Origin of the sequence: Streptomyces sp. NPDC051452, from assembly GCF_044454765.1 — a bacterium.
In the GTDB taxonomy this organism is placed as follows: domain Bacteria; phylum Actinomycetota; class Actinomycetes; order Streptomycetales; family Streptomycetaceae; genus Streptomyces.
The window spans coordinates 1-57,213 of the sequence record NZ_JBITEB010000013.1 but is presented as its reverse complement, the minus strand read 5'-3'; the positions used below and the strand labels follow the sequence as shown (position 1 = coordinate 57,213).

48 protein-coding genes, 1 tRNA gene and 1 rRNA gene are annotated in these 57,213 nt (G+C 71.4%); 20 read left to right on the top strand and 30 right to left on the bottom strand.

Annotation, left to right across the window (positions count from 1 at the left end; translation table 11 throughout):
- Positions 1–21: 21 nt before the first annotated feature.
- The 4 genes from ACIBA9_RS26900 to miaA form a co-directional block, all read right to left on the bottom strand.
- Positions 22–2,274, bottom strand: coding sequence for a RelA/SpoT family protein (locus ACIBA9_RS26900; RefSeq protein ID WP_399366888.1), 2,253 nt, complete (start codon positions 2,272–2,274; stop codon positions 22–24).
- Positions 2,275–2,556: 282 nt separating this feature from the next.
- Entirely contained in the window at positions 2,557–3,426 is an 870-nt protein-coding gene (dapF, locus tag ACIBA9_RS26895; RefSeq protein ID WP_399366887.1) for a diaminopimelate epimerase, read from the bottom strand.
- Positions 3,427–3,588: 162 nt separating this feature from the next.
- Complete coding sequence (locus ACIBA9_RS26890; protein ID WP_362157972.1) at positions 3,589–4,092, bottom strand: hypothetical protein; 504 nt, start codon at positions 4,090–4,092, stop codon at positions 3,589–3,591.
- 107 nt (positions 4,093–4,199) lie between these two features.
- Positions 4,200–5,138 carry a tRNA (adenosine(37)-N6)-dimethylallyltransferase MiaA gene (gene miaA / locus ACIBA9_RS26885; RefSeq protein WP_399366886.1) on the bottom strand — a complete coding sequence of 313 codons (939 nt, stop codon included), beginning with the start codon at positions 5,136–5,138 and terminating at the stop codon, positions 4,200–4,202.
- Positions 5,139–5,321: 183 nt separating this feature from the next.
- Between miaA and ACIBA9_RS26880 the strand changes: the two genes are divergently transcribed.
- Together ACIBA9_RS26880 and ACIBA9_RS26875 are read left to right on the top strand one after the other, a co-directional pair.
- Positions 5,322–5,855, top strand: a complete 534-nt coding sequence (locus ACIBA9_RS26880) for a hypothetical protein (RefSeq protein ID WP_399366884.1) — start codon at positions 5,322–5,324, stop codon at positions 5,853–5,855.
- A gap of 24 nt (positions 5,856–5,879) precedes the next feature.
- Entirely contained in the window at positions 5,880–6,179 is a 300-nt protein-coding gene (locus tag ACIBA9_RS26875) for an antitoxin (RefSeq protein ID WP_399366883.1), read from the top strand.
- 153 nt (positions 6,180–6,332) lie between these two features.
- Here the strand turns inward: ACIBA9_RS26875 and ACIBA9_RS26870 are convergent, their stop codons facing one another.
- The 4 genes from ACIBA9_RS26870 to ACIBA9_RS26855 form a co-directional block, all read right to left on the bottom strand.
- Positions 6,333–7,052 (bottom strand): class III extradiol dioxygenase subunit B-like domain-containing protein, encoded by a 720-nt coding sequence (locus ACIBA9_RS26870; RefSeq protein ID WP_399366882.1) that lies wholly within the window; start codon positions 7,050–7,052, stop codon positions 6,333–6,335.
- Positions 7,053–7,318: 266 nt separating this feature from the next.
- The gene (gene miaB, locus ACIBA9_RS26865) at positions 7,319–8,848 is read right to left on the bottom strand and encodes a tRNA (N6-isopentenyl adenosine(37)-C2)-methylthiotransferase MiaB (protein ID WP_399366881.1); all 1,530 of its coding nucleotides are present in this window, start codon (positions 8,846–8,848) and stop codon (positions 7,319–7,321) included.
- Positions 8,849–8,911: 63 nt separating this feature from the next.
- Positions 8,912–9,661 carry a PP2C family protein-serine/threonine phosphatase gene (locus ACIBA9_RS26860; RefSeq protein ID WP_399366880.1) on the bottom strand — a complete coding sequence of 250 codons (750 nt, stop codon included), beginning with the start codon at positions 9,659–9,661 and terminating at the stop codon, positions 8,912–8,914.
- Between the two features lie 320 nt (positions 9,662–9,981).
- The gene (locus tag ACIBA9_RS26855) at positions 9,982–10,389 is read right to left on the bottom strand and encodes a MazG nucleotide pyrophosphohydrolase domain-containing protein (protein WP_362157612.1); all 408 of its coding nucleotides are present in this window, start codon (positions 10,387–10,389) and stop codon (positions 9,982–9,984) included.
- 204 nt (positions 10,390–10,593) lie between these two features.
- On the opposite strand from ACIBA9_RS26855, the gene ACIBA9_RS26850 reads away from it, so the two are divergent.
- Positions 10,594–11,592 carry a TAXI family TRAP transporter solute-binding subunit gene (locus ACIBA9_RS26850; protein WP_399366879.1) on the top strand — a complete coding sequence of 333 codons (999 nt, stop codon included), beginning with the start codon at positions 10,594–10,596 and terminating at the stop codon, positions 11,590–11,592.
- A gap of 23 nt (positions 11,593–11,615) precedes the next feature.
- Here ACIBA9_RS26850 and ACIBA9_RS26845 read toward each other — a convergent pair whose 3' ends face one another.
- On the bottom strand, positions 11,616–13,025 hold the full coding sequence (locus tag ACIBA9_RS26845) for an ATP-binding protein (protein WP_399366878.1): 1,410 nt from the start codon (positions 13,023–13,025) through the stop codon (positions 11,616–11,618).
- A gap of 10 nt (positions 13,026–13,035) precedes the next feature.
- Positions 13,036–13,722: a response regulator transcription factor gene (locus tag ACIBA9_RS26840; RefSeq protein WP_362157603.1), complete on the bottom strand. Its 687-nt coding sequence runs from the start codon at positions 13,720–13,722 to the stop codon at positions 13,036–13,038.
- 310 nt (positions 13,723–14,032) lie between these two features.
- Between ACIBA9_RS26840 and ACIBA9_RS26835 the strand changes: the two genes are divergently transcribed.
- The 8 genes from ACIBA9_RS26835 to ACIBA9_RS26800 all read left to right on the top strand — a co-directional run bounded on the left by ACIBA9_RS26835 (position 14,033) and on the right by ACIBA9_RS26800 (position 20,298).
- Complete coding sequence (locus ACIBA9_RS26835; protein ID WP_362157600.1) at positions 14,033–14,809, top strand: amino acid ABC transporter ATP-binding protein; 777 nt, start codon at positions 14,033–14,035, stop codon at positions 14,807–14,809.
- 70 nt (positions 14,810–14,879) lie between these two features.
- Positions 14,880–15,707, top strand: a complete 828-nt coding sequence (locus tag ACIBA9_RS26830; RefSeq protein WP_399366877.1) for a glutamate ABC transporter substrate-binding protein — start codon at positions 14,880–14,882, stop codon at positions 15,705–15,707.
- 74 nt (positions 15,708–15,781) lie between these two features.
- Positions 15,782–16,447, top strand: coding sequence for an amino acid ABC transporter permease (locus tag ACIBA9_RS26825; protein ID WP_399366876.1), 666 nt, complete (start codon positions 15,782–15,784; stop codon positions 16,445–16,447).
- A complete protein-coding gene (locus ACIBA9_RS26820) occupies positions 16,444–17,334 on the top strand; it encodes an amino acid ABC transporter permease (protein WP_399366874.1) in 891 nt (296 codons plus the stop codon). Before ACIBA9_RS26825 ends, ACIBA9_RS26820 begins: the two co-directional genes overlap by 4 nt.
- A 177-nt stretch (positions 17,335–17,511) precedes the next feature.
- Positions 17,512–19,116: an FAD-dependent monooxygenase gene (locus ACIBA9_RS26815; RefSeq protein ID WP_399366873.1), complete on the top strand. Its 1,605-nt coding sequence runs from the start codon at positions 17,512–17,514 to the stop codon at positions 19,114–19,116.
- 116 nt (positions 19,117–19,232) lie between these two features.
- Complete coding sequence (locus ACIBA9_RS26810; protein WP_309506048.1) at positions 19,233–19,280, top strand: hypothetical protein; 48 nt, start codon at positions 19,233–19,235, stop codon at positions 19,278–19,280.
- Positions 19,281–19,345: 65 nt separating this feature from the next.
- Positions 19,346–19,885 carry a cysteine dioxygenase gene (locus tag ACIBA9_RS26805; protein ID WP_399366872.1) on the top strand — a complete coding sequence of 180 codons (540 nt, stop codon included), beginning with the start codon at positions 19,346–19,348 and terminating at the stop codon, positions 19,883–19,885.
- Entirely contained in the window at positions 19,882–20,298 is a 417-nt protein-coding gene (locus tag ACIBA9_RS26800; protein WP_399366870.1) for a rhodanese-like domain-containing protein, read from the top strand. Before ACIBA9_RS26805 ends, ACIBA9_RS26800 begins: the two co-directional genes overlap by 4 nt.
- Positions 20,299–20,347: 49 nt before the next feature.
- On the opposite strand, the gene recX is transcribed toward ACIBA9_RS26800, so the two are convergent.
- Positions 20,348–21,208: a recombination regulator RecX gene (recX, locus tag ACIBA9_RS26795; protein ID WP_399366868.1), complete on the bottom strand. Its 861-nt coding sequence runs from the start codon at positions 21,206–21,208 to the stop codon at positions 20,348–20,350.
- Positions 21,209–21,211: 3 nt separating this feature from the next.
- Entirely contained in the window at positions 21,212–22,339 is a 1,128-nt protein-coding gene (gene recA, locus ACIBA9_RS26790) for a recombinase RecA (RefSeq protein ID WP_362157577.1), read from the bottom strand.
- 411 nt (positions 22,340–22,750) lie between these two features.
- Here recA and ACIBA9_RS26785 point away from each other — a divergent pair, with 411 nt between their 5' ends.
- From ACIBA9_RS26785 to ACIBA9_RS26770, 4 genes are all read left to right on the top strand, one after another.
- Complete coding sequence (locus tag ACIBA9_RS26785; RefSeq protein WP_399366866.1) at positions 22,751–23,029, top strand: polyprenyl synthetase; 279 nt, start codon at positions 22,751–22,753, stop codon at positions 23,027–23,029.
- Complete coding sequence (locus tag ACIBA9_RS26780) at positions 23,019–24,077, top strand: polyprenyl synthetase family protein (RefSeq protein ID WP_399366864.1); 1,059 nt, start codon at positions 23,019–23,021, stop codon at positions 24,075–24,077. The genes ACIBA9_RS26785 and ACIBA9_RS26780 overlap by 11 nt, the downstream gene beginning before the upstream one ends.
- 29 nt (positions 24,078–24,106) lie before the next feature.
- Positions 24,107–25,270 carry an oxygenase MpaB family protein gene (locus ACIBA9_RS26775; RefSeq protein ID WP_399366862.1) on the top strand — a complete coding sequence of 388 codons (1,164 nt, stop codon included), beginning with the start codon at positions 24,107–24,109 and terminating at the stop codon, positions 25,268–25,270.
- A 143-nt stretch (positions 25,271–25,413) separates the two neighbouring features.
- A complete protein-coding gene (locus tag ACIBA9_RS26770; RefSeq protein ID WP_399366860.1) occupies positions 25,414–26,157 on the top strand; it encodes a hypothetical protein in 744 nt (247 codons plus the stop codon).
- Between the two features lie 100 nt (positions 26,158–26,257).
- Here the strand turns inward: ACIBA9_RS26770 and ACIBA9_RS26765 are convergent, their stop codons facing one another.
- Positions 26,258–27,508, bottom strand: coding sequence for an AI-2E family transporter (locus ACIBA9_RS26765; RefSeq protein WP_399366858.1), 1,251 nt, complete (start codon positions 27,506–27,508; stop codon positions 26,258–26,260).
- Between the two features lie 130 nt (positions 27,509–27,638).
- Entirely contained in the window at positions 27,639–27,833 is a 195-nt protein-coding gene (locus tag ACIBA9_RS26760; protein WP_399366856.1) for a DUF3046 domain-containing protein, read from the bottom strand.
- An 80-nt stretch (positions 27,834–27,913) separates the two neighbouring features.
- On the opposite strand from ACIBA9_RS26760, the gene ACIBA9_RS26755 reads away from it, so the two are divergent.
- Entirely contained in the window at positions 27,914–28,858 is a 945-nt protein-coding gene (locus ACIBA9_RS26755; RefSeq protein WP_399366854.1) for a hypothetical protein, read from the top strand.
- 31 nt (positions 28,859–28,889) lie between these two features.
- Here the strand turns inward: ACIBA9_RS26755 and ACIBA9_RS26750 are convergent, their stop codons facing one another.
- From ACIBA9_RS26750 to ACIBA9_RS26740, 3 genes are read right to left on the bottom strand one after another with little or no spacing between them, the layout of a single operon-like run.
- The gene (locus tag ACIBA9_RS26750; protein ID WP_399366852.1) at positions 28,890–29,198 is read right to left on the bottom strand and encodes an AzlD domain-containing protein; all 309 of its coding nucleotides are present in this window, start codon (positions 29,196–29,198) and stop codon (positions 28,890–28,892) included.
- Entirely contained in the window at positions 29,195–30,058 is an 864-nt protein-coding gene (locus ACIBA9_RS26745; RefSeq protein ID WP_399366850.1) for an AzlC family ABC transporter permease, read from the bottom strand. The genes ACIBA9_RS26750 and ACIBA9_RS26745 overlap by 4 nt, the downstream gene beginning before the upstream one ends.
- A gap of 50 nt (positions 30,059–30,108) precedes the next feature.
- A complete protein-coding gene (locus tag ACIBA9_RS26740; protein ID WP_399366848.1) occupies positions 30,109–31,032 on the bottom strand; it encodes an AraC family transcriptional regulator in 924 nt (307 codons plus the stop codon).
- 108 nt (positions 31,033–31,140) lie between these two features.
- Between ACIBA9_RS26740 and ACIBA9_RS26735 the strand changes: the two genes are divergently transcribed.
- From ACIBA9_RS26735 to ACIBA9_RS26725, 3 genes are all read left to right on the top strand, one after another.
- Positions 31,141–36,168, top strand: coding sequence for an ATP-dependent helicase (locus ACIBA9_RS26735; RefSeq protein WP_399366846.1), 5,028 nt, complete (start codon positions 31,141–31,143; stop codon positions 36,166–36,168).
- 90 nt (positions 36,169–36,258) lie between these two features.
- Positions 36,259–37,104, top strand: a complete 846-nt coding sequence (locus tag ACIBA9_RS26730; RefSeq protein WP_399366844.1) for an Fpg/Nei family DNA glycosylase — start codon at positions 36,259–36,261, stop codon at positions 37,102–37,104.
- Positions 37,105–37,337: 233 nt separating this feature from the next.
- Positions 37,338–38,102: an SDR family NAD(P)-dependent oxidoreductase gene (locus ACIBA9_RS26725; RefSeq protein WP_399366842.1), complete on the top strand. Its 765-nt coding sequence runs from the start codon at positions 37,338–37,340 to the stop codon at positions 38,100–38,102.
- Here the strand turns inward: ACIBA9_RS26725 and ACIBA9_RS26720 are convergent.
- The 10 genes from ACIBA9_RS26720 to ACIBA9_RS26675 form a co-directional block, all read right to left on the bottom strand.
- Positions 38,050–38,346: a hypothetical protein gene (locus ACIBA9_RS26720; protein WP_399366840.1), complete on the bottom strand. Its 297-nt coding sequence runs from the start codon at positions 38,344–38,346 to the stop codon at positions 38,050–38,052. The genes ACIBA9_RS26725 and ACIBA9_RS26720 overlap by 53 nt on opposite strands.
- A 126-nt stretch (positions 38,347–38,472) precedes the next feature.
- A complete protein-coding gene (locus ACIBA9_RS26715; protein ID WP_362157537.1) occupies positions 38,473–38,943 on the bottom strand; it encodes a DNA starvation/stationary phase protection protein in 471 nt (156 codons plus the stop codon).
- Between the two features lie 159 nt (positions 38,944–39,102).
- The gene (locus ACIBA9_RS26710; protein ID WP_362157535.1) at positions 39,103–39,477 is read right to left on the bottom strand and encodes a helix-turn-helix transcriptional regulator; all 375 of its coding nucleotides are present in this window, start codon (positions 39,475–39,477) and stop codon (positions 39,103–39,105) included.
- Positions 39,478–39,586: 109 nt separating this feature from the next.
- Positions 39,587–40,132: a CinA family protein gene (locus ACIBA9_RS26705; RefSeq protein WP_399366837.1), complete on the bottom strand. Its 546-nt coding sequence runs from the start codon at positions 40,130–40,132 to the stop codon at positions 39,587–39,589.
- The gene (gene pgsA / locus ACIBA9_RS26700) at positions 40,129–40,959 is read right to left on the bottom strand and encodes a CDP-diacylglycerol--glycerol-3-phosphate 3-phosphatidyltransferase (RefSeq protein WP_399366835.1); all 831 of its coding nucleotides are present in this window, start codon (positions 40,957–40,959) and stop codon (positions 40,129–40,131) included. Before pgsA ends, ACIBA9_RS26705 begins: the two co-directional genes overlap by 4 nt.
- The gene (gene rimO / locus ACIBA9_RS26695; RefSeq protein WP_399366833.1) at positions 40,956–42,428 is read right to left on the bottom strand and encodes a 30S ribosomal protein S12 methylthiotransferase RimO; all 1,473 of its coding nucleotides are present in this window, start codon (positions 42,426–42,428) and stop codon (positions 40,956–40,958) included. Before rimO ends, pgsA begins: the two co-directional genes overlap by 4 nt.
- A 94-nt stretch (positions 42,429–42,522) precedes the next feature.
- Complete coding sequence (locus ACIBA9_RS26690; protein ID WP_399366831.1) at positions 42,523–43,365, bottom strand: helix-turn-helix domain-containing protein; 843 nt, start codon at positions 43,363–43,365, stop codon at positions 42,523–42,525.
- A gap of 284 nt (positions 43,366–43,649) precedes the next feature.
- The gene (locus tag ACIBA9_RS26685; RefSeq protein ID WP_399366829.1) at positions 43,650–46,433 is read right to left on the bottom strand and encodes a DNA translocase FtsK; all 2,784 of its coding nucleotides are present in this window, start codon (positions 46,431–46,433) and stop codon (positions 43,650–43,652) included.
- A 124-nt stretch (positions 46,434–46,557) separates the two neighbouring features.
- Positions 46,558–47,238, bottom strand: coding sequence for a two-component system response regulator (locus tag ACIBA9_RS26680; protein ID WP_393899066.1), 681 nt, complete (start codon positions 47,236–47,238; stop codon positions 46,558–46,560).
- A 282-nt stretch (positions 47,239–47,520) separates the two neighbouring features.
- Complete coding sequence (locus ACIBA9_RS26675) at positions 47,521–52,980, bottom strand: HAMP domain-containing protein (RefSeq protein ID WP_399366827.1); 5,460 nt, start codon at positions 52,978–52,980, stop codon at positions 47,521–47,523.
- Between the two features lie 408 nt (positions 52,981–53,388).
- On the opposite strand from ACIBA9_RS26675, the gene ACIBA9_RS26670 reads away from it, so the two are divergent.
- Positions 53,389–56,148 (top strand): SpoIIE family protein phosphatase, encoded by a 2,760-nt coding sequence (locus tag ACIBA9_RS26670; RefSeq protein ID WP_399366825.1) that lies wholly within the window; start codon positions 53,389–53,391, stop codon positions 56,146–56,148.
- 40 nt (positions 56,149–56,188) lie between these two features.
- Here the strand turns inward: ACIBA9_RS26670 and ACIBA9_RS26665 are convergent.
- The 3 genes from ACIBA9_RS26665 to rrf form a co-directional block, all read right to left on the bottom strand.
- Positions 56,189–56,261 (bottom strand) — tRNA-Thr (locus ACIBA9_RS26665).
- 83 nt (positions 56,262–56,344) lie between these two features.
- Positions 56,345–57,007 (bottom strand): DegT/DnrJ/EryC1/StrS family aminotransferase, encoded by a 663-nt coding sequence (locus tag ACIBA9_RS26660; RefSeq protein WP_399367075.1) that lies wholly within the window; start codon positions 57,005–57,007, stop codon positions 56,345–56,347.
- Between the two features lie 113 nt (positions 57,008–57,120).
- Positions 57,121–57,213: ribosomal RNA gene (rrf, locus tag ACIBA9_RS26655) — 5S ribosomal RNA — on the bottom strand; the annotation flags it as partial.

The following is a 57,213-nucleotide window of genomic DNA, read 5'->3' as shown; positions in this document are numbered from 1 at the left end:
GACGCGCGGGCCCCGCGGTCCTCAGAGGGCCTGTGCCTGATGCCGGGTCCGGCTCACGTCGAACACCCCGGGCACGTCCCGCATGGCGCGCATCAGGGCGGGGAGGTGTGTGGCGTCCGGAATCCGGAGGGTGTAGGTGTGGCGCACCCGCTGCTGACTGGGCGGTTCCACGGTGGCGGAGACGATGTCGCCACCCGCCGCCGCGATCGCCTCGGTCAGGTCGGCCAGCAGATGCGGGCGGCCGAACGATTCGGCGATCAGGGTGACCCGGCACTCGGCCGTGGCTCCCCAGCGCACGTCGATCGCCGCGCGCCCCCGGCCCTTCATGTGCGCCACGGCGGCGCACTCCGCGCGGTGCACGGTCACCACTCCCCCGCGCACGGTGAAGCCGGTGATCTCGTCCGGCGGCACGGGCGTACAGCACCCGGCGAGCCGCACCCGCGCCCCGGGTCCGTCCACGAGGACGTCGGCGCTCCGCTCAGGGCCGGCCGAGGCGTCCTCGGCGCCGTTCTCCCCAGCGCGTGCGCCGCTGTCCGCGAGGCGCGCGGGGCCACCGTCCTCGACGGGTGCGGGACGCGGACCGCCGGCCCCCTCGGTCCCGGCACCGCCGGACTCCTCGCTCTCCTCGCCACGGGCCTCCTCGGTCTCGCCGCCGCCGGGATGCGTGGTGAGCCAGCGCTGGATGGCGATGCGGGCGGCCGGGGTGTGGGCGTGCTCCAGCCACTCGCGGGAGGGCTCGGAGGCGGGGTCCTGGCCCATCAGGAGCTGGACGGTGTCGCCGTCCTTGAGAACGGTGCTCAGGGTCGCGAGCCGGCCGTTGACGCGGGCGCCGATGCAGGCGTGCGCGTCCTCGCCGTACTGGGCGTAGGCGGCGTCCACGCAGGTGGCACCCTCGGGCAGGCCGAGCGCGCCGCCGTCGGGTCGGAAGACGGTGATCTCGCGGTCCTGGGCGAGGTCCTCGCGCAGCGTGGACCAGAAGGTGTCGGGGTCGGGTGCGGCCCGCTGCCAGTCGAGGAGGCGGGAGAGCCAGCCGGGGCGGGTGGGGTCGGCGCGCTCGCCGTCGGCGGGGTCGTCGGCCCCGGGTGCGTACGGGTTGCCGAGGGCGACGACGCCGGCCTCGGCGACCTTGTGCATCTGGTGGGTGCGGATGAGGACTTCGACGACCTGTCCGTCCGTACGGGCCACCGCGGTGTGCAGCGACTGATACAGGTTGAACTTCGGTACGGCGATGAAGTCCTTGAACTCCGAGACGACCGGCGTCATACAGGTGTGCAGTTCGCCGAGGACGCCGTAGCAGTCGGCGTCCTCGCCGACCAGCACCAGCAGTCGGCCGAAGTCGGCGCCGCGCAGCCGTCCGCGCTTGCGGGCGACGCGGTGGACGGAGACGAAGTGCCGGGGGCGGATGAGGACTTCGGCCTGGATGTCGGCCTCGCGCAGCACGCCGCGCACCTCGTCGGCGACCTCGGCGAGCGGGTCGCTGTCGCGGGCGGCGTTGGCGGCGATGAGTTCCCTGGTGTGGTCGTACTCCTCGGGGTGGAGGATGGCGAAGACCAGGTCCTCCAGTTCGGTCTTGAGGGCCTGGACGCCGAGGCGTTCGGCGAGCGGGATGAGAACGTCCCGGGTGACCTTGGCGATCCGCGCCTGTTTCTCGGGGCGCATCACGCCGAGGGTGCGCATGTTGTGGAGGCGGTCGGCGAGTTTGATCGACATCACACGCACATCGCTGCCGGTGGCGACGAGCATCTTGCGGAAGGTCTCGGGCTCGGCGGCGGCCCCGTAGTCGACCTTCTCCAGTTTCGTGACGCCGTCGACGAGATAACGAACCTCCTCGCCGAACTGTTCCCGCACCTGTTCCAGCGTCACATCGGTGTCCTCGACGGTGTCGTGGAGCAGCGAGGCGGTCAACGTCGTCGTCTCGGCGCCGAGTTCGGCGAGGATGAGGGTCACGGCGAGCGGGTGGGTGATGTACGGCTCACCGCTCTTGCGCATCTGTCCGCGGTGCGAGGACTCGGCCAAGACGTAGGCGCGGCGCAGGGGTTCGAGGTCCGCGTCGGGGTGGTGGGCGCGGTGGGCCTCCACGACATGGCCGATGGCGTCGGGCAGTCTGCCGCGGACGGCGGGGCCGAGCAGCGCGGCCCGGCCGAGCCGGCGCAGGTCGATCCGGGGGCGGGACTTCCGGCGGCCCGGGGCGGGCGCCACGGAGGCCGTGAGCGCCTGCGGCGCTGGGGGCGCTACCGGGCCAGGGGTCGCAGGATTCGTGGCCTCCGCACTCATGGGCACCTCCGGCTCGTATACCGGCGGACGGGGCCCCAGGGCGTACGCGGCTCAGGGATGGCGACGTTCCCCCGTCCGTGCCGGTGCTTGATGCTATCGAGCCCACCACGTGTGACTGACCGCCTCTCGCCGAGCGTGAAACGGATCACCCATTCGAGCGACGAAAAGAAGGTTTAGGGTTTGCGCCACCTGCCCTGGACTCGGCCGGGGTTTCGAACGGCCCAGCCCCCGGAGAACCGCTGTTCCAAGCGCGCCGGGCCGTCGTCGGCGGGATTCGCCAGGTCAGTGGAGCGCACTTTCCAGCCACTCCGTGTCGATCTCACCCTCGGCGACGATCACGGCGGGTCCGGTCATCTCGACCTCGCCGTCAGGTCGTTCGGTGATGACCAGGCGGCCGCCGGGCAGATCGACGGTGTACGTCTCCGGGGTTCCGGTGACGGCCGGGTCGACGCCGTCGCGCCGCGCGGCGGCCACGACGACGGCGCAGGCACCCGTGCCACAGGAGCGGGTCTCGCCGGAGCCGCGCTCGTGCACCCGCATGGCGACATGGCGGGGGCCCCGGTCGACGACGAACTCGACGTTGACGCCGTCGGGGTAGGCGTCCGCCGGGCCGACCGGCGGCGGGTCGAGCAGCGGGCCCGCCTGCTGGAGGTCGGCCACGAAGGCGACCGCGTGCGGGTTGCCCATGTTGACGTTACGCGCGGGCCAGCTGTGCTCGCCGACGCTCACCGTGACATCCCCCTCGGGGAGGCGGGCGCGGCCCATACCGACGGTGACGTCGCCGTCCTTGGCGATGTGGACGGACTTCAGGCCCGCGCGTGTGGCGATCGTGAGGTCCCCTTCCGACACCTGCCCGGCCTGCCGCAGGTAGCGCGCGAACACACGGACGCCGTTGCCGCACATCTCGGCGATGGAGCCGTCGCCGTTGCGGTAGTCCATGAACCACTCCGCCTCGGCGGCCATGTCGGCGGCCTCCGGGTGCGCGGCGGACCGGACGACGTGCAGCACGCCGTCGCCCCCGATGCCGGCCCGGCGGTCGCACAGGGCGGCGACGGCGGCCGGCGTCAGGTCGAGGGTGTTGTCGGGGTCCGGGAGGATCACGAAGTCGTTCTCGGTGCCGTGACCCTTGAGGAAGGCGATCCGCGTGCTCATTCCTCGATCGTACGGCGTGGGTACGACATCCCGGGCGGCGAGCCCGCGCACACGGGCGGTGAGGTACGGCCAGGGCCTCGGATCAGGCCGGCCGGGATCGGGGGCACCGCACGGCCTTCCCGTGCCGGACCCCGCGACCCCGGCAAGATCCGAAAGGAGGCCCTAGCGGAGTCTGGCCACGCGCCATACGGCGAGGACGACCGCCACGGCGACCAGCAGCACGTAGGCGAACACGACCCGCCAGTCGGGGCGGCGGCCGGAGCCCCGCGCGGGCAGTCCCGGCCAGGTGTAGCCCACCCGGCGGGCGGCCATCATGCCCCAGCCGGCCGCACAGGAGCAGATCAGCAGACCGAGCATGGCGATGACCGCACCGCTGTCGCCGAAATCGAAGGCGAGTGGGAAGGCGAACATCAGGGAGCCGACGGCGGAGAGGCCCACGATGGGCGCGAGCTGCCAGATGCGCAGCCGGCGCTGCGGGCGCAGCTCGACCTCGACCTCCGGTCCGCCCGGGTACATCTCCTCGGGCGTGGGTCCGTCGGCCGTCACCACGCTCGGCGTCTCGTCGGGCCCGTCATCGGCCAGCCGGTCCTCCGGCTGTTCCGGTTCGTCACCGACGGTAGTGATCTGCTCGGCACCTGGTGCCGTGTCGCGAGGGCCGGCCTCCATCGCCACGCGCCCTCCCAACTAGGCTCCACTTGGTCGATCGAAGCTCGATGATGGCACGGCGCCGAAGGCCCCGATGACCCGCGGCGCATCCCGATGCCATCACGTGATCAGGCTGTGACCGGTCGTTCGATCAACGTCAGGGCCTGCTGCGGAAGTTCCCCGCGGTCCGCGGCGCCCCCACTCAGCCAGTGCACCCTGGGGTCACGCCTGAACCACGAATCCTGGCGGCGCGCGAAGCGCTTGGTGGCGCGCACGGTCTCGGCTCGCGCCTCCGCTTCGGTGCACTGCCCGGCGAGCGCCGCGAGCACCTGCTGGTAACCCAGCGCGCGCGCCGCCGTACGCCCCTCGCGAAGCCCGCGCGCCTCCAGGTCACGGACCTCGTCCAACAGGCCGGCGTCCCACATCCGGTCGACCCGGCGCGCGATGCGCTCGTCCAGTTCCGGACGAGCCACGTCGACACCGATCTGAACGGTGTCGTACACGGAGTCGTGGCCGGGCAGATTGGCGGTGAAGGGCTGGCCGGTGATCTCGATCACTTCCAGCGCCCGGACGATACGGCGGCCGTTGCCGGGCAGGATCGCGCGGGCGGCCTCCGGGTCGGTGGCGGCCAGACGCGCGTGCAGCGCGCCGGTACCGCGCAGCGCCAGCTCCTCCTCCAGGCGGGCCCGGACCAGAGGGTCGGTGCCGGGGAACTCCAGGTTGTCGACGGCTCCACGGACGTACAGACCGGAGCCGCCGACCAGGATGGGCCAGCGGCCCTCGGCGAGTAGGGCGTCGATCCGCGCGCGGGCCAGCTTCTGGTACTCGGCGACCGAGGCGGCGACCGTCACGTCCCAGATGTCCAGCAGATGGTGCGGCACGCCGCCGCGCTCCTCGGGCGTCAGCTTGGCGGTACCGATGTCCATCCCCCGGTACAGCTGCATGGAGTCGGCGTTGACGACCTCGCCGCCGAGCCGCTGCGCCAGGAAGACGCCGAGATCGGACTTTCCGGCCGCGGTGGGGCCGACTACGGCGATGACGCGGGGGGTGGGGGATGCGCTGCTCACCGCACCAGTCTCGCAAACCCCACGACCGGCTCTCGAACGAGTTACGTGACGGCGAGGGGCCCGGGTCGTTGCCCGAGGCGTGGCACCGCCCGCGGGAGCGCCGGGAGCGGTGACCCGGGCGGCGCAATCCGACGCACCGGGTGACGCGGGAATTCGCCCGCACGAGTACCGTATGGAGTGGAAATGGGCGTTTTGACACGACTCCTGGGCAGGTCGAAGACGACTCGGGAGGCGTCGGCGACTACTCGGAAGGCCTCGACGGTGGAGGTACCGGCGGGTGCGGAGCCGACGGCAACCGAGGTGACGGAGCCGGCGGCAACCGAGGCGACGGGAATCGCGAAGGCGCAGGGAGCCGGCTCGGCGGAGGCGGCGGGCTCGTCGGCCGTGGAGGGTTCCTCGGAGTCGGGGGGTTGTTCGGAGTCGGAGGGTTCTTCCGAGTCGCGGGAAGCGCGCGAGTCGTCGGAGGAAGCGCGGGCTTCGAGCGAGGTGGGACGGGGTACATGCGAAGCGACACGAGGTGCGGGCGAGGAGGCGCGAGGTACGGGCGAGGCGAGGGTTGCGGCCGGGAACGGGCGCGAGGCGGCCAGCGCCGGGACGGAGGCCGTCGGGACGGAGGCCGTGGCGGCCGAGGACGCGTCCACCGGCGCGGACATCCCGAGGCAGCAGTCCGCCGACGAGGCCGCCGACAACGAGGCAGGAGAGGGCGCCCACAGGTAGGTGTCCCGCGAGGGAAGGTGGACCATGGGTCTGTTGGACGATATGAAGAGCAAGCTCGGCCCGGCCAGGGACAAGGTGTCGGACCTGGCGCGGCAGCACGGGGACAAGGTGCAGCACGGCATCGACAAGGCCGCGAAGGCCGTCGACGAGCGGACCAAGGGCAAGTACAGCGACAAGATCCACGCGGGCACGGGCAAGGCCAAGGAGGCGGTGGACCGCCTCGCGCACAAGGACGAGCCGACCGCGGCGCCCCCCACGCCCCCGCCCACGCCGGCGGCCCCCATGCCCCCGACCCCTCCGGAGGGCCCGCCGCCGACTTCCTGAGGGTGTACCCCGGGTTCGGCGGGGTTCCCTGATTTCTCTGAACGGTAGAACGATGAACGCCGGACGGCGGACGGCCGCGGAGCGGAACGGCTCCCGGCCGTCCGTCGTTTCCACGTGCCGAACGGAGGGGCGGTGGGCGCCCCCAAGCCGTCGCTAGGACCAGGTGGCGACCACGTAGCCCACGCCATAGGGCGCGTCCTCGTACAGCAGGGCGCCGCTGAGGCCCGCGCCTTCGGCCGCGCCGGCCAGGACCTGCCATGGGGCCCGGCCGGAGACCTTCAGTTCTTGTGCCAGTCCGGCGTCCAGTGCCCGTAGCGCCGCCAGGTCCGCCGCGCCCAGTGCCCGCGCGATCTCGGCGTCGAGGGGCGCCGCCCGTTCGTCCAGGTATCCGGGTGCCTTCACCGTCCGGCACGCGCTCGCGTCACCCATCACCAGGAGCGCCACCCGCGCCGCCCGGGCAGCGATCTCCCGTCCGGCTTCGGCACACCGCTCGGGCGCGAGCGGTTCCCCGATGCCGAGTCCCTCGATCGGGGCGTCCGCCCAACCGGTCCGTCCGAGCAGCCAGGCACCCACGGCCAGCGAGGGCGGTAGTTCTCGCTCGGCGTCGGCACCGGTGTCCGCGGCCTGGCCCAGACGGACGTCCAGGTCGACCCCGAAGCCCCGGAAGTGACCGGGAGTGCCCTGCGGGAACGGTCCGCGCCCGCTCCGCTCGGCGGGACCGACGACCACCAGCAGGTCGGGCCGCGCGGCCGCGAGCACGCCGAGCGCGTCCGCGCACGCCGCGCGCGCGGCGTCCAGCTCGGGTGCCGCGCCCGCGGCGACCTCGGGCACGAGCAGCGGAGGACAGGGACAGACTGCGGCGGCGACAAGCATGATCGGCAGCGTACGCCGCATCCGCACCGGATTCAGCGGGCACGGCAGGCGCGCGGCCGGAAGGGGCTCGGCAGGCGCGCGGGGACGGCGGCAGGCGCGCAGGGGCATCGGGTGCCGGTGCGCGGCGCGGCGGCCGCACCTGCCCCGCGCACCCCGCCTCTCGGCCCTTCGGCGTCACCGCGCGGACTCTGTTCGAAGCACGGACGACGCGCCCGTACTCCGAACTCGGGTGACCGGTGACCCGTGAAAGGGGCGGCCGCGACCGGTCAGTCGCAGCCGCAGCCGCTGCCCGCGGCGACCGGCAGCGGCGCCGGTACCCCGATCTTCGGCAGGCCGAGCATGACACCCGCCGGCTTGGCGGCCTCCGCGGCGTTCCGCTTCTCCCAGGCGTCTCCCGCGCGCGTGCGGCGCACCGCGAGGACGGGGCCCTCGGCGAGGAGGTGGTGCGGGGCGGCGTAGGTCACCTCGACGGTGACCACGTCGCCGGGGCGTACCTCCTGCTCCGGCTTGGTGAAGTGGACCAGGCGGTTGTCGGGGGCGCGGCCGGAGAGGCGGTGGGTGGCGCCGTCCTTGCGCCCCTCTCCCTCGGCGACCATCAGCTCAAGGGTGCGGCCGACCTGCTTCTTGTTCTCGTCCCAGGAGATCTCCTCCTGGAGGGCGACGAGTCGCTCGTAGCGTGCCTGGACGACCTCCTTGGGGATCTGGTCGTCCATGGTCGCGGCCGGGGTGCCGGGGCGCTTGGAGTACTGGAAGGTGAAGGCCTGGGCGAACCGGGCCTCGCGCACCACGTGCAGCGTCTGCTCGAAGTCCTCCTCGGTCTCGCCGGGGAAGCCCACGATGATGTCGGTGGTGATCGCGGCGTGCGGGATGGCCGCGCGCACCTTCTCGATGATGCCGAGGTAGCGCTCCTGCCGGTAGGAGCGGCGCATCGCCTTCAGGACGGTGTCCGAGCCGGACTGCAGCGGCATGTGCAGCTGCGGCATCGCGTTCGGCGTCTCGGCCATGGCGGCGATGACGTCGTCGGTGAAGTCGCGCGGGTGCGGGGAGGTGAAGCGGACCCGCTCCAGGCCCTCGATGTTCCCGCAGGCCCGCAGCAGCTTGCTGAAGGCCTCACGGTCGCCGATGTCGGAGCCGTAGGCGTTGACGTTCTGGCCGAGCAGCGTGATCTCCGAGACGCCCTCGGCGACCAGAGCCTCCACCTCGGCGAGGATGTCGCCGGGACGGCGGTCCTTCTCCTTGCCGCGCAGGGCGGGGACGATGCAGAACGTGCAGGTGTTGTTGCAGCCGACGGAGATCGACACCCAGGCCGCGTAGGCGCTCTCCCGGCGGGTCGGCAGGGTGGACGGGAAGGCCTCCAGCGACTCGGCGATCTCGACCTGCGCCTCCTCCTGGACGCGGGCGCGCTCCAGCAGGACCGGCAGCTTGCCGATGTTGTGCGTGCCGAAGACGACGTCGACCCAGGGCGCCTTCTTGACGATGGTGTCGCGGTCCTTCTGCGCGAGGCAGCCGCCGACCGCGATCTGCATGCCGGGCCGCGAGACCTTGCGCGGCGCGAGCCGGCCGAGGTTGCCGTAGAGCCGGTTGTCGGCGTTCTCCCGGACGGCGCAGGTGTTGAAGACGACGACGTCCGCGTCCCCGTCCGACCCCTCGGGCGCCCGCACGTACCCGGCGTCCTCGAGCAGTCCGGCCAATCGCTCGGAATCGTGGACGTTCATCTGGCACCCATAGGTGCGGATCTCATAGCTCTTGGGTGCTTGAACGTCCACTGCCGGGCTCCGGTCGCTGCTGCTGGTCATGCGTTCAAGGGTAGGCGCTCCGCGAAGGGCCCCGGCCCGGCACCGGTGTTCCGGGGACGCCCCCTACCGGTCGACGACGCGTACGACCGCCAGCGTGATGTTGTCGGGGCCGCCCGCCTCGATGGCGGCCTTCCACAGTTCGAAGGCCGCTTGACCGTCGTCGTGCTCCCGGAGGACCTCGTCGAGCACGTCCGCCGGAAGTGGATCGGTCAGCCCGTCCGTGCAGATGAGGTAGCGGTCGCCGGGAGCCAGGGGCTCGGCTGTGACATGGGGGTGGATGGCCCGGTACATGCGGGTGCCGCCCAGGCACTGGGTGACCAGGGACGTGGTGCGTCGGCCGGGTGCGAGCGGAGGGCTGTCGTCGACGCTCACCTGGCGCAGGCCGTCGCCGGAGACCGCGAGGACCCGGCTGTCGCCCACGTTGAACGCCAGCACCGAGTCCGGCCGGACGACGGCGCCCGCGACCGTCGTCCCCATGGCCGCCAGTTCGCCTCCCGCGTCGCCGCCGGCGGCCTCGTAGACGGCGCGGTTGCAGGCGACCAGGGCCTCGCGGATCGCGTCCGCGCCGCCCAAGGCGGGGCCGAGCGACGCCAGGCGGCGGACGACCAGGGCGCTGGCCACCTCACCACCCGGATGCCCGCCGAGGCCGTCGGCCACGGCGACGACCAGGGGTGATCCCATCGGGAAGACCAGCGTCTGCGGGCTCTCGGTCACCGTGGCGCACAGGGTCCACGGCCCGATCACGAGACTGTCCTCGTTCATCTCGCGCACCAGCCCGGGATGGCTCAGCGCGCTCACCGTCACGTACCGCATGGGACGCCACCGCCTTCCCGTCCAGGGTAGGCGGACCCCAGGCCCGTCGACAGCGGCCGATCCCGGCCACGGCACCGAGTCCGCCGAGTGCGATGAGTCCGCCGAGTCCGCCGAGTCCGCCGAGTCCGCCGAGTCCGCCGAGTCCGCCGAGTCCGCCGAGTCCGCCGAGTGCACCGAACACGACGTGCGTATCCGGTACGCCGGTCGTCCGGCGGGTCATGGCGCTGGGCGCCCGTCATCACGAGTGGATCCGGCGGGCGGCTCCTCGCGGTCGTGGCCGGCGTTCCCAGACGTCGTCCGCGCCGGCGCCGGTCCGCCTGTCAGGCCGCGCCCCGGGGTGTCCATCCCTGGCGGCGCAGTACGGCCGACACGTCCGGCGCCTGGTAGTTGTCCCCCTTGAGAACCTTGCCGTCCGCCCGGCGGTCGACCTGCCCTTCCGGGCCGATCTTGCTCATGTTGGCGCGGTGGATCTCGGCGATCACCTCGTCGAGGTCGACGCCGTGGACCAGAGCGGTGCCGTACGCCACGTAGACCACGTCCGCCAGCTCGTGCGCGAGCCGGTCCAGCGGGCCCTCGACCGCGACCTCGGCGACCTCCGCGGCTTCCTCGGCGAGCAGTTCCCCCCGGTGGGCGGCCAGTTCGGGCGACACCTCTCTCGGCGTGCTGCGGGCGTCCAGACCGAAGGCGAGGTGGAATTCACGGACCAGGTCGGCGGGCGAAGTGCTCATGTCGGCGACTTTAACGGCCCCCACCGACAGCCCCCGTCCCTCGCCGCCGATACTCCGCTCGCCCTCTCCCGCACCTCCCCGCCGACACCCCTAGCCCCCGCCAACACTCCGCTCGCCCCCGTCTGCGCGGACCGGTGCGCTTTCCTCGGCCCGGGATGACCTCCGCACTGTTCAGCGGAGCACGTCGGCTGGCAGGATCGCCGCATGTCCAAGGTGTTCCCCCGAATCAGCAGGCGCCGGGCGCTGCAGAGCGCGACCGTGAGTGTCGTGGCCTTCGGGCTGCTGCTGTGGTGGCTGTTGCCCCTGGGCGAGACACCGCCGAGCGGGACGATCGTCTTCAGCACCGGTACACCGCGGGGCGTCTACCAGGAGTACGGCGAGCGGTTGCGCAACGAGATGGCCGACGACATGCCCGGCCTCGAGGTGAAGCTGCTCAACAGCGCCGGTTCGCAGGAGAACGTGCAGCGGGTGGCCACCGGGCGGGCCGACTTCACCATCGCGGCGGCCGACGCCGTGGAGACGTACAAGCTGCGGCACGGCGCCGGCGCCGACCGACTGCGCGGGGTGGCGCGGCTGTACGACGACTACGTGCATCTCATCGTGCGCCGCGGCTCGGACATCAAGAGCGTCACGGACCTGCGGCACAAGCGGGTGGCGACCGGGCTGCCCGACTCCGGTGTACGACTGATAGCCGACCGGGTGCTGCGGGCGGCCGGCATCGACCCGCACACGGACATCACCCCCGCCGCGGACGGCATCGACACCGGGCCCGGCCGGCTGCAACAGGGGAAGATCGACGCCTTCTTCTGGTCGGGGGGCCTGCCCACGAAGGGGCTGGTCGCGCTGGCGAAGAAGGCCGCCTTCACCTTCGTGCCGATCACCGGTGCCCTCATCACGAAGCTGCACGGCGAGGGGCAGGGGGCGCGCTACTACCGGGCCACCAACATCCCCGAGTCCGCCTATCCGGCCGTGCAACAGGGCACGCAGGTGCCGACGATCGCCGTGTCCAACGTACTGATCACCCGCGCGGACATGGACCCCCGGCTGACCGAGTGGGTGACGCGTACGGTGATCAAGAGCCGCGACGGCATCGGCGCACATGTCCACTCCGCGCAACTGGTCGATCTGCGCACCGCCATCTACACCGACCCACTGCCCCTGCAGACGGGCGCACGGCGTTACTACCGCTCGATGAAGCCGTAGCGCGGAGCCGGTTGCTCGAAGCCTTAGCGGCCGCTCTCCGCGTACCGCGGCATCGAGACCGTCACCCGCAGCCCACCCGGTTCATGGTGGGCGTAGTCGATCGAGCCGCCGCCGGCCGCGAGGAGGGCGCGGCTGATGGACAGGCCCAGACCCGAGCCCTTGACGTTCTGGTGGCGGCCGCTGCGCCAGAACCGGTCGCCCACGCGCGCGAGTTCCTCGTCGGTGAGGCCGGGGCCGGTGTCGGTGACGACGACCGTGGAGGTGTCGCCGTCGGCGAAGACGCTCACCTCGACGGTGCCGCCCTCGGGGGTGAACTTCGCGGCGTTGTCGATCACCGCGTCCAGCGCGCTGGACAGGGCGATCGGGTCGGCCCACGCGGTGGTGGGCGGGCAGTTCCCGGTCAGCCGGACGCCCTTGGCCTCTGCGGCCGGTGACCAGGCGGCCACCCGTTCCTCGGCCAGGGCGCCGATGTCGGTCAGCATCAGGTCGGCTTCGACGTGCTCGGCCAGTGCCAGGTCGAGGAGGTCCTCCAGGACCTGGGCGAGGCGCTTGCCCTCGGTGCGCACCGAGGCGATCTCCTCGTTGCCCTTGGGGAGTTCGAGGGCGAGCAGCTCGATGCGCAGCAGCAGCGCCGAGAGCGGGTTGCGCAGCTGGTGCGAGGCGTCGGCGACGAAGGCGCGCTGCTGTTCCAGCACGTCCTCGACGTTGTCCGCCATCTCGTTGAACGACCGGGCCAGCCGTCTGAGTTCCGGTGGTCCGCCGGCGGGCGCGACCCGGGACTTCAGGCGCCCGGTGGCGATGTCGTGGGTGGTGGCGTCCAGGACCCGTACCGGTTTGAGCACCCAGCCGGTCAGGCGCAGCGCGGCGCCGACGGCCAGCAGCATCGCGGCGATCTCGCCGGCGCCGATGAACAGCCAGCCGCGCAGGATCTCCGACCGCATCTGCCCCGTGGGCGAGTCGGTGACCACGACCGCCACGACGTCCCCGTCCCGGATCACCGGCGAGGCGACGACCAGCCGGCTGCGCTGCCAGGGCCACACCTGACGCGGGTCGTGGCTGCGGCGGCTGAGCAGCGCCTCGTCGAACGCTTCCCGGACCTCCCCCGCGCGCGGTACGAACCAGTCGCCGGGCGCGTTGGCCATCGCCGAACCGTTGCGGTAGAAGACGCCCGCGCGTATGCCGTAGACGCCGTAGTAGCTCTCCAGTTCGCTGCGCAGGGTCTCCCGGCGTCCGTCGGTGGTGGTGCGGCGGGAGCCGCTGGGGCCGTCCGTGACGAACTGGGCGAGCGCGGCGAACCGCGCGGTGTCGTCGATGCGGTCCACGACCACGCCCTGCTGCCGCCCGGCGGCCACGCTCACGGCGAGCGGGACCCCCAGTGCGAGCAGGACGGCCGCCAGCAGGACGATGAGCAGCGGGAGGAGACGTGTGCGCACCCGTCCTCCGCTAGGCGGCCGGGGCGACGAGCCGGTAGCCGACGCCGCGTACGGTCTCGATCAGCGCGGGCATGCGCAGTTTGGCGCGCAGGGAGGCGACGTGCACCTCCAGGGTGCGGCCGGTGCCCTCCCAACTGGTGCGCCAGACCTCGCTGATGATCTGTTCCCGGCGGAAGACGACGCCCGGGCGCTGGGCCAGCAGCGCGAGCAGATCGAACTCCTTGCGGGTGAGTTGGACGACCGAACCGTCCACGCTGACCTGGCGGGTGGGCAATTCGATGCGTACGGCCCCGAGGTGCAGGGCGCTCTCACCGGCCGCGACCGGATCCTCATGGACGGTGCGCCTGCTGACGGCGTGGATACGGGCGAGCAGTTCACCGGTGTCGTAGGGCTTCACCACGTAGTCGTCGGCGCCCAGGTTGAGCCCGTGGATGCGGGAGCGGACGTCGGCCCGCGCGGTGACCATGATCACCGGGATGGCGGTGCGCTTGCGGATCTTGCCGCAGACCTCGTATCCGTCCTGGTCGGGCAGGCCCAGGTCGAGCAGGACGACGCCGAAGTTTGCGCCCTCGGGGACCAGTGCCTGCAGCGCTTCCTCACCGCTGCGCGCGTGGGTGACGTCGAAGCCGTGTCGCGCGAGGACGGCGGACAGGGCCGCGGCGACGTGGTTGTCGTCCTCCACGAGCAGCAGTCTCATCCCGGCCCCCTCCGGTTCAGTGGTCGTACGGTCTCGGTTCACGTGTGGCGCCCAGTCGTGTGCGCCAACGGTGGGTGCACACGCGCGTGCACCATGGCAGTGACGCCGATGGATAAGGACGGCGTCAAGAGCGTTCGGGTTGCCGGTCGCTTCCGTTACCCGGCCGATATGCGCGGCGGTGACCGGTACTACGACACGTGTCCGATTGCTATCGGATCGTGATGCTCAGATTCCCCTCAGATGTGATGACGCAGGTCACAGCCGCTCATTACTGTCCACGGAAACCCGAGGAGGACGGAGCCTGAGAGCGATGACCAATGTATCGGTGGCCAAGGAAGACGTGGCCGCGTCCGACGAACTGGTCGTCCTGAGGAGTGTCAACAAGCACTTCGGCGCGTTGCACGTGCTCCAGGACATCGACCTGACGATCGCCCGCGGCGAGGTCGTCGTGGTCATCGGGCCCTCCGGGTCCGGTAAGTCGACGCTGTGCCGCACCATCAACCGCCTGGAGCCGACCGACTCGGGCACGATCACGATCGACGGCAAGCCCCTGCCGTACGAGGGCCGGGAACTGGCGCGGCTGCGGGCGGACGTCGGGATGGTCTTCCAGTCCTTCAACCTCTTCGCGCACAAGACCGTGCTCGAGAACGTGACGCTGGGCCAGGTCAAGGTCCGCAAGGTGGAGAAGAAGAAGGCCGAGGAGAAGGCGCGGGCCCTGCTCGACCGGGTCGGTGTGGGCACCCAGGCGGACAAGTACCCCGCCCAGTTGTCCGGCGGCCAGCAGCAGCGTGTCGCGATCGCGCGGGCGTTGGCGATGGACCCGAAGGTCATGCTCTTCGACGAGCCGACCTCCGCCCTCGACCCCGAGATGATCAACGAGGTCCTCGAGGTCATGCAGCAACTCGCCCGCGAGGGCATGACGATGATCGTCGTGACCCACGAGATGGGCTTCGCGCGGTCGGCGGCGAACCGTGTGGTCTTCATGGCCGACGGCCGGATCGTCGAAGAGGCTGCGCCCGACCAGTTCTTCAGCAACCCGCGCAGCGACCGGGCCAAGGACTTCCTGTCCAAGATCCTGCACCACTGAGGGCGCCGCTCCGGTCGCGCCGTCCCCCGCACCGGGGACCTCGTTCCTCACCACTCAAAGGATGTTCCCCATGAAGCTCCGCAAGGTCACCGCCGCCTCGGCCGTCGTACTCGCCCTCACCGTGAGCGCCACCGCGTGCGGCGGCGACAAGAAGGACGACAGCTCCTCCGGCAAGAAGATCACCATCGGCATCAAGTTCGACCAGCCGGGCATCGGCCAGAAGACCCCGCAGGGCTACGCCGGTTTCGACGTCGACGTGGCGACCTACGTCGCCAAGAAGCTCGGTTACAGCGAGAAGCAGATCGAGTGGAAGGAGTCGAAGAGCGCCGACCGCGAGACCATGCTCAAGCGCGGTGACGTCGACTTCATCGCCGCCTCCTACTCGATCACCCCGGAGCGCCAGAAGCTGGTGGACTTCGCGGGCCCGTACCTGCTGGCGCACCAGGACGTGCTGGTGCGTGCGGACGACACCAGCATCAAGTCGGCGTCGGACCTCAACCACAAGAATCTCTGTTCGGTCACCGGCTCGACGTCCGCGCAGAACGTCCACGACAAGCTGGCCCCCAAGGCGCAGCTCCAGGAGTACCCGACCTACTCGGCGTGTCTGACCGGTCTGCAGAACAAGGCGATCGACGCGCTGACCACGGACGACTCGATCCTCGCCGGTTACGCCTCCCAGGCCCAGTTCAAGGGCAAGTTCAAGCTGGGCGGCCTGAAGATGACCAACGAGAACTACGGCATCGGCGTCAAGAAGGGCAGCGACCTCAAGGACAAGATCAACAAGGCGCTGGAGAGCATGGTCTCCGACGGCTCCTGGGACACGGCCGTGAAGAAGAACTTCGGCCCGGCCGGCTACAAGAACGAGCTCGCCCCGAAGATCGGCGACATCAAGAGCTGAGGCAGCGCCGGCGGTTGCGCCGTCCGTGAGGGCGGCGCACCCGGGCATCCCTACACGCGGAAGCGCGGGAGATCGTGTTCGACTTTCTTCAAGATTACGACGTACTGGGGGCGTTCTGGACGACGGTGCAGCTCGCCCTGCTGGCCGCCGTCGGCTCCCTGATCTGGGGCACCCTGTTGGCCGCTATGCGGGTGGGCCCGGTGCCGCTGATGCGCGGTTTCGGCACCGCCTACGTGAACATCGTGCGGAACATCCCGCTCACGGTGATCATCCTGTTCTCCTCGCTCGGTCTCAACCAGACGCTGCGCATCACCCTCGGTGCGGACGACTTCAAGACGATCAACTTCCGGCTGGCCGTACTGGGTCTGATCGTCTACACGTCGGCTTTCGTCTGTGAGGCGATCCGCTCCGGCATCAACACCGTGCCGGTCGGTCAGGCGGAGGCCGCGCGGGCCCTCGGTCTGAACTTCACCCAGGTGCTGTTCCTGGTCGTGCTGCCACAGGCGTTCCGCGCCACGGTCGGACCGCTGACCAACGTGCTGATCGCGTTGACGAAGAACACGACAGTGGCCGCCGCGATCGGTGTGGCGGAGGCGGCGTACGTGATGAAGGAAATGGTCGAGAAGGAGGCTCAGCTGCTGCTGATCTCCGCGGTCATCGCCTTCGGTTTCTGCTGCCTGACCCTGCCGACCGGTCTGATCCTCGGCTGGGTGGGCAAGAAGGTGGCGGTGAAGCGATGAGCTCGGTCCTCTACGACGCCCAGGGCCCGCGCGCCAGACGGCGCAACGTCCTCTACGCGGCCCTCTTCATAGTCGTGGCCGCGGCCGTCGTCTGGTGGGTGTACACCGCCCTCGACGACAAGCACCAGCTGGACTGGGTCCTGTGGAAGCCGTTCGTCGGTTCCGAGGCGTACACGACGTACATCTGGCCCGGTCTGCAGAACACCCTGAAGGCGGCGGCGCTGGCGATGGTCATCGCTCTGCCGCTGGGAGCCGTCTTCGGCATCGCCCGGCTCTCGGACCACGCCTGGGTGCGCGTTCCCGCCACGGTCGTGATCGAGTTCTTCCGCGCGATCCCGGTACTGGTCCTCATGATCTTCGGGAACGAGCTGTTCAGTCAGTACACCGACGTCAGCTCCGACGACCGCCCGCTGTACGCGGTCGTCACCGGCCTGGTGCTGTACAACGCGTCGGTGCTCGCCGAGATCGTCCGGGCGGGCATCCTCGCCCTGCCGAAGGGCCAGTCCGAGGGCGCCATGGCGATCGGCCTGCGCAAGGGGCAGGTGATGCGGCTCATCCTGCTGCCGCAGGCGGTCACCGCGATGCTCCCGGCCATCGTCAGCCAGCTGGTGGTCATCGTGAAGGACACGGCGCTCGGCGGCGCCGTCCTCACCTTCCCCGAACTGCTCGCCTCGGCGAACACGATGAGCGGCTACTACGGCGCCAACACCATCGCGTCGTTCACGGTGGTGGCCGTGATCTACGTGCTCATCAACTTCTCGCTGACCTCCTTCGCGAGCTGGCTCGAGGGCCGACTGCGGCGGCGGAAGAAGTCGACCGGCGCGGTGCTCGGGGGCCAGGACGTGGCGGACATCGCGGGCACCACCGCCACCGGCGTCGCGGCCTGACGCCCGATCAGACCCGAATGCACCACCCGGAGGCAGTGGCATGATCGCCACTGCCTCCGGTCGCTTGACGCAAACTCTGCCAATGGGTTGCATACGTTGTGTGATCGTGCACCCGGCTCCACCTTCCTGTTCACTCGTCCCCGTCAGGGCATCGTCACGGGCAGGGGGCGCCGCGTCATGGACCCGGTGATCGTGGTCGGGGCAGGGCCCGTCGGGCTCACGCTCGCCCTGCTGCTGGCCCGTCAGGAAGTGCCGTGCGTCGTTCTGGACGAGGGCCCCGGCAAGGACGAACCCCGCCCGGCGCGCACCGTCGTGCTGCGCGAGGACACGGCCGCCCTGCTGGAGCGGCTGACGGGAGTGGCGCTCGCCGAGCACGGTGTGCGCTGGGCCGGATGGCGTTCTGTGCGGCGCAAGCAGGTGATGAGCGAGATCACCTTCGAGGAGGCCGACCCCGCCGCGCCGCTGCACATCGCCCAGCACGTCCTCACCCACGCCCTGCGCTCGGCCGCCACGGCCGAACCGCTGGTGAGGCTGGCCGTGGACAGTCGGGTGGACGCCATCGAGCAGGAGCGTTCCGGCGTCAGCGCGCACACCCGCGGCCCCGGCGGCACGTGGTGGCGCGGCAGCTACCTGGTCGGGTGCGACGGAACCCGCTCGACGGTCCGCAAACTCCAGGACATCCGCTTCCCGGGCCGTACGGCCGTGGAACGCCACGCGGTCGCCGCACTGCGCGCGGAACTTCCCTGGGCGGGTCAGGCGTTGCTCCATCGGATGCCGTCGTGGCGGCAGTCCGGGCCCTCCGCCGGGGAGGTGACCGCCCGGCCCCTCCCGGACGGTGTGTGGCGCCTGGACTGGCTGCTGCCGCCGGGCAAGGACCTGGTCACGCCCGAGCTTCTGGTGGCCCGGATCCGCGAGACCCTCGCGGCCTGGACCGACGGCTCCACACCGGCGTACGAGCTGCTCGACACCGGTGTCCACACCGTGCACCACCGGGTGGCCCGCCGCTGGCGCGCGGGGCGGGTGTTCCTCGCCGGGGACGCGGCCCACCTCCTCGGCGCGCTCGGCACCCAGGGGCTCGACGAGGGCCTGCGGGATGCCGACAACCTCGCCTGGAAACTGGCCGTGTCCTGGCACCGCGGCCCGCACGAGACGCTGCTGGACAGCTACCAGGCCGAACGGCGCGCGGTGGTCGCCGCCCGGCTGCGCGCCGCCGACCAGGTGCTGCCGGTGCTGCGCGGCGGAGGCGGGCTGCGCACCATGGTCCCGGGTACGGCCCGTGGCCACGACGCGCTGCTCTCGGACGGTCACCTGGGGCGCGGGCCGCTCGGTGCGCCGGGTGCGTATGCCGACTCCCCGCTCGCGCCCCTGCTTCCAGAGGCGGAGATCCCGGTCGGCACCCCGCCCGGCGCCCAGGTCACGGACGTCCGCGTGACGGCGGAGGACGGTTCCTTCGTTCAACTGCGCGAGCGGTTCGACAGGGGGGCTCTGCTCGTCGTCCTGATCGCACCGGGCACGGGTGTGTGGGACCGCAAGCACTGGGTCTCCGCCGGCGTGATGCCCCGGCTCGCCGCCGCCGTGTCCGCGCTGCCGCACCCCGCCGAGCTGCTGGTCGCCGAGAGCTATCCGGGCGCGCCGGCGCACAGCGTGCTGCTCGTACGCCCCGACGGTCATCTGGTCACCGCGCAGAGCGGAGTCCGTCCGGCGGATCTGTACTCGGCGGCCGAGGCCGCGGTGGGCGGCGCCGTGAAGCAGGAGGCCGAGGTCGGCTCCGCCGCGCCCTGACCTCGTACTCCATCACCCTTTGTCCACATAGTGGCAGTTGGTTGACCGGAGTGCGGCAGCGTGCTGTACTCCGGATCGTGACCGACACCTATGTGCGCCTGTGGCGGAGGGTCCATATGGACCTCGTCCGCTATGCGGGCTGCGTGTGTCGTCCGTCCTGCTGAATTCGCATCCTTCTTTCTTTTCCGGGCGTCGTGGCACGCCCGTTCCGCGAATCTCCCTCAGGACGGTGCACGTGTCTGTCCCCTCTGCCTCCCTGCCCCCTGCCGTCGGCTCGGCGCCCAGCCAGGCGGACCTCCTCGACTTCGTCCGGCGTACGGCGGCCGACGCCGAGCTGATCGCCTCCCTCCCGCTCGACCCCGAAGGCCGCACCTGGGTCCGCCTGGAGGGTCCGGGCGGCAGCGAGGCCTGGCTGATCGGCTGGCCCCCCGGCACCGGCACCGGCTGGCACGACCACGCCGACTCGGCCGGTGCCTTCCTCACCGCCTCCGGCGAGCTCAAGGAGTACTCCCTCGCCGTCCGGCTGCCCACCGACGGCTGGAAGACCCTGGAACTCGCCGAGGACCTCGACCGCGAACGCCGGCTGCCCGCCGGGAAGGGGCGCTCGTTCGGCCATCACCATGTGCACGAGGTGCTCAACGAGTCCCCCGATCAGCACGCGATCTCCGTCCACGCCTACTACCCGCCGCTGCCGCGGATCCGTCGCTTCAGCCGCACCGGCCCGGTACTGCGCCTGGAGCAGGTCGAACGCCCGGAGGACTGGCAGTGAGCGGCGACCCGGGCGCGCGGCCCGTCGGCGTAGACGAACTGCTGGAGCGGGTCCGCGCGGGCTATCAGCGCGTCGAGGCGAAGGAAGCACACGAGGCGGCGCTGGCGGGAGAGGCACTCCTGGTCGACATCCGGTACGCGGCCCTGCGCGAGCGCGACGGGCTGATCCCGGGCGCCCTCGTCGTCGAGCGCAACGAACTGGAGTGGCGCCTCGATCCCCAGGGCAGCCACCGCGCGCCTGAGGCCACGGGGCACGACCTGCGCGTCGTCGTGGTCTGCAACGAGGGTTACGCCTCCAGCCTCGCCGCTGCCTCCCTGCACCAACTGGGCCTGCACCGGGCCACCGACCTGGTGGGCGGCTTCCAGGCCTGGCGCGCGGCGGGACTGCCGGTGGAGCCACCGGGCACGGCATGAGCGGTGCGGGTCGCCCGCCCCCGGCCGCCGCGGTGGTCCGGCGTGTGCTTCAGAAGTCCGCGTCTCCGAGGAACTCCGTGTCCTCCCCCTCTTCTTCGAGGGCCTGGCGGACGACGCGGAGGGCCATGCCCTCGGGGTAGCCCTTGCGGGCCAGCATGCCGGCGAGGCGGCGGAGCCGTTTGTCACGGTCGAGGCCGCGAGTGGCCCTGAGTTTGCGGTCGACCAGGTCGCGGGCGGTCGCCTCCTCCTGCTCGGAGTCGAGCCGGCCGACGGCCTCGTCGATCACCTCGGAGTCGACGCCCTTGGTGCGCAGTTCCCGGGCGAGTGCGCGCCGGGCGAGCCCGCGGCCGTGGTGCCGGGACTCCACCCAGGCGTCCGCGAAGGCGCCGTCGTTGATCAGCCCGACCTCCTCGAACCGCGACAGCACCTCTTCGGCCACCTCCTCGGGGATCTCCCGCTTGCTCAGGGCGTCCGCGAGCTGCTTTCGGGTGCGCGGGGTCCCGGTGAGCAGGCGCAGGCAGATCGCCCGCGCCCGCTCAGCCGGGTCCCCTGAAGACTCCCCCCGCTCGGCCCTCGACGAGGAAGGGGCGCCTTCGTCCTCACCGGGCGCGTCCCCGAAGCCGCCTCGCCGCCGACCGCGCCTCCGGGCACTGCGTGGTCCGGCGGTGCCTTCGGTTCCGCGCCCCGGGGAGCCGTCCCCGGTCCCGTACGGCCCGTCGTCCGCTGAGCCCGGGTGCGCGCCGCCGTCACTGTCGTACGCGCCCTGCCCCTCGTCGTGTCCGCCGTCCCGCCGTCCGCGGTGTCCGTCGTCGCCGGCCGGGGCGGGGCCCGGGTAGTCCCCGGCGCCCCTCCCGCGCGGGGCGCCGGGGGTGGCGTACTCGTACTCGGCCCAGTCGGTTCGTCGTGTCACGGGTCAGCTCTTGGCAGCGGCGGCCCTGGGCTTGGTGGCCTTGGCGGCAGCCGGAGCGGGTACCGCCTTGGCGTCGTCGGCGGCCGCGGTGGCCACCGCCGCGTCCGCTCCCGGCTCGGCGGCGGGCTCCTCCGGCCGAACCCCCACGCCCAGCTTCTCCTTGATCTTCTTCTCGATCTCGTTGGCCAGGTCGGGGTTGTCCTTCAGGAAGTTGCGCGCGTTCTCCTTGCCCTGGCCGAGCTGGTCGCCCTCGTACGTGTACCAGGCGCCGGCCTTGCGGACGAAGCCGTTCTCCACACCCATGTCGATCAGACCGCCCTCGCGGCTGATGCCCTGCCCGTAGAGGATGTCGAACTCGGCCTGCTTGAAGGGGGGCGCGACCTTGTTCTTGACGACCTTGACGCGGGTGCGGTTGCCGACCGCGTCCGTGCCGTCCTTCAGGGTCTCGATGCGACGGATGTCGAGTCGCACCGAGGCGTAGAACTTCAGCGCCCGGCCACCGGTCGTGGTCTCCGGGGAGCCGAACATCACGCCGATCTTCTCGCGCAGCTGGTTGATGAAGATCGCGGTGGTCTTGGACTGGTTGAGCGCACTGGTGATCTTGCGCAGCGCCTGGCTCATCAGCCGGGCCTGGAGACCGACGTGACTGTCGCCCATCTCGCCCTCGATCTCCGCGCGCGGGACGAGCGCGGCGACGGAGTCGATGACGATGAGGTCGAGGGCACCGGAGCGGACCAGCATGTCCACGATCTCCAGGGCCTGCTCGCCGTTGTCCGGCTGCGAGAGGATCAGGTTGTCGATGTCGACGCCGAGCTTCTTCGCGTACTCGGGGTCGAGGGCGTGCTCCGCGTCGACGAAGGCGACCTGGCCGCCGGCCTTCTGCGCGTTCGCCACGGCGTGCAGGGTCAGGGTCGTCTTGCCGGACGACTCCGGGCCGTACACCTCTACGACGCGGCCGCGCGGCAGGCCGCCCACGCCGAGGGCGACGTCAAGGGCGGTCGACCCGGTGGGGATGACCTCGATGGGCTCGTTCGGCCGCTCGCCAAGGCGCATGACGGCACCCTTGCCGAACTGCCGTTCAATCTGTGCGAGCGCGGCGTCGAGCGCCTTCTCGCGGTCGGTTCCTGCCATGGGTTCCACCCGGTTTGCTTGAGTCGATCGCTTCACGTCAAAGACGCTAACGCCTGCCACTGACAATGCGCCCCGACGCAGGCCCAGCCTGTGGATAACCGAGGGGCATTTCCCCGCGAACCGGACCAAAACCCTCTGCCGAAAGCCTTGCCTGAGCCTCCATATGAATGGATGTTCGATTTTCGTGTCAAGCGCACCACGCGGTCGTCCGAACCTCCGGTCGTGCCGGTGTCCGGTCGCACCCGCGTGCGAGTCCGACACTCCTGGTGTCGCTGATCCGCACAGTCGAGCGAGTCCTTCACCCGATGGTGCGCCCGACGACGAGATACCTCCTTCCCGCCCCGGCCGGGCGCGATGCTCGTGGGGCGGCGCCCGATCGTTGCCGTCCTCGTGTGCCGCTGGGGAGAGGGAATGACACAGGAAGCGCGACGCCGTACGGGCCTGGACGAACAGGCCGTACTGCTGGTGGCGGGGGTGGCCGATCTGGCGGTGAGCACGCTGGGCACGGCACTGTCGACCGTACGGGGGCTGCTGCGCCGCTCCGACACCGCCGAACTGGCCGCCCAGGCCGAGCACGATCTGATGGCGCGCGGCCGGCTGGTCCTGGACCGGTACGCGACCGTGCCGCCGGCCCATCTGGAGGTCCTCGCCCGGCACGCGGTGGCCCGCCGGAGCGCCGATGGGGGCTGAACGGTGGGACACGGCCGCGTTCAAGGCCCGTGTCGACGAGGTGTTGCACCACTTCGTCGCTCAGGAGGCGGATCTGCTGGCCTCGGTCGATCCCGCCCTGGGACCGGTGGCCGAAGAGCTGGAGTCGGCGGTCGCGGGCGGCAAGCGGCTGCGGGCCGCCTTCTGCTACTGGGGCTGGCGCGCGGTCGGCCAGCCGGACAGCGACGCGCTGGTGCGGGCCGCGGCCTCCATGGAACTGGTCCACGCCGCCGCGGTCGTGCACGACGATCTGATCGACGACAGCGTCCTGCGCCACGGCCGGCCCACGGCCCATCTGGCCCTGCGGGACGCGGTGCCCGGACATCCGCGTCCCGAGGCCGCCGCGAGATCACTGGCGATGCTGGTCGGAAACCTGTTGATGGCGCTGGCCGGTCAGCTGTTCACCGGCAGCGGCCTGCCCGGCGCGTATCTCGCCCGGGCCCGGCCGCTGTGGTCACTGCTGGCGCGGGAACTGGTCGCGGGCGAGTGCCTGGAGATCCTGAGGACGGGATCCGTTCCGGACACCACGGCGTCGCTGAAGGTGATCCGGTACAAGACGGCCAAGTACACGGTCGAACAGCCCCTGCTCATCGGCGGCACGCTGGCCGGGGCCGGTGAACGGCTGAGTGCGGGCTACTCCGCCTACGGACTGCCGCTGGGCGAGGCGTTCCAGCTCCGGGACGATCTGCTGGGCCTGTTCGGCGACCCGGAGCGCACCGGGAAGGCCGACGGCGACGACGTACGCGGCCACCGCCCCACCACGTTGCTGGCGGAGGCCTGGCGCATCGCCGACGCGGACGGGCGGGAGCGGCTGGGGAGCCTGCTGGGCGGCCCGGCGGAGCCGGGCCGGGAAGGGCTGGACTCGATCCGTGAGGTGATGAACGGGCTCGGCGCGCCCGACCGGATCGAGAACATGATCCACGCGCGCGTGGAGGAGGCCCTCGACGCCCTTCACGAACTGAACGTGCCCGCACCCGCCGCCACCGCCCTGACCGCGCTGGCCCATGCGGCGACGGTCCGCCCGTACTGATCCACAACGCCCTGAGACAAGGAGCCGCCATGGACTTCACCGAGGCGTCGATGGACGCCCTGCGACAGGAAGGCGACGCGCTCGCCGATGCCACCGTCGCCGCCCTCTTCGACCGCGGGCAGGTCGGCGCGTTCAACACCCTGATGCGCCACGTCTCCTCCTCGGGCGCGCCCCTGCCGGACGGGCTGCCCGACGTGGCACGCGAGTATCTCCAGGCCACGAGCGCCCCGCCGGCCTGGGTGGACTGGGAGGAGATGGAAAGGGCACGGCTGTTCTTCATCGACAACAACGTGCACATCTCCACGGCACTGTCGTTCGCCTCGATGCCCGCCTGCTACGTCGTCCCGCATGTCGCGAAACTGCTCTCGGCCACTCATTCGCTGCAGTACCCCTCCAAGCGGATGGCCGAGACCGGTCAGTTCACCGTCTATCTGATGCGGCCCGACGCCTTCGAGGCCGGCAGCCGATTCATCCCGGCCGCCCAGAAGGTCCGTCTGCTGCACGCCTCCATCCGCCGTCACCTGCGGCACGACGACAACTGGGACACCGAGAGGTACGGAACCCCGATCTGCCAGGAGGACATGATCGGCGGGCAGATGTTCTTCTCCCTGCTGGTCCTCGACAGCCTGCACCGGCTGGGCATCCACCTGTCCACCGAGGGGGCGCGGGCCTACTACTACGCCTGGCGCGTGGTCGGAGCCATGCTCGGGGTGGACCAGGAGGCCGTACCCGAGTCCCTCGACGAGGCACGCCACTTCCTGGACCGGTACATGATCCGGCACATGGGCCCCTCCGAGGAGGGAGCTCATCTGACCCGGCAGCTCATCGACCTCTACGAGGAGGTCGTCCCCGGCACCTTCTTCGACCCGATCGTCTCCGCACTCATCCGCCACCTCGTCGGCGACACCTGCGCGGGCTGGCTGCGGGTGCCCCGCACCCGCTGGGACACCCTCGTCAAGGCCGTCCCCCATCTGCTCGGAGTGCTGGAGACCATCGAGGACCGCTCCCCGCTCGGCGCGTGGGCCCTGGACCGCCTCGGTCATCTCACGGCCGTGCTCGAACTGTCGTCGCTCACCCGGGGGCGCGTGATGCACTACGCCATCCCGGAGCAACTCAAGAGGGAGTACGGCGTCAGCGACGCGGTGCTTCCGGCCAAGCGCTGGATTCCGCCCGCCGCCACGGTCTCCGCTTGAGTCCCCCAGGATCCCAAGCCGCCTGAGCAGCCGAGTCCTCGAGTCCTCGGGTCCTCGAGGCACTATCGGTACTCCCGACGGCGTACCGCGGGTGCCTTCGGTCGGACGACGACCTCGCGGCCCGTTCCCGCGAGCCTTGCCCCATGAAGATCCCGCGGGCTGTGGACCGCCTCTGCCACGCGACGGGGCTGCTCCTCGTCCTGTCCGGCCTTGTGCACCTGGTGGTGTTCGCCGTCGACGGCGGCCCCTGGGACGGTCCCGTCTCCTGGCGCAAGCCCGTCACCTTCGGGCTCTCCTTCGGGGTGACGCTGATCGCGATCGCCTGGGTCGCGTCCTACCTGCGAGTGGACGCGCGGCTGCGCTCGGTCCTGCTGCTCGTGTTCGCCGCCGACTGCGTGGTGGAGGTCGGCGGCATCACACTCCAGGCGTGGCGCCGGGTGCCCTCGCATCTGAACATGGAGACCCCCTTCGACACGGCGGTGTCCATGACGCTCGCCGTCGGCGGCGGTGTGCTGGTCGTGCTGCTCACCGTCTTCGCCGTCCAGGCCTTCCGGCACCGGCCGACGGGTCCCGCCGGTATGGCGCTCGCGGTGCGCTCGGGGTTCGCGTTGCTGATGGTGGCACTGGCCTCGGGGGCGGCGATGATCGCCCGCGGGGTCGTGCTCACCCGGACCGGCCACCAGGAGGCCGCCTATCACTCGACGGCCCCGCTCAAGCCGCTGCACGGGGTGAGCCTGCACGCCGTCCTCGTCCTGCCCCTGCTGGCCTGGCTGCTGTCCCGCACTCCCTGGAGCGCCCGGGCGCGCCGGCGGATCGTGGCCGCGGCCGCCGGCTGTTACACGGCGGCCGTCGCGGCAGCCGGCCTGTGGGCGGTGCTGGCGTATTGACGGCGGTGCCGGCGTATTGACGGCGCCCACGGTGACGCCGGCCACCTACACGTTGACGGTCATCCGTCGACGCTCACACGGCTCACGCCTCTCCGAAGCCTTACGACGACTCCTCCGCGCCCGGCCTGTCCGTGCGCAGTCGGCGTACGCGGGAGAGCAGACCGGGGCCGACCGCCCCCGCGCGACGGTGCCCGTGCACCCGAGGGTCGTCCGTGACCGTGTACCGCTTCACGTACGCCCCCAGGAACGCCTGCAACGTGGCCACGGCGGGGATGGCGATCAGCGCGCCGACGGCGCCGAGCAGCGCGGTGCCCGCGATGACCGAACCGAAGGCGACGGCCGGATGGATGTCGACCGTCTTGGCGGTCAGCTTGGGCTGGAGCATGTAGTTCTCGAACTGCTGGTAGATCACGACGAAGACCAGGACCCACACCGCGTACCAGGGCGCGACGGTGAACGCGATCAACATCGGCAGGGCGCCCGCGAGGTACGTGCCGATGGTGGGGATGAACTGCGAGACCAGGCCCACCCAGACACCGAGCACGGGCGCGTACGGCACACCGAGGGCCTGCAGCAGGATGTAGTGCGCGATCCCGGAGATCAGCGCCATGAGGCCGCGCGAGTAGAGGTATCCACCCGTCTTGTCGACGGCGATCTCCCAGGCGCGCAGCACCTCGGCCTGCCGCGCCGGCGGCAGGACGGAGCACAGGGCACGGCGCAACCGGGGACCGTCGGCCGCGAAGTAGAACGAGAACAGGCCGATCGTCAGCAGCTGGAAGAGCCCGCCGAGTACCTGCGCGGAGACGTCGAGGACGCCGGCCGCGCTGTTCTGCGCGTACTTGCGCAGCCAGGACGAGTGGAGCAGCCCCTCCTGGATGTCCACCCGTCTGAGCTGGGTATGAAACGTCGCATTGATCCAGTTGATCAGCGAGTCGAGGTAGTCCGGGAAACCCTCGATCATCTTGATGATCTGGCCGGCGAGCATGGAGCCGAGCAATGCGACGAACCCGGCGGTGATGATCGTCAATCCGAGAAAGACCAGGAAGGTGGCGAGTCCTCTGCGCATGCCGCGGGCGGCCATCCGGCTCACCGCGGGTTCTATCGCGAGGGCCAGGAAGAACGCGATCAATATGTTGATCAACAGGTTGGTCAGCTGGTGGAACGCCCAGCTGCCGAGCTGGAAGGAGGCGATCAACGCGAGCGCGAGCACCATGGCGCGCGGTAGCCAGCGGGGCATGCGGGCGGGTGGCGCGACGGTGCCGCCGTCGGCCGGGGGCCGGTCGGGGGGTGTCGTGCCGGTCGTCGCCGCGTCCCGGAGGGGCGGCTGATTGTCCTCGTCGGTGGGTGCCACGGAGCAAGTCTCGCCGACGTCACCGACAACGGACGCCAGTCGGCGCTCCCCGTGACGGATCAGTGCCGTATCGATGCCGTATCAGTGCCGTACCGGTGGCCTCACCGGGCCTTACCCGTGCCGAACGCGGTCAGCGTCTCTCCGCGGGCACGTTCATGACCGTGCAGACGACACGCCACACGTCCTTGGCCGCCCAGCCGGCGTCCAGCGCTTCGTTGACCGTGCGTCCACCCAGCTCCGTCATGACGTGATCGCGCGCGAAGGTGTCGGCGTACCCCGGACCGAAATGTTCCGCCATCCGCTGCCAGAAGACCGTCAACCGCATGACACCAGTATCCCGCCCCTGGGGGTGGGCCCCGCCCGGGACCGCTTTTCGAGACCGCTTTCCGTCCTACGGTCTGATCCATGGCCGAATCCGGAGTTTCCCCACTCCCCCCTGCGCCCCCGGCGCGCACCCCGCTCTCCCGCGCCGAACCGTTCGTGTGGCTCACCGCACGGGTGCTGGAGCGGCGTCTCTTCGCATACCACTTCCTGCGCGGCGCCCCGGACGCGGTGGAAGCGGCGCTGGACGCCTACCGCAACGAGGACGGCGGATACGGCCACGCCCTGGAGCCCGACCTGCGCGGTCCCGTGAGCCAGCCCCTGCACACCGCCCACGCGCTGCGCGTACTGGACGCCGTCGCCCGCTGCGGCGGGCAGCGGGTGGAGCGGGCGTGCCGCTATCTGACCTCCGTCTCCACCGCGGACGGCGCGCTGCCAGCGGTCACCCCCGACCAGCGCGGATATCCGACGGCACCGTACGTCCCGGTTCTCGACGCCCCGCCCAGCGAACTGCTGGCCACGGGTCCGGTCGTCGGACTGCTGCACCGCAACGAGGTGTGGCACGCGTGGCTGTTCCGGGCCACCGACTTCTGCTGGCAGGCCGTGGAGTCCCTGGAGAATTCTCACCCCTACGAGGTGGAGGCCGCCGTCACCTTCCTGGACTCCGCTCCCGACCGCGCCCGCGCGGAGGCCGCCGCCGACCGGCTGGGCCGCCTGGTGCGGGCGCAGCGGCTCGCGGCGCTGGACCCGGACGATCTCGACGCGTATCCGGTGGCGCCCGGTTACGCCCCGGGCGAGCATCACTTCCCGCACGACTTCGCCAAGAGCCCGGACTCGCTCGCGCGCGCGTGGTTCACGGACGACGAGATGGCCCGCTCGCTGGACCACCTGGCCGCCGAGCAGCGCGCGGACGGGGGCTGGCCGGTCCGCTGGCGTCAGTGGTCACCGGTCCCCGCGCTGGAGGCACGCCCCCTGGTGACGATCGAGGCGTTGCGCACGCTGAGGTCGTACGGCCGCTTCGTGGGCTGACCCGCGGACAGCCCGACCGGCCGGAGCCGACTCAGCCGCTGATGGCCCGCACACCCGCCGTCACCAGCACGGCCGCTGCGACGACCAGGAGGAACGGCGCACGCAGTATCAGTGCCACGGCGGCCGCGCCCAGCCCCACGGCGCGCGCGTCCAGCACGAGGGCGCGCCCGTCGGCGAAGGCCTGCTGCGCCGTGAGCGCGGCGAGGAGGGCGACCGGCAACAGGGCCGCGAGCCGCCGTACGAAAGGACGCTGCATGGCGTGCGCCGGTACGAGCAGCCCGGCGAGCTTGACGGCGTAGCAGCCCAGAGCGGTCGCGCCGATCGCGATCCAGGTGTTCACCGGCCCGCCTCCCGACCGACCGGCGCGTCCGGCCTGTCCGACCCGTCAAGCCTGTCCGACCTGTCCGGGCCGTCCGACCTGCCGTGTTCCTCTGTCGATCCGACCTGCTCCGCCGGACCGTCCCGCCCCACCGAATCGGTCGGCCGCTCGGGGAGGTCCCTCAGGGCAGGACCACCACGACCACCGCGCCGGCCCTCGGCGAACAGCGCGACGGGTGCCGCCAGCGCCGCGACCAGGACGGGCACACCGGCGGGCAGGACGGGCAGCAGGACGAGGCCCAGCACCACCGCCAGGCCCGCGACGGCGCGTTCGGTGGCCGTCTTGAGCATCGGCGCGAGCAGGGCCAGGAACACGGCGGGCCCGGCGGCGTCCAGGCCCCACGCGCGCGTGTCGCCGATGGCCTTGGCACCCAGCGCGCCCAGCAGTGTGGTGAGGTTCCACAGCAGGTACAGGCTGAGCCCCGTGACGGTGAAGCCGATGCGGGCGGCGCGCCGGGTGGGCTGTGCCAGGGTGACCGCCGTGGTCTCGTCGATCACCCACTGGGCCGCGAAGGGCCGCACCGCCCGCGGGAGGGCGAGCACCTGTGACAGGCGCAGACCGTAGAAGGCGTTGCGCACACCCAGGAAGAAGGCCCCGGCGGCGGCCGTGTACGGGTTGCCTCCGGCCGCGAGCGCTCCGACCAGGGCGAACTGGGAGGCTCCGGTGAACACCAGGAGGCTGAGCGCGCAGGTCTGGAGCAGCCCCAGCCCGCTGCCGGCCGAGGTCACTCCGAAGGCGAATCCCGACAGGCCGACGGCGACGCCGACCCCGAGTCCGTCCCGTACGACGGCCGCGTCGGGTTTCGCCCCGTCGTCGGTCATGTCCGCGCATGCTGTCCGCTGTGCCACGCCCCGGACGGTACGGGTGGACGTCAGTGCGGGTCTTGTACGTTCTTGCGCTCACGCTGGTAGGCACCCGGGGGCACGCCGACGATCCGGGCGAAATGCCGGTTGAGGTGGGGCTGGTCGGTGAAGCCGACGGCGACGGCCGCCTCCGCGGGCGATGTCCCGGCGTCCAGCAGGAGGCGTGCGCGGCGCACGCGGGCGTCGGTCAGCCAGGTGTGCGGCGGCATGCCGTAGGTGTCGCGGAACGCCCGCAGCAGCGCGAAGGGACTGGTCCCGAGGTCGGTGGCCAGCAGTTCCAGGGTCGGTGGGCCGGTCATCCGCTCCTCCAGCACGCCACGCGCGCGTGCCGCTATCCGGGCTCCGGCCGACCTCGGGCGCCGCTGCGGCAGCGGCCCGCCGTTCAGCCGCAGCAGCCTGGTCACGGTGAGCCTCAGCAGGGTGTCCGCGGCCAGCGCGTTGCCCTCCTCGGCGGCGCGGAGCACCTGGTGGACCAGGTGGACGGTGCGCGGGTCGTCGAGAACCGGGCTGACGAAACCCGGGGTGCCGCGCAGGGTGCCGATCTCGGCGGCGATCCCGGCGACGACCTCGGGTGAGGGGTAGAGGGCGCCGTAGCGCCAGCCCTCGGGCACTCCGGCCCGGCCGGTGTGCGGGGTGTCCGGGTTGACCAGCGCGAGGGCGCCCGCGCCGGCGGACACGTCGGAGCCGCGATGGTGGAAGACCTCCACGCCGTCGGCTATGGCCGCGATCACGAAGTGCTCGTGGGTGTGACGGACGAAGGTCTTGCTGACGTACCGGGCGCGCAGGAGGTCGACACCGGGCAGCTCCTCGTACCGCCAGTGCCGCGCCCGCTCCACCGGGCCGCCGTGCCCCGCCCGGCCCCGGCGCGCCGACCAGCCACCCGGCCCCTCCGGACCCGGCCGGTCCTCGTGCCCCCCAGCTGTGCCCGTCATGGGCCCATTCTCCGCCCAGCCGTCCGCGAACGAACGCCGGGCCCACCCTGGCACACGACGTTTGTGCAGGTCAGCGCGTTTGTCAGTGGGTGGGTGCAGGATGGACGCATGGTCAGCTCCGCACATCGAGCCCTCGACGGCTTCTCGCCCGCGACCCGCGGCTGGTTCACGGGGGCGTTTCCCGCGCCCACCGCGGCCCAGGCGGGCGCGTGGCAGGCCATCGGTGCGGGCTCGGACGTGCTGGTGGTCGCCCCGACCGGTTCCGGCAAGACGCTGGCCGCGTTCCTGGCCGCCCTGGACCAGCTGGCCTCGGCCCCGCCCCCGGCCGACCCGAAGAAGCGCTGCCGGGTGCTGTACGTGTCTCCGCTGAAGGCCCTCGCGGTCGACGTCGAGCGCAACCTCCGCAGCCCGCTGACCGGTATCCGCCAGGAGTCCGTGCGCCTCGGTCTGCCCGAGCCCGAGGTCCGGGTCGGCATCCGTTCCGGCGACACCCCGCCGGCGGAGCGGCGCGCCCTGTCCACGCGGCCGCCGGACATCCTGATCACCACCCCCGAGTCGCTGTTCTTGATGCTGACCTCGGCCGCGCGTGACGCGCTGACGGGCGTGGAGACCGTGATCCTGGACGAGGTGCACGCGGTCGCCGGCACCAAGCGCGGAGCCCACCTCGCGCTCTCTTTGGAGCGGCTGGACGAACTGCTGCCGCGGCCGGCCCGCCGTATCGGTCTGTCGGCCACCGTGCGCCCGGTGGACGAGATCGCCCGCTATCTGTCGCCGCGCCGCAAGGTGGAGATCGTCCAGCCGAAGGCCGGCAAGGAGTTCGACCTCTCCGTGGTGGTCCCGGTCGAGGACATGGGGGAGCTGGCGGGCGCTCCGGCGGCCGACGCATCGGACGGCGGGGAGCGGCCTTCGATCTGGCCGCATGTGGAGGAGCGGATCGCCGACCTGGTCCAGTCCCACCGGTCCACGATCGTGTTCGCCAACTCCCGGCGGCTGGCCGAGCGGCTCTGCAACCGGCTCAACGAGATCGCTTACGAGCGCGCCACGGGCGAGTCTCTGGAGGAGCACCACTCCCCCGCCGAGCTGATGGGCGGATCGGGAGCGGCCCAGGGCGCTCCGCCGGTGATCGCCCGCGCGCACCACGGTTCGGTTTCCAAGGAACAGCGGGCCCTGGTGGAGGAGGATCTGAAGGCGGGCCGGCTGCCCGCCGTGGTCGCCACGTCCAGCCTGGAGCTGGGCATCGACATGGGCGCCGTGGATCTCGTCGTCCAGGTCGAGTCCCCGCCGTCGGTGGCCTCCGGGCTCCAGCGCGTCGGCCGCGCGGGGCATCAGGTGGGCGCCGTCTCCACCGGCGTGGTCTTCCCCAAGTACCGGGGTGACCTCGTACAGGCCGCCGTGGTCACCGAGCGGATGCGTTCGGGCTCCATCGAGTCCCTGAAGGTGCCCGCCAACCCGCTGGACGTGCTCGCGCAGCAAGTGGTCGCCATGACGGCGCTGGACACCTGGCAGTTCGACGATCTGCTCGCGGTGGTCCGCCGCGCGGCTCCCTTCGCCTCGCTGCCCGAGTCGGCCTTCACGGCGGTCCTGGACATGCTCGCGGGCCGCTATCCGTCCGACGCGTTCGCGGAGCTGCGCCCGCGCGTGGTGTGGGACCGCGTGGCCGGGACCGTCACCGGCCGGCCGGGCGCCCAGCGGCTCGCCGTCACGTCCGGCGGCACGATCCCCGACCGTGGCCTGTTCGGAGTCTTCCTCGCCGGTTCCGACCCCAAGAAGGGCGGCGGTCGGGTCGGTGAGCTGGACGAGGAGATGGTCTACGAGTCCCGGGTGGGGGACGTCTTCACGCTGGGCACGAGTTCCTGGCGCATCGTGGACATCACCCGCGACCGGGTCCTGGTCTCCCCCGCACCCGGCGTGCCCGGCCGGCTGCCGTTCTGGAAGGGCGACCAGCTGGGCCGCCCGCTGGAACTGGGCCGCGCGGTGGGCGCGTTCCTGCGCGAGATCGGCTCGCTGGCCAAGGACGACGCCCGGCTGCGCCTGCTCAGCGCGGGTCTGGACGCCTGGGCCGTGGACAACGTCCTGTCGTACCTGGACGAGCAGCGCGAGGCCTGCGGGCATGTGCCGGACGACCGTACGATCGTCGTGGAGCGCTTCCGGGACGAGCTGGGCGACTGGCGGGTCGTCGTGCACTCCCCGTTCGGCGCCCAGGTCCACGCCCCCTGGGCCCTCGCCCTCGGTGCCCGCCTGTCCGAGCGGTACGGCATGGACGCGCAGGTCATGCACGCCGACGACGGCATCGTGCTGCGCCTGCCCGACGCCGACCTGATGGGCCTGGACCTGCTCGACCGGGAGCCGGCGCGGACCGGCACCGAGTTCGACGGCGAGCAGGCGCCCGTAGGCGCGGGGGACGTCGTCTTCGACAAGGGCGAGGTCGACCAGGTGGTCACCGACCAGGTCGGCGGCTCGGCCTTGTTCGCCTCCCGGTTCCGTGAGTGCGCGGCCCGCGCGCTGCTGCTGCCGCGTCGCAACCCCGGCAAGCGCACCCCGCTGTGGCAGCAGCGCCAGCGGGCGGCCCAGCTGCTCCAGGTGGCGAGCGAGTTCGGCTCGTTCCCGATCGTGCTGGAAGCGGTCCGCGAATGCCTCCAGGACGTGTTCGACGTCCCCGGGCTCGTCGAGCTGATGGGTGACATCGAGTCCCGCAAGGTGCGCCTGGTGGAGGTCACCACTCCGGAGCCGTCGCCGTTCGCCCGGTCCCTGCTCTTCGGGTATGTCGCGCAGTTCCTGTACGAGGGCGACTCCCCGCTCGCCGAGCGCCGCGCCGCCGCGCTCTCCCTGGACTCCAGGCTGCTGGCGGAGCTGTTGGGCCAGGCGGAGCTGCGCGAACTGCTCGACGCGGAGGTGCTGACCGAGCTGGAGCGGGAGCTGCAGTGGCTCACCGACGACCGCCGCGTCAAGGACGTGGAGGGAGTCGCCGACGTCCTGCGGGTGCTCGGTCCGCTGACCGACGCCGAGCTGCTCGCGCGGGGCGCGGACCATCACTGGGCGCGGGAGCTGGCCGGTGCCCGCCGGGCCATCAAGGTCCGCATCGCCGGCGCCGAGTACTGGGCGGCCGTCGAGGACGCGGGCCGGTTGCGTGACGCGCTCGGCACGGCGTTGCCGGTCGGCGTCCCCGAGGCGTTCACCGAACCGGTCAAGGACCCGCTGGGTGACCTCCTCGCCCGATACGCCCGTACCCACGGCCCGTTCACGTCGGCCACCGCCGCGGACCGCTTCGGCCTGGGCGTCGCGGTCACCGAGGGCGCCTTGCAGCGGCTGGCGGCGAACAGCCGGGTGGTGCAGGGCGAGTTCCATCCGGCGGGCATCGGCCAGGAGTGGTGCGACGCGGCCGTACTGCGCCGCCTGCGCCGCCGTTCCCTCGCGGCGCTGCGGCATGAACTTGAGCCCGTGCCACCGGCCGCGCTCGCCCAGTTCCTGCCGCAGTGGCAGCACATCGGAAAGGGGCACGGGCTGCGGGGGGTCGACGGACTGGTGCGTGCCGTCGAGCAGTTGCAGGGCGCCTCCGTGCCCGCGTCCGCGCTGGAAAAGCTGGTCCTCCCCTCGCGGGTGGCGAACTACACCGCGTCGATGCTGGACGAGTTGACCGCGGCGGGCGAGGTGGTGTGGGCCGGCGCGGGCGCCCTGCCGGGCAAGGACGGCTGGGTCTCCCTCTATCTGGCCGACACGGCCCCGCTGCTGCTGCCGCCGCCGCACCCGCTGGAGCTGACCGCTCTTCACCGGTCCGTCCTCGACGCCCTCTCCGGTGGCTACGGCCTGTTCTTCCGCCAGATCGCCGACCAGGTCCGGGCCACCACCCATCCCGAGGCGACCGACTCCCAACTGGCCGACACCCTGTGGGACCTGGCCTGGTCGGGCCGGCTCACCAACGACACCCTGGCCCCCATGCGTGCCCTGCTGGGCTCGGGCCGCACGGCGGGCTCGACGGCCCACCGCGCCAAACGCGGTGTACCGCGCGGGCGTTACGGCTCCCTGACGGCCGCGGCCCGCTCCGTGTCCCGCACCGGTCCCCCGACCGTCGCCGGACGCTGGTCGCTGCTGCCCTCCGCCGAACCGGACGCCACCGTACGCGCGCACGCGCGGGCCCGCAGCCTGCTCGACCGGCACGGCGTGGTCACCCGGGGAGCGGTGGCCGCGGAGGGAGTCGAGGGAGGCTTCTCGGCGGTGTACCGCGTGCTGTCGGTCTTCGAGGAGAGCGGCCAGGCCCGGCGCGGTTACGTGGTCGAGGGGCTCGGCGCAGCCCAGTTCGCCATGGACGGTGCCGTGGACCGCCTCCGCGCCGTGTCCAACGCCCGTGAACGGGGCGAGGCCCTGCCCGCCCCCGGCCCGGGCAACGGCTTCGCCGTCCCGGCTCTGTCCGACGGGTTCGCCGAGCAGGGCTTCCCGGCCGACTTCGGTGTCCCGGGCGGTGCCGGAACCGACGGCTCCCCACACGGTCGCGACGGATCCCCGTACGGCCACACGGGCGCCGGCGTCTTCGACGGCGCCGACGGGGGCTTCGCCCATCCCGGCCTCGACGGCGACTTCGTCTGGCCGCCGCCGGACCAGCCCACCGCCGCCGGCGACCACGCCTCCCCGCGCGACCTCGCCGACCCCTTCGCCTCCCCCGGCTACGGTGGCCCCCGAGGAGGCCCGGCCGCCGGCTACGGTCCGGGGCGGAACCGGGGCTACGGCTACGGCCGGACGCCGTCACCCGAGTCGCGTGCCGTGGTCCTCGCCGCGGCCGACCCCGCGAACGCCTACGGCGCCGCTCTGCCGTGGCCCGAGCCGCCGACCGAGGCCGGACACAAGCCCGGCCGCAAGGCGGGTTCGCTGGTCGTCCTGGTGGAGGGGGAGCTGACGCTGTACATGGAGCGCGGCGGCAAGACGCTGCTGGCCTGGCCCGCCGGCCCCGACGTCGCCACCGCGGACGACCCGCGCCTTGGTACGGCGGCCGAAGCCCTGGCCGCGGCCGCCCGCGCCGGTTCCCTCGGCACGGTCACGGTCGAGCGGATCAACGGCGCCCAGGCGCTGACCTCTCCCGTGGGGTCGCTCCTGGAGGCGGCCGGGTTCGTCGCGACACCGCGCGGCCTGCGCCTGAGAGCGTGACCGGCCCCATGCCTCGCCCTGTCACGCCACCGCGGCACCCCCGACCCCGCCACGCCCGCGCCGGCACCCCCGCCGTGGCACCCTTGAGCCATGCCCGAAGGTGACACGGTCTGGCAGGCCGCGCGACGGCTGCACGAGGCCTTGGCCGGCAAGGCACTGACCCTCAGCGACTTCCGGGTGCCGAAGTACGCGACGGTGGACCTCTCCGGCCGCAGGGTCCTCGACACGATCGCGCGCGGCAAACACCTGCTCACCCGGTTCGAGGGCGGGCTGACCCTGCACTCCCACCTGCGTATGGAGGGGGCGTGGAAGGTGTACGGCACGGGCGAGCGCTGGCGGGGCGGACCGGCGTACCAGATCCGGATGATCCTCGGCACCGCCGACCGCACGGCCGTCGGCTACCGTCTGCCGGTGCTGGAACTGATGCGCACGACCGAGGAGGAACAGGCCGTCGGCCACCTGGGGCCCGACCTCCTCGGCCCCGACTGGGACCCGGAACGCGCCCTGGCCAACCTCCTCGCGGACCCCGGCCGCCAGCTCGGTGAGGCGCTGCTGGACCAGCGCATCCTGGCCGGGATCGGCAACGTCTACAAGAGTGAGCTGTGCTTCCTGCTCGGCGTGACGCCCTGGCTGCCGGTCGGCGCGCTGCCGGCCGACCGCGCCGAGCAGCTGCCCGCCCTCGCCCAGCGGCTGCTGGAGATGAACCGCGAGCGCCCGGTCCGGCAGACCACGGGCCTGCCCCGGCAGGACCTGTTCGTCTACGGCCGCGCGTCCCGTCCCTGTCTGCGCTGCCGCACCCCGGTCCGGGTAGCCGACCAGGGCGACGGCTCCCAGGACCGCCCCACCTACTGGTGCCCCACCTGCCAGGCGGGCCCCGCCCCCGCGCCGGGCTCACCTCAACGATGGCGCGACCGCTACCCCCGCCGCACCGCCTGACCGCCGACCCGCCCGACCGCCTGACCCACCGCGCCCTCTGACGCCCCGCCCCGACACCCCGCACCCCCTCCGGCACCGCACACCCTCTGACCCACCGCCCCTCCGACACCCCGCGCCCCACACACCACTAGGTACCCGGCAGCCAAGCCATCCCGCCGCCCAACCCATCCACCGAACGAACCGAACACGCACGACAATTGACGCACCGTCAGATTGCCTCGTACCGTCCCCTCATGCCCCTCACGGCGTACGACCTCACCGGGCGCACCGCGTTCGTGACCGGAGCCGCCGGCGGCATCGGCCGGGCATCGGCCGTCCTGCTCGCCGAGGCCGGCGCGACGGTGCACTGTGCGGACCGGGACGGCGACGGTCTGCGCGACACGGCGGCGCTGATCAAGGACGGTGGCGGCACGGCCCATGTCCATGTGCTCGACGTCACCGACCGGGCCCGGCTCGGCGAGGCGGTCCGGTCCTGCGGAAGCCTTCACGTGCTCGCGGCCATCGCCGGGATCATGCACAGCAGCACCGTCCTGGAGACCCGGGACGAGGATCTCGACCGGGTGCTGGACGTCAATTTCAAGGGCGTCCTGCACTCCTGCCAGGAGGCGGCCCGGCTGATGCTCGCCCGCGAGATCCACGGCAGCATCGTCACCATGGCCTCCGGCGCGGTCGACACGGGCGGCGCCGGACTGCTCTGCTACGGCGCGGCGAAGGCGGCCGTGGTGCAGCTGACCCGAACGCTGGCGACCGAGGTCGGCCGGTACGGCATTCGGGTGAACGCGGTAGCGCCCGGCTGGATCCGCACCCCCATGACCGACCGGCACGACCGCGCCGCGCAGGCCCACACCGAGGCGGCGATGACCCGGGTGACCCCGCTGGGCCGGGTCGGCGAGCCGGATGACGTCGCCCACGCCGTGCTGTACCTGGCGTCGGAGGCGTCGGCGTTCATGACAGGTCAGATCCTTCGCCCGAACGGAGGTGTGGCAATGCCTTGGTGAGGGCACCCCGGCGCCAGGCGCCTCTCCAGCGGCCGGCCGACAGGGCACCGGTCGCACCACCCTTGGGCACACAGTGCACCGGAAGCAGGCTCAGCCCCCAGCCACCGGCCACCACGGCCCCTTCCAGCACGCCCGCGTCCTCCCCCAGCGCGAGCCGCAGCGCGGCCCACCACCACAGCGCCCCCAGCCCCAGGGCGGCTCCCCAGCGCACCGCCGACCCCCTGCGCACTATTCGCCCCACCATGCCCGCCATCACCTCCTGCCGGACGCTAGCCGGTGCTCTGGGCCACCGAGAGGGCGCATCGAGGGCACACGGGCGCAGACCGTGCCCGCCCCGGGGACGGGCCGGTTCATCGGGGCGTGGGCGGCATCAGGCGTGCTCCGCCTGGAACATCCAGTGATGCTTCTCGAGGTCCGCCGTGATCCCGATGAAGATGTCCTGGGACACGGGGTCCGGCTCACCGGTCGCCTCCACCCGCTCCCGCATCCGGGTGATCACCGCGCCGAGCGCCTCCACCATCGCGCCGACCGCGTCCGTGTCCTTGATCCAGCCGGCGTCGGCGGTCGCGATGCCGCTTCCGGCGGCCACCGTTGCGGCGCGTCCGTCGGGCGACACTCCCAGGGCCGAGGCACGCTCGGCGACCGTGTCGGAGTGGGTGCGGGCGGAGCCGACGACCTCGTCGAGCTGGAGGTGGATGGAGCGGAAGCGGGGGCCGACGACGTTCCAGTGGATCTGCTTGGCGACCAGCGACAGGTCCACGAGGTCCACCAGGGCGCCCTGCAGCGCCTCGGACACGGTCTTGAGGTCCGCGTCGGCCAACGGGCTCTTCACGACGTACATCCGTTTCCTCCGATGCTGGGGCGCACCTCACGTCCCTCCACCATGACCGCAGGGTCCGGCACCGGCAACGCGAAAGCCCCGGCCCGCTTCCCAGGTCTCCCTGGTGAAAGCCGACCGAGGCGTCGTTCGTATCGGGTCGCTAGGCCGCGCGCGCGTGGGTCACGCGGCGACCACGTCCACCGCCTCCGCGGGTGCCTTGATGGTCACCCGTTCCGGTGGCACACCGGTCACCGACACGGAACCCAGCATCGGACGGACCGACGCGGGCACGGGATCGGTGGCTCGGGCGGACTGGGCCAGTTCGGCGAGCGCCAGCTCGTCGCTCACTTCTCGCATGAGTTCCGACATCCGTACGTCCAGCGCGTCGCAGATGGCGGAGAGCAGCTCGGAGGAAGCCTCCTTCTGCCCCCGCTCCACCTCGGAGAGATAGCCGAGTGAGACTCGGGCGGACGAGGAGACTTCGCGCAGAGTACGGCCCTGGCGTTGGCGCTGCCGACGCAGCACGTCACCCAGTAGGCGACGGAGCAGAATCATCGGTGGCTCCCTCCTCGGACCGCGTAGCCGCATCCTTCTCGCCCCACCGTACCGCCTTGCGCCGCGGCCGTGCGGGGAGCGATGTCGTGTTCACTCAGGGCTGCAAACATCAAAACCCCCCGTTCCGTTCCGTATCCTGTGTCCGCTCATTCCCGGTCTGTTCGCCCGCCAGCCGCTCCAGCAGCAGCGCGAGTACGCTCCGTACACTCTCCATACGAATTTCCGCACGGCTGCCGTTCAACCGCAGGGCCTCGACTTTTCCGCCACCGGCAGAACCGGCGAGGGCGGTCGCGGGGCCGTCGACGGCGACGAAGACGGTACCGACGGGCTTGCCGTCCTGCGGATCGGGGCCCGCCACACCGGTGGTCGCGAGACCCCAGTCGGCGCCCAGGGCCTTGCGCACACCGGCCGCCATCTCCGCGGCGACCTGCGGATCCACCGCTCCGCTCCGCGCCAGCAGGGCGGCGTCGACACCCAACAGCTCGTGCTTGAGCTCGGTCGCGTAGGCGGTCACCGAACCCCGGAACACCTTGGACGCCCCGGGTACCGCGGTGATCTCCGCCGCCACCAGACCACCCGTGAGCGACTCGGCGACGGCAAGGGACTGGCCCATCACTGTCAGTAGTCGCACCGCTTCGGTGGCCGGGGAACTCACGCTTCCTTCTCCTCCAACGCCGCCGCGCGCTCGGCGATTCCCCGCCGCCGCAACACGATGGCCTGTCGTACGTAGTCGAGGCCGGTGACGACGGTGAGGGCGACCGCCGCGGCCATGACCCAGAACCTCAGGCTGGCCAGCCATCCCGTCAGCGCCAGGACGTACATTCCGACGGCCACGCCCTGGACGAGCGTCTTGAGCTTGCCGCCACGGCTGGCGGGAATCACGCCGTAGCGAATGACCAGGAATCGCAGCAGGGTGATACCGATTTCCCGGCCGAGGATCACGGCCGTCACCCACCAGGGCAGGTCGCCCAGGGCGGAGAGACAGATGAGCGCCGCACCCATGATGGCCTTGTCGGCGATGGGGTCGGCGATCTTTCCGAAGTCGGTGACCAGGTTGTAGGTGCGGGCCAGATGTCCGTCGAACAGGTCGGTGATCATGGCGACGGCGAAGGCCGCCCAGGCCAGCGAGCGCCAGGCCGGGTCGTAGCCGCCGTCGGCCAGCATCAGCGCCACGAAGCCGGGCACCAGGACGAGCCGGAGCATGGTCAGCAGATTGGCGACGTTCCAGACGCTGGCCTGGTTGACGGCGGCGGCGGTGATCTTTCCGCCGCGCGCGGGCCTGCCGCCGTCCTCCGAGCCCGCGCGGGGACCCGAAGCGGATCCGGGGAGCCGATCGGCGGGAGCGGAGGTGGAACCGGCGAGCGGGCCGGCGGGAGCTGGGGCGGAACCGGAGACCTCGGAGGCGACGCCGTCGGCGGCGGTGCCCCGGGCGCCCTGGGCGCCGGAGGAGCCGCCCGCGGCGGATGCCGGGACTCCGGTCATCTGCCCGCCTCCTCACTACACGCGAGCGAGCCGGTCAGCGGCTCGGCCACCAGATCGACGCCTTCGGTGCCGACCACCTTCGCCTCGACCATACGTCCGACGCTCAGACCGGCGCCGCTCGTGAGCAGCACCTGGCCGTCCGTCTCCGGCGCCTGGTGCGCCGCGCGGCCGTAGACGCCCTCCGTCTCGTCCACGGACTCCACCAGGACGTGCACGCTCTCGCCGACGCGCTCCTCGGCGCGCTGCGAGACCAGCTCCTCGGCGAGCCGGGAGATGTGGGCCAGGCGCTCGGCGACGACGTCCTCGTCCAGCTTGTGGTCGTACGTCGCCGCCTCCGTGCCCTCCTCGTCGGAGTAACCGAAGACACCGATCGCGTCCAGCCGGGCCCCGTTGAGGAAGCGCTCCAGTTCGGCCAGGTCGGACTCGCTCTCGCCGGGGAAGCCGACGATGAAGTTGGAGCGCACGCCCGCCTGGGGGGCCTTGCCGCGGATCGTGTCGAGCAGCTCCAGGAAGCGGTCGGTGTCGCCGAAGCGGCGCATGGCCCGCAGCACGTCCGGCGCGGAGTGCTGGAAGGACAGGTCGAAGTAGGGGGTGACCTTGGGGGTGGAGGTCAGTACGTCGATGAGGCCGGGACGCATCTCGGCCGGCTGCAGGTAGCTCACGCGGACCCGCTCGATGCCGTCGACCTCGGCCAGCTCCGGCAGCAGGGACTCCAGCAGGCGGATGTCGCCCAGGTCCTTGCCGTAGGAGGTGTTGTTCTCGGAGACCAGCATGACCTCCTTCACGCCCTGCTCGGCCAGCCAGCGGGTCTCGTTGAGCACGTCGCTGGGGCGGCGGGAGATGAAGGAGCCACGGAAGGACGGGATGGCGCAGAAGGAGCAGCGCCGGTCGCAGCCGGAGGCGAGCTTGACCGAGGCGACCGGGGAGCCGCCCAGGCGCCGACGCAGGGGCGCGCGCGGGCCGGAGGCGGGCGCCACACCGTCGGGCAGGTCGGCCGGGCCGTGCCCGGGCAGGGCGACGGAGGCGGCGGAGTCCTGGCGCTCGGCCGGGCTGATGGGCAGCAGCTTGCGGCGGTCGCGGGGGGTGTGGGCGGCGTGGATGCCGCCGGACAGGATGGTCTGCAGGCGGCCGGAGATGTCCGCGTAGTCGTCGAAGCCGAGCACGCCGTCGGCCTCGGGCAGGGCCTCGGCCAGTTCCTTGCCGTACCGCTCGGCCATGCAGCCGACCGCCACGACGGCCTGGGTTCTTCCGTGGTCCTTGAGGTCGTTGGCCTCCAGGAGGGCGTCCACGGAGTCCTTCTTGGCGGCTTCGACGAAGCCACAGGTGTTGACCACGGCGACGTCGGCGTCCGCGGCGTCGTCGACGAGCTGCCAGCCGTCCGCCTCCAAACGGCCTGCGAGCTCCTCGGAATCCACCTCGTTACGAGCGCAGCCGAGAGTGACGAGTGCGACGGTACGGCGTTCAGGCATGGGCTCAAGACTACTTTGTCTCGCCGACACCCCATGTCGACGGGGTTGGCCGATCGTGGCCGACCCCGTCACATTCGCTGTCTGCCCGGGTGTCTCATCCGGCCTGGGGGTCGCCCTTGGTGTATGTCAGGCGCTGCACCGAGCCCTGGTGGAAGTTGTCCTCGATCTTCTTGCCGTTGACGTAGAGCTGGATGGCGCCCGCGTCACCGAGGATCAGGTTGATCTTGGAGCTGTCCTGGAAGGTCTTGGACTCGCCCTTCTTCAGCAGTCCGTCGAAGAGCATCCGGCCGTTGTGGTCCTTGGCCGAGATCCAGCTGCGTCCGCTGGGCGCGCTGACCTGGACGGTGACCTTGTCCTGGGGCGCGGCGGCGATGGCGCTGTCGGTGGGCTCGCCGGCCGGCACGGCGGGCTTCTCCTTCAACGGGGTGGGGGTGGCCGACTTGCTGACGGCGGGGCTGGCGGCGTCGGCGACCTGTGACTTGGCGTCGTTGTCGGCGCCGCCGCCCTTGAACGCGGTGAACCCGACGAAGCCGATCACGACGACGATCGCGGCGACCATCGCCGCGGTCCAGTTCGGCCCGCGCCGCTCGGGCCGGATCCGCTCCGCCTCGAACAGGGGTGCGGCCGGGGTGGGTGCGGGTCGGCCGCCGCGCTCGGCGTCGAATTGCGCGATCAGGGGTTCGGGATCGGCGTGGACGGCCTTGGCCAGCGTGCGGATGTGCCCGCGGGCGTACACGTCGCCGCCACAGGGGCCGTAGTCGTCGGCCTCGATGGCGTGCACGATGGCGATGCGGACACGAGTGGCGCTGCTGACATCGTCCACGGTGAGTCCGGCCGCGATCCGCGCCTGCTGCAGGGCGCGGCCCACGGAGGCACGGGCTTCCTGGGACTCGTCTCGGAATGGACGCTCGTCTTCAGGGGAGTTGCCGAGGGACACGGGGGCGCCTTTCGAGCGTGTAGCCACCTGTGCTGGAAGCTCAGTCTAGGGGGGGTACGAAAGGGTGAGGCAACCGGGCGGTCGTACTTTGTACGTCATCGGAACGCCCGAAATTCCGATCGTTGGACAAGCAGATACCCCGGGATGAGGCGCCTACCTGTCCTCTCGCTCAACTGGACGTACGACAAAGGGAAACGGTTGCCCGCCCGTCTCTAACAGGTGTGTCACGGCGATGCCGCCATCCGGTGGAACGTCCTGGGCCGAACGGCCCACAAGGTTCACCCCTAGGACTCCCCGCGGATGACCGCGAGCACTCCGTCCAGCTCGTCGGGCTTCACCAGAACGTCACGTGCCTTGGATCCCTCACTTGGCCCCACGATGTTGCGGGACTCCATGAGATCCATGAGCCTGCCCGCCTTCGCGAAGCCCACCCGCAGCTTGCGCTGGAGCATCGACGTCGACCCGAACTGGGTGGAGACGACCAGTTCGGCCGCCTGGCACAGCAGGTCGAGGTCGTCGCCGATGTCCTCGTCGATCTCCTTCTTCTGCTTGGTGCCCACGGTGACGTCGTCCCGGAAGACCGGCGCCATCTGGTCCTTGCAGTGCTGGACGACGACCTCGACCTCCGCCTCGGTCACGAACGCGCCCTGCATACGGGTCGGCTTGTTGGCGCCCATCGGCAGGAACAGCCCGTCGCCCTTGCCGATCAGCTTCTCGGCGCCGGGCTGGTCGAGGATGACCCGGGAGTCGGCCAGCGAGGAGGTGGCGAAGGCCAGCCGGGAGGGCACGTTGGCCTTGATCAGACCGGTGACCACGTCGACCGACGGGCGCTGGGTGGCGAGCACCAGGTGGATGCCGGCCGCGCGCGCGAGCTGCGTGATGCGCACGATGGAGTCCTCGACGTCGCGGGGGGCGACCATCATGAGGTCGGCCAGCTCGTCCACGATCACCAGCAGATACGGGTACGGGTGCAACTCGCGCTCGCTGCCCTCGGGCGGCTTGGCCCTGCCCTCGCGCACCGCGCGGTTGAAGTCGTCGATGTGCCGGTAGCCGTAGGCCGCGAGGTCGTCGTAGCGCAGGTCCATCTCGCGTACGACCCACTGCAGGGCCTCGGCCGCCCGCTTGGGGTTGGTGATGATCGGCGTGATCAGGTGCGGGATGCCCTCGTACGCGGTCAGCTCGACGCGCTTGGGGTCGACCAGGATCATCCGGACGTCCTCCGGGGTCGCCCGCATCATGATCGAGGTGATCAGGCAGTTGATGCAGGACGACTTGCCGGAGCCCGTCGCGCCGGCGACCAGCATGTGCGGCATCTTCGCCAGCGAGTGCATCACGTACCCGCCCTCGACGTCCTTGCCGAAGGCGACGAGCATCGGGTCGTCGTCCTCTGCGGACTCCGCGAGGCGCAGTACGTCGCCGAGGTTGACCATCTCCCGGTCGGTGTTCGGGATCTCGATGCCCACCGCCGACTTGCCCGGGATCGGGCTGATGATCCGGACGTCGGGGCTGGCCACCGCGTAGGCGATGTTCTTGGTCAGTGCCGTGATCCGCTCGACCTTCACGGCGGGGCCCAGCTCGACCTCGTAGCGCGTGACCGTCGGACCGCGGGTGAAGCCGGTGACGGCCGCGTCCACCTTGAACTCGGTGAAGACCTGGGTGAGCGAGGCGACGACGGCGTCGTTGGCGGCGCTGCGCGCCTTGCCGGGACCGCCGCGCGTCAGCAGGTCCAGGGCGGGCAGCGCGTAGGTGACGTCCCCGGACAGCTGGAGCTGCTCCGCGCGCGCGGGCAGCTCGCGGGGCAGCTCCGGGGCCTTCTTGGTGAGGTCGGGGACGCTGCCGGTGGGGGTCTTGCCCTGCCGGGGGCGCGCGGCGGGGACCGGCGCCGGGTCGCGGACGGGCTCGGGGGCCGGCGCGGCCTCGGGCTCCGGCGCGGGCGACGGCGTGGGCACCGGCGTGGTGTCCTCGCGCTCGCCGGGGCCGACGCCCTGGGTGAGGTCTGCGACGAGTGGGGACGGCGGCATGCCGTGCAGGACGGCGCCGTCGAGCGCGGCAGCGGCGGCGGACGCGACGTCGACGGCGTCCATCCGCCGTCGCGGGTCGGGCTGCGGGACGGCGGAGCGCCGGGGGCGGCCGCGGCGCCGCGAGAGGGCCTCCTCCTCGGCTTCGTCGGTGTCGTACGCCGGCGGGGCGCCGGAGCGCTTGCGGGGGCGCGCGGGCAGCGCCTCACGCCACTGCTCGTCGTAGCGCTCGTCCTCCTCGGTGGCTTCCGCCTCCTCGTGGTCGTGCAGGAGGCCGAGGCTGACGCCCAGGGCGCGCAGCCGCTGCGGGATGGCGTTGACCGGGGTGGCGGTCACCACGAGCAGACCGAAGACCGTCAACAGCACCAGCAGGGGTACGGCGAGCACGTCGCTCATCGTGTACGTCAGCGGGGTCGCCGCCGCCCAGCCGATGAGACCGCCGGCGTCCCTTATGGCCTGCATGCCGTGGCTGCGGGCCGGCGAGCCGCAGGCGATGTGGACCTGGCCGAGCACACCGATGACGAGCGCGGAGAGGCCGATCACGATCCGGCCGTTCGCCTCCGGCTGCTCGGGATGCCGGACGAACCGTACGGCGATCACCGCGAGCAGTATCGGAACGAGCAGGTCGAGCCGGCCGAAGGCGCCGGTGACCAGGATCTCCACCAGGTCGCCGACCGGGCCCTTCAGGTCGGCCCAGGTGCCGGCGGCGACGATCAGGGCGATGGCGAACAGCAGCAGCGCCACGCCGTCCTTGCGGTGGGCCGGGTCGAGGTTCCTCGCTCCCTGCCCTATGCCCCGGAAGACGGCGCCGACGGCGTGCGCGAGACCCAGCCAGAGGGCGCGCACGAGCCGGTACACGCCCCCCGTGGGGCTGGGCGCCGGCCGGGCCGGCGCGGACTTGCGCACCGCCTTCCTGGGGGGCGCCTTCTTCGCGGGCGCCCTCTTGGCGGGAGCCTTCTTCGCGACGGCCTTCCGCGCCGCGGCCTTCGCGGGAGCGACCGCCTTCTTCGCGGGCGGCGGCTTCTTGGCTGCGGAGGGACGTGAGGCCATGAGTGTGAGGTTACCGGGGGAGACGACAGCGGACACGTGTGCCCACTGCTTCACCCGTACGTGTCGCCCCTGCCGGGGCACGGAACTGACGCGTCCTCATGGACAAGTGCGGTCCCCGTCCACCTCAGTTCTGCATGGGCAGGGCGGAGCCGCCGGCGCCCGTGCCCGGCTCCAGGGCGTCGAGCGCCCGGCGCAACCCGGTGAGTTTGCGCTCCAGATGAGCCGCCGTGGCCACCGCGGCCGCGTCCGCCGAGTCGTCGTCCAGCTGCTTGGACAGCGCCTCGGCCTGCTCCTCGACGGCCGCCAGCCGCGCGGACAGCTCGGCGAGCAGCCCGGCGGACTCCTTGCCGCCGACCGCGCCCTTGCCGCCGCCCTCCAACTGCAGTCGCAGCAGCGCCGCCTGCTCCCGCAGCTGGCAGTTCTTCATGTACAGCTCGACGAAGACGGACACCTTCGCGCGCAGCACCCACGGGTCGAACGGCTTGGAGATGTAGTCCACCGCGCCCGCCGCATAGCCCCGGAAGGTGTGATGCGGTCCGTGATTGATCGCCGTGAGGAAGATGATCGGGATGTCCCGGGTCCGCTCACGCCGCTTGATGTGCGCCGCGGTCTCGAAACCGTCCATGCCCGGCATCTGGACGTCCAGCAGAATGACCGCGAAATCGTCAGTGAGCAGCGCTTTGAGCGCCTCCTCCCCGGACGATGCCCGAACCAGCGTCTGATCGAGCGCAGAGAGGATGGCCTCCAGCGCCAGCAGATTCTCCGGCCGGTCATCGACCAGGAGGATCTTGGCCTTCTGCACCATGGCCCGCCCTCCTCGCCCCGGCGGTACGCCGGGCGCCGCCCCAGGGGACGACTCCCTTTCGCCGCCCGTCCTTGTGCCGGTCATCGTAGCCGCACCCCGCGCCTCGCCACACCCTGTCACCGTGATGTCACTGTGCACAGAGCGGAAACGCGGCGGGGGCACGGATGGTTCCCGGAATCCGGGATTCCCGCACGCTCACCACTCCCGCGCTCCGACAACTCCCGGCACCCACCCAGAGTTCCCGTGCCGTTCACGCCCGCTCGACCGCCCCCTTCGTCACGGTCACCGCGCCTCCATCCACTGCCGCATCACCGCCAGCAGGTGATCGGGGTCGACCGGCTTGGTGACGTAGTCGGAAGCGCCCGACTCGATCGCCTTCTCCCGGTCGCCCTTCATCGCCTTGGCGGTCAGCGCGATGATCGGCAGCCCCGCGAACTGCGGCATCCTGCGGATCGCCGTGGTCGTGGCGTACCCGTCCATCTCCGGCATCATGATGTCCATCAGCACGACCGCCACGTCGTCGTGCTGCTCCAGCACCTCGACACCCTCGCGGCCGTTCTCGGCGTACAGCACGGACAGCCCGTGCTGCTCCAGGACGCTGGTCAGCGCGAACACGTTGCGGATGTCGTCGTCGACGATCAGCACCTTCTCGCCACCGAACCGCACCGCGCGGATCGGCTGCCGGGGGCTCTCGTGCGCCGGCGCCGCCGACCACTGCTCGGGCCGCTGCTCGCCCCGCGGCAGGCTCCTGCGCCGGCGCCGGAACAGCGCCGCCGGACCGTTCTGCGTCTCCTGGTACGACTTCACCTCGGCCGGCGTCTCGACCTCCACCGCCGACAGCTCCGAGGACTGCTCGGCCTCGGAGGCGACCAGCTCGCCGGCCTCCAGCGGGGCCACGGACTGCTGATAGCCCTGCGGCGGCAGCTCGCTCGGGTGCAGCGGCAGGTACAGCGTGAACGTCGACCCGCGACCCGGTTCGCTCTGGGCGTGGATCTCGCCCCCGAGCAGCTGCGCGATCTCCCGCGAGATCGACAGCCCGAGCCCGGTGCCGCCGTACTTGCGGCTGGTCGTGCCGTCCGCCTGCTTGAACGCCTCAAAGATCACCCGCATCTTGCTGGCCGCGATGCCGATACCCGTGTCGGTCACCGAGAACGCGATCAGCTCGCCGTCCGGATCCGTCAGCGAACCCGCCTCCAGCAACTGCTCGCGGATCTTGTGCGGCACGTTCGAGCCGGCGGGCCGGATCACCAGCTCCACCGACCCGGAATCGGTGAACTTCACCGCGTTGGACAGCAGGTTGCGCAGCACCTGGAGCAGCCGCTGCTCGTCGGTGTGCAGGGTCGCCGGCAGCTCCGGCGAGACCCGCACGGACAGATCCAGGCCCTTCTCGGCGGTCAGCGGCCGGAAGGTGGCCTCCACGTAGTCCACCAGCTGGACGAGCGCGATCCGCGTCGGCGAGACGTCCATCTTGCCCGCCTCGACCTTCGACAGATCGAGGATGTCGTTGATCAGCTGCAACAGGTCGGAGCCTGCGCCGTGAATGGTCTCGGCGAACTCCACCTGCTTTGGGGAGAGGTTGCCCTCGGCGTTGTCGGCCAGCAGCTTCGCCAGGATCAGCAGCGAGTTCAGCGGCGTGCGCAGCTCGTGCGACATGTTGGCGAGGAACTCGCTCTTGTACCGCATCGACACCGCGAGCTGCTCGGCCCGCTCCTCCAGGACCTGCCGCGCCTCCTCGATCTCGGTGTTCTTCACCTCGATGTCCCGGTTCTGCCGCGCCAGCAGCTCCGCCTTCTCCTCCAACTCGGCGTTGGACGCCTGCAGCGCCTTCTGCCGGTTCTCCAACTCCGCCGACCGCTCCCGCAGTTGCTCCGTCAGCTCCTGCGACTGCTTCAGCAGCAGCTCGGTCTTGGTGTTGACCGAGATGGTGTTGACGCTGGTCGCGATCATCTCGGCGATCTGGTTGAGGAAGTCCCTCTGGATCTGCGTGAACGGCGTGAACGAGGCCAGCTCGATCACCCCGAGCACCGTGCCCTCGAACAGCACCGGCAACACGATCACCTGCGCCGGCGGGGCCTCGCCGAGCCCGGAGGAGATCCGCAGATAGCCACTGGGCGCGTTCTCCACCAGCACCGTACGCCGCTCCATCGCGGCCGTGCCCACCAGCGCCTCACCGGGCCGGAACGACGTCGGCATGGAGCCCATCGAGTAGCCGTACGAGCCCAGCATCCGCAGCTCGTAGGCCTCCTCCCCGTCGGCCGCGTCCGCACCGTCCACCGGCGGCATCGCCACGAAGAACGCGCCGTGCTGCGCGGAGACCACCGGCGTCAGCTCGCTCATGATCAGCGAGGCCACGTCCTCCAGGTCCCGCCGCCCCTGCATCAGCGCGGAGATACGGGCGAGGTTGCCCTTGAGCCAGTCCTGTTCCTTGTTGGCGATCGTGGTGTCCCGCAGGTTGGCGATCATCTTGTTGATGTAGTCCTGCAGTTCCTGGATCTCGCCGGACGCGTCCACGTCGATCTTCAGGTTCAAATCGCCACGGGTCACCGCGGTCGCCACGCGCGCGATGGCCCGCACCTGCCGGGTCAGGTTCCCGGCCATCTCGTTCACCGACTCGGTCAGATCCCGCCAGGTGCCGTCGACGTCACGCACGCGTGCCTGACCGCCGAGCTGCCCCTCGGTGCCCACCTCACGGGCCACCCGAGTGACCTCCTCGGCGAAGCTGGACAGCTGGTCGACCATCGTGTTGATCGTCGTCTTCAGCTCGAGGATCTCGCCCCGCGCGTCGATGTCGATCTTCTTCGTCAGATCACCCTTGGCGATGGCCGTGGTGACCATGGCGATGTTGCGCACCTGACCGGTCAGGTTGGACGCCATCTGGTTCACGGACTCGGTGAGGTCCTTCCAGGTGCCGGCCACCCCCGGCACATGCGCCTGCCCGCCCAGGATGCCGTCCGTACCCACCTCGCGGGCCACCTTGGTGACCTGGTCGGCGAACGAACTCAGCGTCTTGACCATGGTGTTGATGGTGTCGGCGAGCTGGGCGACCTCACCACTGGCCTCGATCGTCACCTGCCGCGTCAGGTCACCGTTGGCGACCGCCGCCGCCACCTGGGAGATGTTGCGCACCTGCATGGTCAGGTTGTTGGCCATCAGGTTGACGTTGTTGCTGAGGTCCTTCCAGATGCCGGTGACGCCCGGCACGTGCGCCTGGCCGCCCAGGATGCCCTCGGTGCCCACCTCGCGGGCCACCCGGGTCACCTGCTCGGCGAAGCTCGACAGCTGGTCGACCATCGTGTTGACCGTCGTGACGAGTTCGAGGATCTCGCCCTTCGCGTCGACGGTGATCTTCTTGGACAGGTCGCCCTTGGCCACCGCGGTGGTCACCTCGGCGATGTTGCGCACCTGGATCGTCAGGTTGTTCGCCATGAAGTTCACCGACTGGGTGAGGTCCTTCCAGGTGCCGGAGACGCCCTGGACCTCGGCCTGGCCGCCCAGCATGCCCTCGGTGCCCACCTCACGGGCCACCCGGGTGACCTCCTGGGCGAACGACGACAGCTGGTCGACCATCGTGTTCAGGGTGTTCTTCAGCTCCAGGATCTCCCCGCGCGCGTCCACGGTGATCTTCTGGGAGAGATCACCACGGGCCACGGCGGTGGCGACCTGGGCGATGTTGCGCACCTGGGCGGTGAGGTTGCCGGCCATGCCGTTCACGGAGTCGGTCAGGTCCCGCCACACACCGGCGACACCCGGCACCTGCGCCTGCCCGCCGAGACGGCCCTCGGTACCCACGTCCCGGGCGACCCGGGTCACCTGGTCGGCGAAGGCGGACAGCTGGTCGACCATCGTGTTGATCGTGTTCTTCAGCTCGAGGATCTCCCCGCGCGCGTCCACGTCGATCTTCTGCGACAGGTCACCGCGCGCCACGGCGGTCGTCACCTGGGCGATCTGCCGCACCTGGGAGGTGAGGTTCCCGGCCATGAAGTTGACGGAGTCCGTCAGCTCCTTCCAGGTCCCCGAGACGCCGTCCACCCGCGCCTGACCGCCGAGACGGCCCTCCGTGCCCACGTCCCGCGCCATCCGCGTCACCTGGTCGGCGAACGAGGACAGCTGGTCCACCATCCGGTTCACGGTGTTCTTCAGCTGGAGCATCTCGCCGGAGACGTCCACGGTGACCTTCTGCGACAGATCACCGTTGGCCACCGCCGTGGTCACCTGGGCGATGTTGCGCACCTGCCCGGTCAGGTTGCGGAACGCGGTGTTGACGGAGTCCGTCAGGTCCTTCCACGTGCCGGCCGCGCCCGGCACCTGCGCCTGGCCGCCCAGCTCGCCCTCGACGCCGATCTCCCGCGCGACCCGCGTCACCTCGGCACCGAACGCCGAGAGCTGGTCCACCATGCCGTTGACGGTGTTCTTCAGTTCCAGCATCTCGCCGGCCACATCCACGGTGACCTTCTGCGACAGATCACCGCTGGCCACCGCGGTCGTCACCGCCGCGATGTCGCGCACCTGCGTGGTCAGGTTCCGGAAGACGGTGTTGACGGAGTCGGTCAGGTCCTTCCACGTACCGGCCGCGCCCGGCACGTTCGCCTGCCCGCCGAGCCGCCCCTCGGCACCGACCTCGTTCGCCACCCGCGTGACCTCGTCGGCGAAGATCCGCAGCGTCTCGGTCATCTGGTTGATCGTCTCGGCGAGCTGCGCCACCTCGCCACGCGCCGGAACCGTCACCTTCTGTGACAGGTCACCGCTGGCGACAGCCGTCGTGACCTGCGAGATCCCCCGCACCTGCGCGGTCAGGTTGCCCGCCATCGTGTTGACGGAGTCGGTCAGCTCCTTCCACACGCCGGCCACCCCGGGCACCCGCGCCTGGCCGCCCAGGATGCCCTCGGTGCCCACCTCCCGGGCCACCCGCGTGACCTCGGAGGAGAAGGACGACAGCTGGTCCACCATCGTGTTGACGGTGTTCTTCAGCTCCAGCATCTCGCCGGCGACATGCACGGTCACCTTGCGCGACAGATCACCCTTGGCGACCGCCGTCGTCACCAGCGCGATGTCCCGCACCTGCGCCGTCAGCCGGTACGCCATGGTGTTGACGGACTCGGTCAGGTCCTTCCACGAACCCGACATACCGCGCACCTGGGCCTGGCCGCCGAGCTTGCCCTCGGTGCCCACCTCGCTGGCCACGCGCGTGACCTCGTCCGTGAACGTCGACAACTGATCGACCAGGTTGTTGACCGTGCGGCCGACCTTAAGGAACTCACCGCGCAGCGGATGCCCCGTACCGCCGTCCGCCGCCTGCGTCCGCAACTCCATCCGCGGCGACAGATCACCCTCGGCGACCGCGGTGAGCACCCGGCTGACCTCGGAGACGGGCCAGACGAGATCGTCCACCAGCGCGTTGGAGTTGTCGATGGCGGTCGCCCAGGAGCCCTCGCTGGCCCCCGTCTCCAGCCGCTCGGTGAGCTTTCCCTCACGTCCCACCATGCGCCGCACCCGCGACAGCTCACCGGTCAGATGCAGATTCCGGTCCGCCACCTCGTTGAAGACGGCCGCGATCTCCGACATCACGCCGTCCCCGGACACCGTGAGCCGCTTGCGGAAGTTCCCGTCCCGCATCGAGACGAGAGCGGCCAGCAGCCGGTTCAGGGCAGCTGTGTCCACGGCGGTCGTGCCGCCGCTCCTGCCCAGGGACGGTCCGCCCTTCGCGCGCGTCTTAGTACTCCGCGTCGCCGCGCCAGACTCCACTGTGTCCCTCCCGGAGGGGTAGACCGTTACTGCTGTGCTCGGCCGCTTCGGCGCCGGTCTGCCGTCAAGCGGCATCCCGATCGCCTCCGCGTACCGGTTACTGCTGCGTATCCCGCCGGACGAGGTCCGGCCGCACCAGAGGCTGCTGCCCAGCGTGCGGGGAGCGCACGCGGCGCGACCCGACCTTCATCACAAGCTTGCCCAGTGTTTCACCCCGGCCGAACCAGGCCATAACAGTTCGGCAGCTTCGCACACCGTCCGCACACCTCGGGGGTAAACACCGTCGACCGGCATCCGCTCGGACGGCGAAGGTAAGTAACCTTGCATGCGGCTGTCCAGCCGCACCGGTCCGACCGGCCTGGGCGGTGGCACCAGAACGAGCGGGCATCGGAGGGGCGGCCGCAGACCATGACCACCGGAGTGATCCCCGGGGGACCGCCCCCGGAGCCACAACCGCCGGACGAGCCCCTGCCGCGGCAGCGGCACGAGCCGTCCGGCCCCGGAGACCAGCACGTCGACAACCGGCCGAGGAGTCTTGTGATCACCGCGCGCGCGGCCGCCACGTTCGAGCCCGTCGGACGGTCCGTGGCGACCGCCCGGGCCTTCGTCCGCGACACGCTCCAGGGCTGGGGCCTCGCCGACATCGTCGACGACGCGGTCGTCCTGACCAGCGAACTGGTGACGAACGCCGTCGTCCACGCGGGCACGCACGCCGAGGTGCTGTGCCTGCGCACCGAGGACGGGGTACGCGTCGAGGTCGCCGACCGCTACCCCGAGCGCGAGGTCCCCCTGCAGCAGGAGGCCATCTCCCTGGGCCACCCCGACCGGGAGGGCGGACGCGGCCTCCAGCTCTGCGCGGCCCTGGCCACCCGCTGGGGCGTGGACTACACGCCCACCGCCAAGAGCGTCTGGTTCCAGCTCAGCCCGCCCGAACGCGCCGTCGGCACCCGCACCGCCGGGCCGTCCCTGCCCGCCGCTCTCCTCCCGCTGGCCGACGGCCGGGTCCGGGTCGCGGTCCTCCAGGTCGACCGCAAGGGCACCGTCAGCGCCTGGAACGAGGACGCCGAGGAGGTCTTCGGCTACCCGGCGGGCGAGGTCATCGGCAGACCCCTCACCGACCTTGCGGCCTGGCCGCACACCCCAGGAACCAGCACCGGGGTCGCCGAGGCGCTCCAGCTCTCGCGTTGGGAGGGCAGCTACGGCATTCGCGGCGCCGACGGCCGGGTGGTCCAGGTGTACGCCTCCCACCTCAGGGTCCGCGACACCGGCGGCGAGCCCTCCACCGTCTGCCTGCTGGTGCGCGACCAGGAACGCGCCGTCCTGCAGTCGCCCTCGCGCGTCCCGGCCACCGACCAGCCGCAGTCCCCCGACGGGCCGAACACCGACCCCTTCGAGGTGTTCATCGGTTCCCCCGCCCCCGACGACCTCGACGGCCTGCTGCAGCGCACGGTCGAACGTGCCCGCGACATGCTCGACGCCGACTCCGCGTTCCTGCTGCTCGCCACCGACGACGAGACGGAACTGGAGGTCCGCGCCTCCACCGGCCTGCCCTCGGCCCGCCAGCGTTTCGCCCGCGTCCCCGTCGAAGTCGGGCCGGGCCGCTACAGCTCCGCGCGCATGCCCGCCGTACACGACGACCTCGCCGCCGTCCCCGGCGCCGTACCGCTGCTCGCCGGCACCGGCATGCGCTCGGTCGTCACCGTCCCGCTCAAGGTCGAGGGTCGTCTCACCGGCTCGCTGGGCGTGGCCGCCGAGGCACCGGGCCGGTACTCCAACGAGGAGGCTCTGCGCCTGCAGTTCGCCGCCGACCGGATCGCCCTGGCCGTGGAGTCGGCCCGCCTGGGCGAGTTGGAGCGGCTGCGCCGGGGGTCCCTGAGCTTCCTGGTCGAGGCCTCCGACCTGCTGGCCGGCACCCTGGACCGCGACCAGACACTGGCCCTGATGGCCCAGATGACGGTCCCCACCCTGGCCACCTGGTGCGCCGTGTACACGATCGCCGACCAGGCCTCCGACCCCTACCTGTCCTACGTCCTGCACGAGGACGAGGAACTCATCGACGGCATCAAGTCGTTGTTGTCGAAGGTCGCCCCGCCCGATCCGGTACCGACCCCCGGCGCCCGTGTGTGGACCGCCCCAGCCGAGGTCGCCCACCAGGCGGCCCTGCGCAGCTCCATGCGCAGCCTCGGCCTGTCCGGCGGCTCCACCCGCCAGGTCGCCCCGGGCATCGGCCCGACGCTGGCGACGGCCGCCGCGGTCGGCGGCGAGACGGTCGTGCTGCCACTGGTGGCCCGCAACCGTGTCATCGGCATGCTGACCCTCGGCAAGCCGACCGACGAGCACTTCCGCCAGGAGATCCTGGAACTCGCCGAGGACCTGAGCCGCCGGGCCGCCCTCGCCCTGGACAACGCCCGTCTGTACTCGGAGCGCACGGCCATCAGCCAGGCCCTCCAGCGCAGTCTGCTGCCGCCCGGCACACCGCACATCGACGGCGTCGAGGTGGAGGTCATCTACCGTGCGGCCGGCGAGGGCAACGAGGTCGGCGGCGACTTCTACGACGTCTTCCCCATCGGTGACGCGGCCTACGGCTTCGCCATCGGCGACGTCTGCGGTACGGGCCCCAACGCGGCGGCGGTCACCGGCCTGGCCCGGCACGCCCTGCGGCTGCTGGCCCGCGAGGGGCTGAGCGGCCCGGCGGTGCTGGAGCGGCTGAACTCCGCGATTCTCGACGAGGGCGACCGCAGCCGCTTCCTGACGCTGCTCTACGGCGAGTTGCGTCCGCAGCCGGGCGGCGGTGTGGAACTGAAGATGGTCTGCGCGGGCCATCCGCTCCCGCTGCGCCTGCGCCAGGACGGCACGGTGGACGCGGCGGCCGAACCGCAGCCCCTGCTGGGCGTCATGGAGGATCTGGAGCTGTACGAGGAGACGTTCACGCTCGACCCGGGTGACGTGCTGCTCTGCGTCACCGACGGCGTCACCGAACGCCGGGAGGGCACGCGCATGCTGGGCGACGACGGCCTGGCCGACGTCCTCACCACCTGCACGGGTCTGACGGCGGGCGCGGTGGCGGCGCGCATCATGCGCGCGGTGGAGCGCTTCGCGTCGGACGCGCCCTCCGACGACATGGCGATCCTGGCGATGCGGGTCCCGGAAATCCGCCCGGAGGCATGAGAAAGGCCCCACCCGAATTCGGGTGGGGCCTTTCCGGCGGAGCCCCCAAACGGAATCGAACCGTTGACCTTCTCCTTACCATGGAGACGCTCTACCAACTGAGCTATAGGGGCCTGTCGTTTCGGGGTTTCCCCCGCGGCGACGAAGAAACTGTACCCCGAAGGGGCCCGGGTTCCCAAATGCGTTCGGCGACCGCTCAGAAGGCGGGCTGAAGCAGTCCTCCGAGGGCATTGCAGGCGGACACGACGCGCTGCATGTCCCGCTTGGTGAGCGAGGCGTCGACGGGCAGTGCGAGTGTCTCGTCGGCGGCCCGTTCGGTCTGCGGCAGCGACACGCACCGCCGGAACTCCGGCAGCCGGTGCACGGGGGTCTTCACCGGCACCCGGCACTCGACTCCCCTGGCCCGCACGGCGCGCGCGAACGCGTCCCGGTCCGGCCGGCCGTTGCCCGGGACGCGCACCACGTACTGCTGGTAGGTGTGCCCGTCGCTGCCGTCCGGCGTCCGTACTCCCTTGAGCCGGGCGTCGAGGTACGCGGCACGCTCCCTGCGCTGCGCCGTCTCGTCGTACGGCACCTCGGACTCGCCCTGTTCGAGCACCAGCAGCCCGTGCCGCCGGCCGAGCGCGTGCAACCGCTCGATACAGGGCCGCCGTCCGAAGCGGTGTACGACAACGACCGCCGCGCTGCGCGGGGTTACGGCGGCCTCGACCGCGTCCGGGTCGAGGCAGTAGGTCAGCGGATCTATGTCGGCGAACGCCGGGAGCGCGCCGACCAGGGTCACGGCCTCGGCCACCTCGACGTTGCCGAAGGCCGGGACGACGACCTCGTCACCGGCTCCGACGCCGGCGGCCCTGAGCATTGCTGCGGTTCCCATGCCTGGGATGCTGGGTGCGCAACGTGAACGACGCGTTAAGCGAACCAAAAAAAGGTCGGACCCTGAACCGAAGTTCAGGATCCGACCTTTGAAGAATTGTTCGGCGGCGTCCTACTCTCCCACAGGGTCCCCCCTGCAGTACCATCGGCGCTGTGAGGCTTAGCTTCCGGGTTCGGTATGTAACCGGGCGT

Bases quoted from the DNA above. Each gene is read 5' to 3' on its own strand.
- ACIBA9_RS26670 (WP_399366825.1), top strand. From the start codon at position 53,389: ATGACCACCGGAGTGATCCCCGGGGGACCGCCCCCGGAGCCACAACCG.
- ACIBA9_RS26870 (WP_399366882.1), bottom strand. From the start codon at position 7,052: ATGCTTGTCGCCGCCGCAGTCTGTCCCTGTCCTCCGCTGCTCGTGCCC.
- ACIBA9_RS26850 (WP_399366879.1), top strand. From the start codon at position 10,594: ATGTCCAAGGTGTTCCCCCGAATCAGCAGGCGCCGGGCGCTGCAGAGC.
- ACIBA9_RS26725 (WP_399366842.1), top strand. From the start codon at position 37,338: ATGCCCCTCACGGCGTACGACCTCACCGGGCGCACCGCGTTCGTGACC.
- ACIBA9_RS26875 (WP_399366883.1), top strand. From the start codon at position 5,880: ATGGGTCTGTTGGACGATATGAAGAGCAAGCTCGGCCCGGCCAGGGAC.
- ACIBA9_RS26660 (WP_399367075.1), bottom strand. From the start codon at position 57,007: ATGCTCAGGGCCGCCGGCGTCGGAGCCGGTGACGAGGTCGTCGTCCCG.
- ACIBA9_RS26890 (WP_362157972.1), bottom strand. From the start codon at position 4,092: ATGGAGGCCGGCCCTCGCGACACGGCACCAGGTGCCGAGCAGATCACT.
- pgsA (WP_399366835.1), bottom strand. From the start codon at position 40,959: ATGACCGGAGTCCCGGCATCCGCCGCGGGCGGCTCCTCCGGCGCCCAG.
- ACIBA9_RS26770 (WP_399366860.1), top strand. From the start codon at position 25,414: ATGAAGATCCCGCGGGCTGTGGACCGCCTCTGCCACGCGACGGGGCTG.
- ACIBA9_RS26740 (WP_399366848.1), bottom strand. From the start codon at position 31,032: ATGACGGGCACAGCTGGGGGGCACGAGGACCGGCCGGGTCCGGAGGGG.
- ACIBA9_RS26730 (WP_399366844.1), top strand. From the start codon at position 36,259: ATGCCCGAAGGTGACACGGTCTGGCAGGCCGCGCGACGGCTGCACGAG.
- ACIBA9_RS26815 (WP_399366873.1), top strand. From the start codon at position 17,512: ATGGACCCGGTGATCGTGGTCGGGGCAGGGCCCGTCGGGCTCACGCTC.
- ACIBA9_RS26735 (WP_399366846.1), top strand. From the start codon at position 31,141: ATGGTCAGCTCCGCACATCGAGCCCTCGACGGCTTCTCGCCCGCGACC.
- ACIBA9_RS26720 (WP_399366840.1), bottom strand. From the start codon at position 38,346: ATGGTGGGGCGAATAGTGCGCAGGGGGTCGGCGGTGCGCTGGGGAGCC.
- ACIBA9_RS26785 (WP_399366866.1), top strand. From the start codon at position 22,751: ATGACACAGGAAGCGCGACGCCGTACGGGCCTGGACGAACAGGCCGTA.
- ACIBA9_RS26840 (WP_362157603.1), bottom strand. From the start codon at position 13,722: ATGAGACTGCTGCTCGTGGAGGACGACAACCACGTCGCCGCGGCCCTG.
- ACIBA9_RS26860 (WP_399366880.1), bottom strand. From the start codon at position 9,661: ATGCGGTACGTGACGGTGAGCGCGCTGAGCCATCCCGGGCTGGTGCGC.
- ACIBA9_RS26880 (WP_399366884.1), top strand. From the start codon at position 5,322: ATGGGCGTTTTGACACGACTCCTGGGCAGGTCGAAGACGACTCGGGAG.
- ACIBA9_RS26855 (WP_362157612.1), bottom strand. From the start codon at position 10,389: ATGAGCACTTCGCCCGCCGACCTGGTCCGTGAATTCCACCTCGCCTTC.
- ACIBA9_RS26900 (WP_399366888.1), bottom strand. From the start codon at position 2,274: ATGAGTGCGGAGGCCACGAATCCTGCGACCCCTGGCCCGGTAGCGCCC.
- ACIBA9_RS26835 (WP_362157600.1), top strand. From the start codon at position 14,033: ATGACCAATGTATCGGTGGCCAAGGAAGACGTGGCCGCGTCCGACGAA.
- ACIBA9_RS26820 (WP_399366874.1), top strand. From the start codon at position 16,444: ATGAGCTCGGTCCTCTACGACGCCCAGGGCCCGCGCGCCAGACGGCGC.
- ACIBA9_RS26830 (WP_399366877.1), top strand. From the start codon at position 14,880: ATGAAGCTCCGCAAGGTCACCGCCGCCTCGGCCGTCGTACTCGCCCTC.
- ACIBA9_RS26760 (WP_399366856.1), bottom strand. From the start codon at position 27,833: ATGCGGTTGACGGTCTTCTGGCAGCGGATGGCGGAACATTTCGGTCCG.
- ACIBA9_RS26710 (WP_362157535.1), bottom strand. From the start codon at position 39,477: ATGATTCTGCTCCGTCGCCTACTGGGTGACGTGCTGCGTCGGCAGCGC.
- ACIBA9_RS26755 (WP_399366854.1), top strand. From the start codon at position 27,914: ATGGCCGAATCCGGAGTTTCCCCACTCCCCCCTGCGCCCCCGGCGCGC.
- ACIBA9_RS26745 (WP_399366850.1), bottom strand. From the start codon at position 30,058: ATGACCGACGACGGGGCGAAACCCGACGCGGCCGTCGTACGGGACGGA.
- ACIBA9_RS26775 (WP_399366862.1), top strand. From the start codon at position 24,107: ATGGACTTCACCGAGGCGTCGATGGACGCCCTGCGACAGGAAGGCGAC.
- ACIBA9_RS26680 (WP_393899066.1), bottom strand. From the start codon at position 47,238: ATGGTGCAGAAGGCCAAGATCCTCCTGGTCGATGACCGGCCGGAGAAT.
- ACIBA9_RS26685 (WP_399366829.1), bottom strand. From the start codon at position 46,433: ATGGCCTCACGTCCCTCCGCAGCCAAGAAGCCGCCGCCCGCGAAGAAG.
- dapF (WP_399366887.1), bottom strand. From the start codon at position 3,426: ATGAGCACGCGGATCGCCTTCCTCAAGGGTCACGGCACCGAGAACGAC.
- ACIBA9_RS26780 (WP_399366864.1), top strand. From the start codon at position 23,019: ATGGGGGCTGAACGGTGGGACACGGCCGCGTTCAAGGCCCGTGTCGAC.
- miaB (WP_399366881.1), bottom strand. From the start codon at position 8,848: ATGACCAGCAGCAGCGACCGGAGCCCGGCAGTGGACGTTCAAGCACCC.
- recA (WP_362157577.1), bottom strand. From the start codon at position 22,339: ATGGCAGGAACCGACCGCGAGAAGGCGCTCGACGCCGCGCTCGCACAG.
- rimO (WP_399366833.1), bottom strand. From the start codon at position 42,428: ATGCCTGAACGCCGTACCGTCGCACTCGTCACTCTCGGCTGCGCTCGT.
- ACIBA9_RS26715 (WP_362157537.1), bottom strand. From the start codon at position 38,943: ATGTACGTCGTGAAGAGCCCGTTGGCCGACGCGGACCTCAAGACCGTG.